The organism is Membranihabitans marinus, from assembly GCF_019802045.1.
Classification (GTDB): Bacteria; Bacteroidota; Bacteroidia; order Chitinophagales; family Saprospiraceae; genus Membranihabitans; species Membranihabitans marinus_A.
Genome location: NZ_JAHVHU010000021.1, coordinates 1 through 57,671 on the forward strand (window position 1 = coordinate 1; position 57,671 = coordinate 57,671).

43 protein-coding genes and 1 pseudogene (1 of these 44 running past the window's edge) are annotated in these 57,671 nt (G+C 43.8%); 13 read left to right on the forward strand and 31 right to left on the reverse strand.

Annotated elements, in window-relative coordinates:
* Positions 1-659: 659 nt before the first annotated feature.
* The 8 genes from KUV50_RS17715 to KUV50_RS17750 all read right to left on the reverse strand — a co-directional run bounded on the left by KUV50_RS17715 (position 660) and on the right by KUV50_RS17750 (position 18,668).
* On the reverse strand, positions 660-2,735 hold the full coding sequence (locus tag KUV50_RS17715) for a T9SS type A sorting domain-containing protein (RefSeq protein ID WP_222581530.1): 2,076 nt from the start codon (positions 2,733-2,735) through the stop codon (positions 660-662).
* Positions 2,736-2,866: 131 nt separating this feature from the next.
* Positions 2,867-4,102 (reverse strand): aminotransferase class I/II-fold pyridoxal phosphate-dependent enzyme, encoded by a 1,236-nt coding sequence (locus KUV50_RS17720; protein ID WP_222581531.1) that lies wholly within the window; start codon positions 4,100-4,102, stop codon positions 2,867-2,869.
* A 1-nt stretch (position 4,103) separates the two neighbouring features.
* Positions 4,104-5,417, reverse strand: a complete 1,314-nt coding sequence (locus tag KUV50_RS17725) for a bifunctional folylpolyglutamate synthase/dihydrofolate synthase (protein ID WP_222581532.1) — start codon at positions 5,415-5,417, stop codon at positions 4,104-4,106.
* Position 5,418: 1 nt separating this feature from the next.
* On the reverse strand, positions 5,419-6,600 hold the full coding sequence (locus KUV50_RS17730; RefSeq protein WP_222581533.1) for an AIR synthase related protein: 1,182 nt from the start codon (positions 6,598-6,600) through the stop codon (positions 5,419-5,421).
* A 79-nt stretch (positions 6,601-6,679) separates the two neighbouring features.
* The gene (locus tag KUV50_RS17735; RefSeq protein WP_222581534.1) at positions 6,680-14,527 is read right to left on the reverse strand and encodes a malectin domain-containing carbohydrate-binding protein; all 7,848 of its coding nucleotides are present in this window, start codon (positions 14,525-14,527) and stop codon (positions 6,680-6,682) included.
* Positions 14,528-14,639: 112 nt separating this feature from the next.
* Entirely contained in the window at positions 14,640-15,710 is a 1,071-nt protein-coding gene (locus KUV50_RS17740; protein ID WP_222581535.1) for an aminoglycoside phosphotransferase family protein, read from the reverse strand.
* A 1,592-nt stretch (positions 15,711-17,302) separates the two neighbouring features.
* Entirely contained in the window at positions 17,303-17,644 is a 342-nt protein-coding gene (locus KUV50_RS17745; RefSeq protein WP_222581536.1) for a hypothetical protein, read from the reverse strand.
* 31 nt (positions 17,645-17,675) lie between these two features.
* Positions 17,676-18,668 (reverse strand): YpdA family putative bacillithiol disulfide reductase, encoded by a 993-nt coding sequence (locus KUV50_RS17750; RefSeq protein ID WP_222581537.1) that lies wholly within the window; start codon positions 18,666-18,668, stop codon positions 17,676-17,678.
* Between the two features lie 371 nt (positions 18,669-19,039).
* Between KUV50_RS17750 and KUV50_RS17755 the strand changes: the two genes are divergently transcribed.
* Positions 19,040-20,365, forward strand: coding sequence for a TlpA family protein disulfide reductase (locus KUV50_RS17755; RefSeq protein ID WP_222581538.1), 1,326 nt, complete (start codon positions 19,040-19,042; stop codon positions 20,363-20,365).
* Positions 20,366-21,889: 1,524 nt separating this feature from the next.
* Here KUV50_RS17755 and KUV50_RS17760 read toward each other — a convergent pair.
* Positions 21,890-22,063: a hypothetical protein gene (locus KUV50_RS17760; protein ID WP_222581539.1), complete on the reverse strand. Its 174-nt coding sequence runs from the start codon at positions 22,061-22,063 to the stop codon at positions 21,890-21,892.
* A 209-nt stretch (positions 22,064-22,272) separates the two neighbouring features.
* Here KUV50_RS17760 and KUV50_RS17765 point away from each other — a divergent pair.
* Together KUV50_RS17765 and KUV50_RS17770 are read left to right on the forward strand one after the other, a co-directional pair.
* Positions 22,273-22,497, forward strand: a pseudogene (locus KUV50_RS17765) (hypothetical protein); the annotation flags it as partial.
* Positions 22,494-22,736 carry a DUF4926 domain-containing protein gene (locus KUV50_RS17770; RefSeq protein WP_222581542.1) on the forward strand — a complete coding sequence of 81 codons (243 nt, stop codon included), beginning with the start codon at positions 22,494-22,496 and terminating at the stop codon, positions 22,734-22,736. The pseudogene KUV50_RS17765 and the gene KUV50_RS17770, both read left to right, overlap by 4 nt.
* 62 nt (positions 22,737-22,798) lie before the next feature.
* Here the strand turns inward: KUV50_RS17770 and KUV50_RS17775 are convergent, their stop codons facing one another.
* The 11 genes from KUV50_RS17775 to KUV50_RS17825 all read right to left on the reverse strand — a co-directional run bounded on the left by KUV50_RS17775 (position 22,799) and on the right by KUV50_RS17825 (position 32,892).
* Positions 22,799-23,077 (reverse strand): hypothetical protein, encoded by a 279-nt coding sequence (locus KUV50_RS17775; RefSeq protein WP_222581544.1) that lies wholly within the window; start codon positions 23,075-23,077, stop codon positions 22,799-22,801.
* A 229-nt stretch (positions 23,078-23,306) separates the two neighbouring features.
* Entirely contained in the window at positions 23,307-25,226 is a 1,920-nt protein-coding gene (locus KUV50_RS17780; RefSeq protein ID WP_222581545.1) for a hypothetical protein, read from the reverse strand.
* Positions 25,227-25,322: 96 nt separating this feature from the next.
* Positions 25,323-26,462, reverse strand: coding sequence for a 6-bladed beta-propeller (locus KUV50_RS17785; protein WP_222581546.1), 1,140 nt, complete (start codon positions 26,460-26,462; stop codon positions 25,323-25,325).
* 367 nt (positions 26,463-26,829) lie between these two features.
* On the reverse strand, positions 26,830-28,071 hold the full coding sequence (locus KUV50_RS17790; RefSeq protein ID WP_222581547.1) for a 6-bladed beta-propeller: 1,242 nt from the start codon (positions 28,069-28,071) through the stop codon (positions 26,830-26,832).
* Between the two features lie 13 nt (positions 28,072-28,084).
* Entirely contained in the window at positions 28,085-28,402 is a 318-nt protein-coding gene (locus KUV50_RS17795; RefSeq protein ID WP_222581548.1) for a hypothetical protein, read from the reverse strand.
* Between the two features lie 24 nt (positions 28,403-28,426).
* Complete coding sequence (locus tag KUV50_RS17800; protein WP_222581549.1) at positions 28,427-29,545, reverse strand: O-antigen ligase family protein; 1,119 nt, start codon at positions 29,543-29,545, stop codon at positions 28,427-28,429.
* Positions 29,546-29,599: 54 nt separating this feature from the next.
* Positions 29,600-29,740: a hypothetical protein gene (locus KUV50_RS17805; protein ID WP_222581550.1), complete on the reverse strand. Its 141-nt coding sequence runs from the start codon at positions 29,738-29,740 to the stop codon at positions 29,600-29,602.
* Between the two features lie 219 nt (positions 29,741-29,959).
* Complete coding sequence (locus KUV50_RS17810; protein WP_222581552.1) at positions 29,960-30,334, reverse strand: hypothetical protein; 375 nt, start codon at positions 30,332-30,334, stop codon at positions 29,960-29,962.
* A 654-nt stretch (positions 30,335-30,988) separates the two neighbouring features.
* Positions 30,989-31,837 carry a 50S ribosomal protein L11 methyltransferase gene (gene prmA, locus KUV50_RS17815; protein ID WP_222581553.1) on the reverse strand — a complete coding sequence of 283 codons (849 nt, stop codon included), beginning with the start codon at positions 31,835-31,837 and terminating at the stop codon, positions 30,989-30,991.
* A gap of 84 nt (positions 31,838-31,921) precedes the next feature.
* Positions 31,922-32,392, reverse strand: coding sequence for an RES family NAD+ phosphorylase (locus tag KUV50_RS17820; protein ID WP_222581554.1), 471 nt, complete (start codon positions 32,390-32,392; stop codon positions 31,922-31,924).
* Positions 32,392-32,892, reverse strand: coding sequence for an antitoxin Xre/MbcA/ParS toxin-binding domain-containing protein (locus KUV50_RS17825; protein ID WP_222581555.1), 501 nt, complete (start codon positions 32,890-32,892; stop codon positions 32,392-32,394). Before KUV50_RS17825 ends, KUV50_RS17820 begins: the two co-directional genes overlap by 1 nt.
* Before the next feature lie 1,053 nt (positions 32,893-33,945).
* Between KUV50_RS17825 and KUV50_RS19490 the strand changes: the two genes are divergently transcribed.
* A complete protein-coding gene (locus KUV50_RS19490; protein WP_261395390.1) occupies positions 33,946-34,068 on the forward strand; it encodes a hypothetical protein in 123 nt (40 codons plus the stop codon).
* Positions 34,069-34,182: 114 nt separating this feature from the next.
* On the opposite strand, the gene KUV50_RS17830 is transcribed toward KUV50_RS19490, so the two are convergent.
* The gene (locus KUV50_RS17830; protein ID WP_222581556.1) at positions 34,183-35,070 is read right to left on the reverse strand and encodes a bifunctional 5,10-methylenetetrahydrofolate dehydrogenase/5,10-methenyltetrahydrofolate cyclohydrolase; all 888 of its coding nucleotides are present in this window, start codon (positions 35,068-35,070) and stop codon (positions 34,183-34,185) included.
* A gap of 65 nt (positions 35,071-35,135) precedes the next feature.
* Positions 35,136-35,783: an NUDIX domain-containing protein gene (locus tag KUV50_RS17835; RefSeq protein WP_222581557.1), complete on the reverse strand. Its 648-nt coding sequence runs from the start codon at positions 35,781-35,783 to the stop codon at positions 35,136-35,138.
* 208 nt (positions 35,784-35,991) lie between these two features.
* Here KUV50_RS17835 and pyrE point away from each other — a divergent pair, with 208 nt between their 5' ends.
* From pyrE to KUV50_RS17870, 7 genes are all read left to right on the forward strand, one after another.
* Entirely contained in the window at positions 35,992-36,624 is a 633-nt protein-coding gene (gene pyrE, locus KUV50_RS17840) for an orotate phosphoribosyltransferase (RefSeq protein WP_222581558.1), read from the forward strand.
* Positions 36,617-37,699 (forward strand): M42 family metallopeptidase, encoded by a 1,083-nt coding sequence (locus tag KUV50_RS17845; protein ID WP_222581559.1) that lies wholly within the window; start codon positions 36,617-36,619, stop codon positions 37,697-37,699. The genes pyrE and KUV50_RS17845 overlap by 8 nt, the downstream gene beginning before the upstream one ends.
* 18 nt (positions 37,700-37,717) lie before the next feature.
* On the forward strand, positions 37,718-38,551 hold the full coding sequence (locus KUV50_RS17850) for a hypothetical protein (protein WP_222581560.1): 834 nt from the start codon (positions 37,718-37,720) through the stop codon (positions 38,549-38,551).
* 41 nt (positions 38,552-38,592) lie between these two features.
* Positions 38,593-39,846, forward strand: a complete 1,254-nt coding sequence (gene lysA, locus KUV50_RS17855; RefSeq protein ID WP_222581561.1) for a diaminopimelate decarboxylase — start codon at positions 38,593-38,595, stop codon at positions 39,844-39,846.
* 519 nt (positions 39,847-40,365) lie between these two features.
* Complete coding sequence (locus KUV50_RS17860; RefSeq protein ID WP_222581562.1) at positions 40,366-41,736, forward strand: alkaline phosphatase PhoX; 1,371 nt, start codon at positions 40,366-40,368, stop codon at positions 41,734-41,736.
* Between the two features lie 144 nt (positions 41,737-41,880).
* Positions 41,881-43,023: a cyclopropane fatty acyl phospholipid synthase gene (gene cfa, locus KUV50_RS17865; protein WP_222581564.1), complete on the forward strand. Its 1,143-nt coding sequence runs from the start codon at positions 41,881-41,883 to the stop codon at positions 43,021-43,023.
* 510 nt (positions 43,024-43,533) lie between these two features.
* Positions 43,534-44,622, forward strand: a complete 1,089-nt coding sequence (locus KUV50_RS17870) for a Gfo/Idh/MocA family protein (RefSeq protein WP_222581565.1) — start codon at positions 43,534-43,536, stop codon at positions 44,620-44,622.
* A 74-nt stretch (positions 44,623-44,696) separates the two neighbouring features.
* On the opposite strand, the gene KUV50_RS17875 is transcribed toward KUV50_RS17870, so the two are convergent.
* From KUV50_RS17875 to KUV50_RS17905, 7 genes are all read right to left on the reverse strand, one after another.
* Positions 44,697-44,957, reverse strand: coding sequence for a hypothetical protein (locus KUV50_RS17875; RefSeq protein WP_222581566.1), 261 nt, complete (start codon positions 44,955-44,957; stop codon positions 44,697-44,699).
* A 192-nt stretch (positions 44,958-45,149) separates the two neighbouring features.
* Positions 45,150-45,638 carry a DUF305 domain-containing protein gene (locus KUV50_RS17880; RefSeq protein WP_222581567.1) on the reverse strand — a complete coding sequence of 163 codons (489 nt, stop codon included), beginning with the start codon at positions 45,636-45,638 and terminating at the stop codon, positions 45,150-45,152.
* A 348-nt stretch (positions 45,639-45,986) separates the two neighbouring features.
* Positions 45,987-46,262, reverse strand: a complete 276-nt coding sequence (locus KUV50_RS19495) for a heavy metal-binding domain-containing protein (RefSeq protein WP_261395393.1) — start codon at positions 46,260-46,262, stop codon at positions 45,987-45,989.
* A 47-nt stretch (positions 46,263-46,309) separates the two neighbouring features.
* A complete protein-coding gene (locus KUV50_RS17890; RefSeq protein ID WP_222581568.1) occupies positions 46,310-48,076 on the reverse strand; it encodes an efflux RND transporter periplasmic adaptor subunit in 1,767 nt (588 codons plus the stop codon).
* 10 nt (positions 48,077-48,086) lie between these two features.
* The gene (locus KUV50_RS17895) at positions 48,087-49,421 is read right to left on the reverse strand and encodes a TolC family protein (RefSeq protein ID WP_222581569.1); all 1,335 of its coding nucleotides are present in this window, start codon (positions 49,419-49,421) and stop codon (positions 48,087-48,089) included.
* Entirely contained in the window at positions 49,411-53,079 is a 3,669-nt protein-coding gene (locus KUV50_RS17900) for an efflux RND transporter permease subunit (protein ID WP_222581571.1), read from the reverse strand. The genes KUV50_RS17895 and KUV50_RS17900 overlap by 11 nt, the downstream gene beginning before the upstream one ends.
* 92 nt (positions 53,080-53,171) lie before the next feature.
* The gene (locus KUV50_RS17905) at positions 53,172-53,627 is read right to left on the reverse strand and encodes an HYC_CC_PP family protein (RefSeq protein WP_222581572.1); all 456 of its coding nucleotides are present in this window, start codon (positions 53,625-53,627) and stop codon (positions 53,172-53,174) included.
* A gap of 128 nt (positions 53,628-53,755) precedes the next feature.
* Here KUV50_RS17905 and KUV50_RS17910 point away from each other — a divergent pair, with 128 nt between their 5' ends.
* Together KUV50_RS17910 and KUV50_RS17915 are read left to right on the forward strand one after the other, a co-directional pair.
* A complete protein-coding gene (locus KUV50_RS17910; RefSeq protein WP_222581573.1) occupies positions 53,756-54,154 on the forward strand; it encodes a DoxX family protein in 399 nt (132 codons plus the stop codon).
* Positions 54,155-54,790: 636 nt separating this feature from the next.
* A complete protein-coding gene (locus KUV50_RS17915; RefSeq protein ID WP_222581574.1) occupies positions 54,791-56,377 on the forward strand; it encodes a solute:sodium symporter family transporter in 1,587 nt (528 codons plus the stop codon).
* 337 nt (positions 56,378-56,714) lie between these two features.
* Here the strand turns inward: KUV50_RS17915 and KUV50_RS17920 are convergent, their stop codons facing one another.
* Positions 56,715-56,873, reverse strand: coding sequence for a lmo0937 family membrane protein (locus KUV50_RS17920; RefSeq protein WP_222581575.1), 159 nt, complete (start codon positions 56,871-56,873; stop codon positions 56,715-56,717).
* A gap of 795 nt (positions 56,874-57,668) precedes the next feature.
* Positions 57,669-57,671, reverse strand: partial view of a DUF6364 family protein gene (locus KUV50_RS17925; RefSeq protein ID WP_222581576.1) — the 3' portion only. The gene runs 231 nt beyond the window's last position; 3 of the gene's 234 nt are visible here — the last part of the coding sequence; the start codon falls outside the window, past its right edge; the stop codon is at positions 57,669-57,671.

A 57,671-nucleotide genomic window follows, 5' to 3' on the forward strand; every position in this document is an offset into this window, starting at 1 on the left:
GCAAGTTCATCCTTGTCTGCAATCTGATTGACCAATTCATCGAGTAATTTTTGAGTTTGATCTTTCATAGTATAAAGTTTTTAGACTCACAAAATCAGATCAATTCCGCTCAACACAAAATTTTTTGGAAAGTCTTCTTGAACTCCACAAATACACAAACTACTTGACAGTCCCAAAAAATACCACCTCACAATCAGCACAAGCTGTGCGCCAAATCTCATGACCTAACTCCAAACTCAAGTACCAAACCACAAACCATACCACCGCACATCAGCATAACCATAAAAGTTAAACTATACGCTAAATCCTATGAACCGACTCCAGACTCAAGAACCAAACCAAAAACCATTCCACCGCACATCAGCATAACCATAAAAGTTAAACTATACGCTAAATCCTATGAACCGACTCCAGACTAAAGAACCAAACCACAAACCATACCACCTCACATCAGCATAACCATAAAAGTTAAACTATACGCTAAATCCTATGAACCGACTCCAGTCTCAGGAACCAAACCACAAACAATACCACCGCACATCAACGCATTCCAGTAAAGTTAAGCTACATGCCAATCCCCATGAACTGACGCCAAACTTCAGAACCTTACCACAGTCATTACCGATTCAAATGCACTTCTATGCCCTATCAACCATCAATCAATTAGACTGATAAATCACTCGAATATGATCCATTCGGTCCCCAGAAATTACCTGAAGTATATACATACCGGAAACATTGAAAATATCACCTGACAAATCAATCCGCTGTTTACCAATTTCCAGATCAAAATGATGCCGGGATAAAAACGCTCCCTGGCTATTCAACACGCGTATCTCCACTGGTCCTTTTTGTTGGAGATCAAGATTTAGTTGGAGGTTATGTGTAAATGGATTCGGATAAGCGTTAAGTTCAGATTGTGACACCTGAATTTCTTCGCTGTTGATTTTCTCACGGACTTCATCCGAAATCCCCCATTCAATATTCTCTTTGGCAACGGTTTGTACGATCGCCCTAGAGTAACCTTGTACCAATTCTGCTCCACATGTATCCATGAGAATCAGATTTTGTGTCAGCATGGTGGTTTCTTCGTGGCACGTATCGGTAAAAGTCCAGACTCGACTCACATCAGTGCGGTACGGATCTTCACTGGAATAGGACACAAAGAACTTGTAATCTACCTCAAATTGTCGTGTAGAATCACCGAGGTATATGGGTTGGTCGTTGACTGGCAATGTAATGCGGTTATTCTCATCTTTTTCCAATGTACCACACAATAGCGTGTCAACAGGTACATCAAATACATCCGCTGTAAGTGCACAAGTTGGGCTAAAAACAATTCGTTGCGTAAACGTATCCGTCATGACGACCGTGTCACATTGGGACTCCACTATAAACTGACGCAATAGTCCTTTGGCCCCACATTCTGTATATTCTTCACGGAGCTTTTGAGTTATTTTCAGGTTCTCCGGACAATCGGACTGTATCACACCATTGCTCAACATAAACGTAGTATCAATCGGGTTTCCGTCATTGCAATCCATGGTATATACGGTCAAACTGTCAATATTTACAGTGTCCGCTTTAATTTGATATCGACCAAAAACCGCATTTAAAAGTTCTGAAGATAAAGCGACATTGCCTTTGCGATAGTTCTCCAAAGCCAACTCGACGACATCCTGGTAGGTATTCTGATAAGATTCATAGGAAATAAAGATGTCATCTAACGTCAACAACTCCTTGTACTGAACCGTATCATTGGCTGGCGGATCGGGTTCATCAGGTTTATCAGGTTTGTCTGGCTTATCCGGTTCATCGTCTCTACACAAGCCATCGACCATAATCTTTTGCTCAGCTTCTATTTTCTTTCCCGTGCATTGATCTGAAAACACCCATGTTCGTATGACCACATATTTACGATGTTCCTGAATCATAGTATATACTTTGTCATAATACGAAACATAAACTTTGGAAGAATGACAAGAAGATTCCCAGCCCCCATACAAGGTCACCGGTTTGATATAATCAGCCAGCTTTACATGGTTGTTGTCTTCGTACTTGATCGGTGCACACATCCACTGAACATCGGGAATATTGAGCATTTTCTTAGAAAATGAACAGGACGGAACAACATGGATTTTTTGGGTCAGTTTTAGTGTATAATCACGATTGCCACACCATACTCCGATGGAGAAATTCCGGATAATGGTTCCGGTTCCGCATTTTCCCAGTTCCGGCCAGATATCCTGGGTAACCATAATCTTACAATCATCGACATACCCAAGTCGTACTTTATCGGTGACATGTTTCTTTTCCGTGTAGTGGTATCCCTTTTGATCCCAGTCATTGTACCCGGAACCATGTCCCTGAGTTGTGTAGCTTCCTGATTTGTACTTGGTTACACATTCAATGTCCTTCACAGGGTGATGTGTAGGCAGCTTTTTGCCATATTTATCGATGATGTACGTGGAGTTTCTAATCCACCCTGTTTTATAGGTTCCAAAGGCCTCATCGAGTCGGGATTTTGCCGCTGCATTCCATTTCGGTGAATTGTTTTTCGCCGCGTCCTCTACGATATCCCGGTAATACTTTTCATATGCCTCGCAACTGATGGTGACATCTCCAAGCTTAATAATTTTGGGACCCCAAGGCGCCTCCTCGGCTTGCAAAGGTGAACCCAGTAAAAAAATTAGAGATAATGTGGTGAAAAATGGTGCGTAAAAGTTCATTTCCATATTGAGACAATTTTAACTTACTATGAAAGTAATAATAAAATTGTACAATCTCGATATGTTATACCATAAACATTTTAATATATCATTTGAAAATATATAATTATTTACAAATAAGACATTTACACATTAGATCAAACAGTCATTTTACCCTTATACTCACCTTTATCTAATTTTTCCTTGACTGCATCAAAGGCATCCAGCGTGAGTTCCACGTCTTCAGACGTGTGTGCAGCAGTTGGAATAAGACGAAGTAAGATCACACCCTTCGGTACGACAGGATAAACCACGATCGAACAAAATATACCATGCTCTTCTCTCAGATCTTTTACCATCGCACATGCTTCCATGGTATCGCCTTTCATAAATACCGGTGTCACACAGCTCTCTGTATTTCCCAGATTGTATCCGCGATCTCGCAACCCGGATTGCAGTTGATTCACGATATCCCACAATTTCTCTTTAAGCTCAGGATGTTTACGAATCAATTCCAGTCGTTTGAGGCCTCCTTCGACATAGCCCATGGGCAATGATTTAGCAAATACCTGAGACCGGGCATTGTACTTCAGATATCGGATTACTTCTTTATCTGCAGCAAAAAAGGCGCCGATTCCAGCCATCGATTTGGCAAAAGTAGAGAAGTAAAGATCAATTCCCTCCGTCACGCCTTGCTCCTCGCCCACGCCGGCACCGGTTTTACCGATCGTTCCAAAACCATGCGCATCGTCCACCAATATTCGGAAGTCATACCGTTCTTTCAATTCCAATATTTCCTTGATCCGGCCTTGTTCGCCTTGCATACCAAAAACACCTTCTGTAATAACGAGGATTCCACCACCCGTTTTTTCAGTAATCGCTGTTGCTCGTTCTAACTGTGTCACCAGGTTATCGATATCATTATGCTGGTAAGCAAATCGTTTACCAACATGCAATCGCACCCCATCCACGATGCAGGCATGAGAACCGTCATCATAGATCGCTACATCTCTTCGGCTTAGAAGCGCGTCGATAGCAGACACCATGGACTGGTAGCCAAAGTTGACTAAGAACGCAGATTCCTTACCAACAAAATCTGCAAGTTCCTTCTCGAGTTTGGCGTGTTGGCTGGTTTGACCGGACATCAACCGAGATCCCATCGGATAAGCCAGTCCCCAGTCTTTGACCGATTGGGCATCGGCTTTACGCACTTCGGGATGATTGGCCAATCCCAGATAATTGTTGACACTCCATACGACTACTTCGCGTCCATTAAACGTCATTCGGGAACCGATATCACCTTCGAGTTCGGGAAATACAAAATAACCTTCACCAAAGTCTGCATACTTTCCCAGTGGACCTGGCTGATTTACAATTCTGCTAAATATATCCATATCATAAAATTTCTTCAAGAAGATATATACTGCCCATGACTAGGCCGATATCCTCTTTATTCGCATTTAAAATAATTTCATTAATGGCACGCTGTACCGATGGCCATGTTTCTCCATTAAGGCCATATTTCTGAGCCTCAAACTGCAATACATTAGAATCCATTGCTCTAGGAACATTTGCCGCACAAAAATAATACGTGGCATGATCAGGTAACACGGAAAAAGTCTCCTCTAAATTCTTCCCTTTGACCAATCCTAAAACAATGTGCAAATGTACACTATTATTTTTAAAAAAGCGTTCGAAATACCTTAAGCCTGCCGGATTATGTGCTGCATCAGCGATAATCAACGGCGAACCATGGATCACCTCATACCGTCCTCTAAACCCTGTCAAACGAATAAAGTTTTCCAACCCGGATTTAGCTGCTGTTGATTTCAAGGGCAATTCCTTATTTTCCTTCAATATGTGTAACGCATGCAATACTGTATTGAGGTTGTACCGGTGGTATTCTGCTTTGTTGGGAAGTTCAATCTTTGAACCCGGTAAAACGTTTTTCTGAAGGTGATACACTATCCCGTCGTGTGTGTCCTCAGAACGGAGGATCAGTGATCGATCTGAATAAATCAACTTAGATTCTTTTTCATCTGCTATCTTCTCAAAGACCGGGTAAAGTTTGGGGTCTACATTCCCCAATACGGTCGGACGATTCTTTTTAATGATTCCTGCTTTCTCATGAGCTATTAATTCGAGACTATCTCCGAGAATATCCTGATGATCATAATCGATATTGGTAATAATAGCCAATAGCGGTGTGATTACATTGGTCGCGTCCAACCGACCGCCCAGACCGGTTTCCATAAGGACAATATCCACCTCCTGATCCGCAAACCAGCAACATGCCAGTCCCATGCTCATTTCAAAAAAAGAAAGGTGACTGGTCCGCAAATAATCATAATGTCTCTGGACCCAGGCCAACACGGATTCTTCGTCAATCAGGTCACCGTTAACCTTCATGCGTTCCCGGTACGATAGCAGATGCGGTGAAGTGAACAAACCGGTTTTGAAGTCATTCTTTTGATAAACAGCAGCCAACATATGTGCTACCGAGCCTTTGCCATTTGTTCCGGCAATATGTATCGATCGAAACCGGTCCTGGGGATTCCCCAGATACGCCAAAAAATTGGAAACTTTTTCCAGATCATAGGTATCCAGCGCTTTCCGGCCGACATGTTGGAACATGGGCAAAGCATTCATAATAAATGCCTCCGCTTGTGCATAGGATGTTATCTTATCCTGTTGATCGTTATTGGTCATATCACCCCAGTAGATGATAAGTACCTTGATCGTCAGTGACAGTAACACGGGATGGTCCCTGTGCTTTTTCCACATGGCCGATCACCTGTGCATCGATATGGAAGTCTTCCGCTATTTCTATCATGCGACGAGCCGATGCCTCATCAGTATAAATTTCCAGCCGGTGCCCCATATTAAAAATTTGGTACATTTCTTTTCTGGGCAACCCCGATTCGTTTTCGATCAATTGGAATACAGGCGGCAGTGGCAACAAATTATTTTTCACGATCTGTACTTGATCCGCAAAGTGAAGGACTTTGCTTTGCCCACCACCTGTACAATGAATCATCCCATTGACATGGATGGGCAATTCATCAACAATAGCTTTAATCAGTGGCGCATATGTTCTTGTTGGAGAAAGCATTATGTCACCTATCAAATACTCTTTACCATCGATTTGAACCACATCATCCAGCCGCTTACTTCCAACGTACTGGTACTGAGAATCAACATTGGGATCTCTGGATTCAGGGTATTTCTCACCGTAGTAAGCATCCAGAATATCATGCCTTGCCGAAGTCAGTCCATTGCTGCCCAGTCCGCCGTTGTAGGCGTTTTCATAGGTCGCATGACCATAGGAAGCAAACCCGACGATGACATCACCGGGCTTGATGTGATTGACAATGACATTTTCCCTCTTCATCCGGGCAAAAGTGGTATATCCTACATCAATTGTTCGAACGATATCTCCCACATCAGCCGTCTCTCCGCCAGCCAAATGAATGCCGATATTATAAGGTTTTAATTGATCCGTAAATTCTTCAAAAAAATCAATGATCTCCCTAATAACTTCGCCTGGAATCAGACTCTTATTTCGTCCGATGGTGGAAGAAACGACGATATTATCCAAAGCACCTACGCAGGCCATGTCATCAATATTCATGACCAGCGCGTCCTGGGCGATCCCTCGCCAGACACTGGCATCGCCGGTCTCTTTGTATTTCAGGTAAGCCAGGCTGGTTTTCGTCCCGGCTGTATCGGAGTGCATAATGTTGCAATACCGATCATCACCGACCAGATAATCCGGAAGAATCTTACAAAAAGCATTCGGATATAAGCCCTTATCCAGATGTTTTATGGCTTCATGCACCTCCGCTTTTGAGGCAGAGACCCCTCGCTTTTCATATTTTAATGAATCACCCATTTCTTATTTTTTTGCAAAAATAGCAATTTAGACTGATCTTAGAAAGCTCAGTCTCTCGATATTGAACTTCTCCTCGCTCTTACCGTATCACTTCAAACCGTCCCGTCACGACCTGGTCATGAGTTCGGATCTGGTATACATACATTCCTGATGTATACCTATCGGTCAAATTGTGATGATAGATCGTTTCTCCGGCCTGAAGTTGTACCTCAAAAGATTCTATTTCCTTTCCATCGATCGATTGGATACTGATTAGAGCATCGGAAGTCTCCGGTGATGAAAATTCAAAAGTTTGATAATACTCCGCAGGGTTCGGGAAGAGTAGTACCTGAAGCTCTTTTGATTCTGACTCATATTTCAACGCTATCGGTCGTTTTTTGAGTTCTGGTGTATAAATTTCTGAATCAAAGCCAGCATTCAATGTCACATCGTCCAGGTTAAATTCTTTGGTGCCCTTGCCAAGGTCAAACGACAATAAAACATCATCCCGTTCTAGCCTTTGATCATGTGTCACACTATTCCACGATATGATAATATGGTTTCCATCTCGGGACCAATGGTCATCTGTGATATTTAATACAGACTTATCATGGATCGACCAATGCTCTATAGCATTCATATCCAATGACAATTGGAATCCAGCCAACCGGATTGATTCTGTCATCTTTACGACCAACCGAGTATGCCCATTAACATCGGTTGATTTCTCAAGTACTACAGGAAGTACTACCTGACGATTCCGGCTGGTTGTTCGAATGAGGTAATCCGAATCAAAGTTTACATCCCCCATCTTGACACCGACCCAATTATTCTCCTGATAGGTGGACGAAGTTTCTATTCGCGAGTAAGCCTTCAAGGTAGATTTATCCACAAATCGCCAGGGTCTGACCTGCACAAAAGCATTCTGTTTGCCTAAAACGAGATTTCTGATCTCAGCCAAATCCATTCTTTCTATCAACCCATTGTTATTCACATCCGCAGCTACCTTTTGATAAGGATTGGCAAATACGGATGGATTGTTAAGATACCGTTGAAGTAAAATCACATCAAGCGTGGAAACGCCATTCCTGTAAGAGCTCTCTTTGTCCAGGTAGACGATTTCAGGATTCTCATCGATGTTCATGAAATATTTTCCATCTTCTACAAAGTAGGATGATTTTTGAGTCGGTCGGGATTGCATATTCAAGGTTACTCCCTGAATAAAATTTTCATTGGGATCGACAATCGTACCAGCAAAAGTCATCGTGCTTCCGTCCGTGCTGCAATTGTTATTGACCACCACAATCTGTTCATGTTCGAGTGTTTCACCACTGCACCAATCCATAACCCGGTAGGTTCGAACTACTTTCTTCATATTCGGATTACCAATCACATCATGCACCTGATCATCATAGCCAATGGCCATCATGCGACATCCTTCCGGGAAGGTGTACTCTGCTTTCCCCACCAGGCTCACCGGTAGATTGGCATTTCCATTTGCATCATATGTCAGATTCATACATACCTGTGTGTCATCCGGCCAGGATATCATTTGCTTTCGAAGTGTGCATGTAGCTTCTATGGTAATATTCTGCGTATAGGTTTTTGTGATTTTATGATCGCCACATCCGGTGGTCACATGGAACTTACGCATGATGGTCCCTACGCCGCAATCATTTAGATCGGGCCAGATGTCCTGAGTAATTTCTGCACCACAATTGACACCGATATACCCCCGGGTATAAGCCTCCGACACGTCCTCGAGGATAGTTACCGGTACGTTTCGCGTCCTCCATACGATGGTATTATCATGGGCTGTATCCTGATAGCGAATCTCTTTGACAGAGTCCGTACACACCGTATTGACCACGCTAAATGCGGTCGGCAGCACTTCGCCATTCATATGGACAGGTTCTCCTTTTTCATTTTCCCACACAGCCTGGTATCCGCCAAGCAGATTATCCAGATGTTTAAATACGGTCTCATCCTGATCACTACTTCCACTTTGAATAGCCAGATCTAGTACAGGTTTGTAGTACTTTGCATAGGCATCGCAAGTGATGGTGATGTCATCCAGGTCAACCAGCTTTTTGGCAGGTACATCTTCCCGGATATATATGGTAGCCCGGCTGATGCTGTAATTGCACCATTGGTCCATCACCAGCAGTTCAACTTGAACGGTCTGGCACGCATCTTCACAACCAAATGGGATCCGCTTGGACCACCCGCCACCAAGATGATGCTGTGGGACCTCAATCAAAGGATTGCCGTGTTCGTCTTTGGGACCACAATGGCTCGCCCAGTGCGCACGGATCCCGTCAATCCATCCTTCCACTACACGATCTCCACATGCTTCATCATCCTCCAGCCATTCGATCATTTTTCGGTAATACAGTTCGATCTCGCCACTATCCAGTACACTCAATGGATCGATGTTATTCAGTTCTTCAAGCGTCGTGACATGAGCGATCTTGTCCGTACACAAATCCACACAAAATTCATCCCAATCAACCCGCCGTCCAAGGACCAGTAAATCCCCGCAGTTATCCCAGCTGCCTTCATCTATATCAATCGCATTCATCCACCCTTTTTTAGATTGTAAGGTAAATTCCAGCGTAGTATTGGCCACCACCGTGGGAGGTACTCTGTCCACCACACGAATAAACTTACTCCAGGTACTTTGATTCCAACAATTATCTGCGGCTTCATAGCGCACTTCTTTCACTTCTTGCTTAGAGTTCCCCATAGGTATGATAATGGGGTCTGAAGTATGGGAATAAGTATACACAGTACAAGTGTCACCGTTTGCCAAGATTTTTAACTCCGTCGCCGTTAGCTCCATCGCTACTGCTCGGGTTCCTCCTTTTACATCGACCATTGCTTTCACAGAATGAATCCCACTACAATCATCTATAACCTGCACATCCGGCACAAGAACCGCTGCATCGCAGCTGTGGTCCCGGGTCTGGTAAATCGTTGGATTATTTCTTTCCCATTCCAGGGCGGCACGATCAATTACACCACTCCGAATCGATGTCTTAATTCTTTCCTGGTCCCAATCGGTCGCATAGCAAAAATCAAAAATCGGCCCCATCGTGTCAATAAGGGTTTGCCACTGGCTCAGTGTTATTTCTATATTTTTACCTGTACTATCGTAGGAAGCTACCAAATCAACCTCTTCAGCTGTCAAATCCTCCACACAACTGTTTGGTCTATCCGTCCAGCAAGTCTGTACGATTCGTGTCGTTCGCCCGCGGGTTTTAGGACATTCACCAGCCCATGCCGGCTGCTCCTCCCGCTCTATAGTTATACCACAAAGATCACCAACATCAGTGAGGCATATCGTATCACAACTTTCCGGACCGGTACCAGTCACACTTCCCAGGGATGGAATCTTGATAAGTATGCAGTCAAAATCAGCATGCGATCCACCATCACAATAGGAAACACACTGGCCGTTCGCATAGATAGAAGGCCAGCCTCCTGAGAACCAATAGGGATTGTTGCCGTGACCATTATAGAACCAATTTCGATCCACTTTTGCAAACGTTCCTCCTTCCGATAGAATTAAATCTCCAGATTCAAGCAACAAATAAGGGTAGTAATTATAAGCCACTCCCGGTAAGGTGATATTCACCGGATTGTCATGTCCGTCGATCAAAGATTGCAAAAAGCCATAGCCCAACTGCTGCGAACTGGCGGTTCCGGTCAGGTTTCTCATGTACCGTCCCGATACAATATCACCAATCGTAACTTCAGTCCCATCGTTTTTACGTAAAATAACGCATTCTAAATATTTTTGAAAAACAAGCTCCCCCTGTTGCCAGGCATTTTGCAGTCCGGCTTCAATAACCGTTTGTGGTAATTCATAGGTGACTCCATTTAACTTGGAATGCGGCAATTCATAATCATGTAAGCCAACAGGTTGCTTCCAGGCGGCATAGTGTTTCAGAAGCTCCCCGGAATGCGGGATGGGTTCGATTTCACAGTAAAAGGTATCTTCCGAAGACCCGACAAATGCATCAGGAGTCAGTTTAGGCAATCGAAACACCACAATGGTATCGCTGCAGAAAGAACTGTAAATATCTTTGTAACTAAATTCCCAATGGCGGATAATCCGGGATGAAACATCACCCGCAGAATCACAATGATCCATGTCAATATCCACAAAATTCAGTGTGGGAGTTAATTCCCGGTCACACCCTAACACCGCGGTGGGGCCAGGGAAGTCGGGGTGATAAGGATCGCTTATGCGAGGATCAAAACAGTAGACCGTATCCGCCGGAAGACATTCAATTCGTACATCCCTATCCGTGATGATATTGACATATACAGTCCGTTCTTCAGTATAGCAGAAGTTCGATGCATTTAAGGAAAATTCAATAAATCCTCTTTGGATATCTTGCTCCGAGGGTGTATAAGACTGCGCTTGGGAGAATCTTGACCCCGAACTGAATCGCCCAGTTCCGTTTGTAGTCCAGTACAACTGATCAATGGCAGCACCCCCTGATGGAAAAGACACGTTCAAATCACTAAAATAAAACAGTTCTCCTTCACATATACTCGCTTGATCATTCAACGCAATCTCAAAGGATGGAACTTCATTGAGTATCAACGAACCAAAAGCATTGCAATCTTGCGCAAAAGTTGCCTTAAAATACAGGATCACCGGGAACTGCTCAGGCACAAAGCTATTTATATTAGCGATCATGTCGCCCGGTTCTCTGGACGCACTGGTAAATACCATCAAACTATCCTGATTCAGATCAATCATTGCTTCCAGATCGATCGCCTCGCCCAGACAGGCCAATTCTTCCAATACAATATCCGTTTCCGGGTTGGATACCACCAACTGGACTGTGGACAAAGAATAACACAGCGAATCCCCCGCAATAAATGTCTTCGCATACAACGTGTCGCCCGCAGTCTCGTACCCGCATTGCCCTGTCCGGGACACTGGGTTTGATCCTGCTACTGCATCTTCTTCAGAATGATAGTATTCCACAATGGTATTCTGAACTCCTGGCATGCGAACTGCGCTGTCAATCTCACACAAGTCAAATCCAGCTGTCGTCATCCCCGGCTCCAGACACAAGGTTCGGGTCACATCCCGGGACTCTGGTCCAAGTAAGCCAAAATCATAAGTATAATCATACAGCATATCCGGATAATTGACCTCTGCGATCACACATCCAGGAATCAAAGTGTCGATACCGTCGGAATTGATTCGGGGATCATCCCCCTGAAAAGCCGGTGAAGCTTTCCGTTGAAAACCATCTAGTGCCGTTTGGTTAAGGTCGATTTTTACAATGTATCGCTCTGTGCGTTTTAAATTCTCAAACAGGTACAGTCCCGCTGAATCCGTCATGGTGGAATCTACAAGTTGGTTCCCCTGTTCTTCATCCACCTGAATCAAGTACAACTTGACGCCCGGAATCCCTTTTTCATTTGCATCTTGTATGCCATCCCCATTGCCATCACACCATACATAGTTCCCTATATTATTATCCGGAAGGTTATAATAAAACTCAATATCGCCCAATCCGTTTGCTTTCCCAAATTGATACTGATCGACAAAAAGGCTGGCACGCTGTTTACTGCCATCTGTGGTCGAGTATACATGAGTACCCTGGGTATAGACCCCATTGTATTCAAAATTATTATTACCATTGGTTAAGATCGGATTAAAGACCGTTAAAACCACCTCATTCCGACCGGGCATGACTCCTAGTCCGCCTGTAAAAATCTCGCCGTGGTGCGCTCGATCTGAATCAAAGTAATCTTCATAAAAGAATTCTCCATTATAACTTGGTCCATCCAAATTGGAATAATAGGGAATAGTGTCGTTGTTGTCAGTCTCAATCTCAAAGCTATTACCACCTTGTGTGGAAGAGGGTACTGCTTTCAGAATATCTCCAGATGCATAACCAATCAGGTAAACTTGCTTTCCCGGTATCGGCGGGTAATTCATAAATCCGACCTGATGCGCCCACCGTCCCATGACTCCTACTATCATATGTCCCTGGTCATCAAAATCAATGTCCGAGATAATGGGTTGTGGGTATGACAAGTTCATCGTGTCCTTATCGGCTGCTAATTCGATCCCGGTTTCTTCCCAGGTATCGACCCAGGCTTCCCACACGGAAGTACGAAGTGGCCGAGCTTTATGAGAATCTGCATAAGAACTGCGTTCTCGAGGATAACTTAAGGGAAACTCAAGCTCTATATTAAATCCTCCCGCGATATTCTCGGGATCGAAGGAAACAACATAACCAAACAAATGATCTTTAAGCTTTGTGATCGACCCATCGGAAACCAAGCCCAAATAACCACGTCCTTCGTGAAAGGCAATACCCCAGGGCCTCAATTCCCCGGACAAAACCTTGTTTTGGGGGTTTCCGATGACCTGGATTCCGGCGATGAGTGCTTCGGACAATTCATTCCCGACCAACTGGCCGTTAAAGGACAAATCAAGTACCCCATCATTTACGACTACTTCAAACTCTTCTACGTGCGCTTTGTACAAGTCACCTGCTTCCGAAAATATATCAAAATTTGATAGCTTATTCACACCCTCCGCATCGACATTAAACAGTCTTTGGTTGGGTCCCGGACCAAACTGGGCATCAATTTCCGCAAAGTGGAGTCGTACCGTGTATGAACCATCATAGAATACTGGAATTCTGTAAGAAAAAGCACTTCCCTGTCGAAAACTACGATAAAGTATCGGTTCCGTCGTTCCTTCTGTGGAATTCATCGTGTTGGTTATTACATTCTCCACACTGCCAGCTTCCCCTCCATCGCTGTATTTATTACGCTCCCAGGCGACTTTATTAAGATCCGTAAATGCTTCAGCACCACCAATTCCCTGTCCGCCGGCATTCAAGTTCTGAATAAATGGAAAGCTGAGGTCAGGCAATCCAGATTGATCCATTATAGGATAAGACCGAATCGAATTAAAATCAGGCTCCCCGGAAGATACATCGATCGCAACCAATGAACGGTCATAAAGATTCACTACCCAAAGCGTATTCCCATCCTCGGACACATCGATGTCACCAATTCCCGCTTTTCCCACTTTATCAAATACATCAATATCATAGGTGGCCACCATATCTTTCATGGTCAGAGCGAAATTATCCGAACCATCGTGTTGGATGTCCCCGGGAACTACATTCCTCTGGATACTTCCGAAGTTGAGTGCACCACCATTAACTGTAGGCAGACCCTGTAAATCAAAAGAGGCTAAGCTCCCATTTGCCAGATCATATTGGTAGAGCCCGCCAATACCCATCGGCCCCAATCCAACGTGTCGTTTTACTAAGGCACTGGTATATATTTTTTGTGCTTGTTGGTGCATACCCAATCCCCACGTAGCTCCAACTTCCTGAATGGAAGCCAACATATTGGGATTCGGTGCATCTCCTCCGAGTTTTTCGATGACACCATCATGCATAAATCCGTACTCAATCAAGGCAGGTCCATCCCGACCTTCTGCCGGTCCGCCTTCATAACAAGGAAGGATGATACTTTGATTGTCGACATCAATATTTGGTCCGCTGGAAATCGCGACATAATAATTCACCATATCACTGGTGCCTGGTTCGGCAAAAAAAACAGAGGCAGAAGCTCCCATTTCCGCGTTTCCCTCCTGATGTTCACTATTGTAACCATCTACGACCACTCGGGCTCGCCGGGGCACATGTCCCTGGAAGACCCCATCCTGGTCTTCTGAAAAAGCAATGGGTTGCCCATCGAACCCCGTTGCAGTCACCGAGAAGCCGGGCAGATAAGGTTCGTCGACTTCTTTGGTTCCATTATTGTTCAGATCGGAATAAATAAAGATAGTTGTATTCGATTCGGTCGCATTTTGCCCGTGAAGCAGCACACCCGTACCAAATACAAACAACAACATGAGTTGTAAATGTCGAGATAAAAGTAGGTTCATAGTTTCGTTTTGGTCTTGAGATATATAAAACAGCTCAATATTTGCGAGGCAAATATATTAAAGATGTTCATATATTTCTTTTTTCAATCCATTATTTCATACACATCTCATTTTAAACCAACTGTTCCAGGCCTTCTTTCTCCATTCTTTCGAACAGATACATCTGACTTAATGCACGATCAAGATTGTGTCCCTGATAGTCTACTTGATAATACACATCCCCTTTAAGTTCATCTTCCAAAAAGCGCAGAACTTGCAACAAGGTAATTTTTTTTCCACCCTTAATCAAATATTTGATTTCAGCATTCGTAAGCAGCTGACTAAGAGGATTTTTAAACCCATTAAATAATGAATCTATCATATCATCCGGGACCAATCGGCCATTTTCAGGAAATTTATCTTCTTCATAGGGATTCAATACCGTGCGCATCAGATCTCCAAAGTCCGAAAAAATATCCCCTGGCATCAACGTGTCCAAATCGATGATACATTTGGGGGAACCGGTTTGGCGATCCAACAATACATTATTGGCCTTGGTGTCGTGATGAATCACCCGCGAAGGAAAATCCATCGTTTCCTGATCCAGAAAAACATCCGCATAGTCATCGATCCGGGCAACAAGAAAACGAGCCACCTCATTCTCAATCGGCTTCCGTTCGGCCAGGTAGCTTTTAAAGCCTTGGTATCTTTTCGTAAAATTGTGAAAATCGGGTATCGTAATCTTGTAATTTTGAGGATCATCTTGATTGATGTAACTCAAAAACGTACCGAATGCCTCTCCAATCATCCCCGCTTCATGCTGGTTTGTGACTTGATCAAGCGAGCGCGCATCGTCCACGAAGTGAAACATCCGCCAGGCTTGTTGATCCGTGGTCACCAGGTATGCTCCACTTTGGGCATGTGGGACCGGAGTCAGTATTTCGTAAGGATAATTCGGGCATTGTTCCTGAAGAAATGAAGCACATCGAACGATGTTATGAGTCACTGCGAAGGGGCGTGTAAAGACATTCGTGTTGAGATTCTGGAGCAGAAAGTCCTTCTCCGCCCCGGAGTGAATGACTTTCACGCGATAGGTCCGATTGATGTGTCCCGTTGGAATCGATTCATAAGAGTGCCATTCGGCCGAAGGTAAAAACTGGCTTGTGATCTCTCGAATGACAGATTCTGTATTGGATTGCGCCATACACCATTAATTTTTAAGGTATTCAATAATGTGACAAAGGTACTATTATTTGGATTTTGAAGTCAGATAAACCGCACCAATAAAAAGCAAAATTCATGTTTCATTGTTAAGCACCCCAACACCCAACAGCGAAGTTTACCTCCCAAGAAAATCATTCCGTCATAATTTATAATACTAAATGTATTTTATCGCTGATTATTTAACAGTGAGGTCCAACAACACCATTCTGGTTTTCAAGATTCAATTCAAAAGTAGAAGGGTTAATCAGATTATATTCTGGCTTGGGATGTAAAGAATGACCCTTTTTAGTTGTTTGATATACCCCCCCTCGCATAATAATGAACGTCCATAAAAGTTGTCAAAACCCGTCCCCCCCCGTACCGGCTGCTTTAGCTGCCGATAATTTCATTCTCAAGGAATGAAATTATACCATCTCAACACCATTATTCCTTTTACATTCCTATCGTCCTCACATATTTCATTAATTGACCATGAGTCTATAAACAGCCTATAAAAACTGGCTTCCTCACCGGGCACCTCCTGGTGCCACTTTCTTTGTTAAAAGAAGGATTTGAATTAGGTTGAAGGAATGGCCTGTTGGTCATTGCGCCACCGCTAAAGCTTCAGCGAACGCGGTAGGCGGCTAAAGCAAGCCTGCCCCGCATGGAATTTGGGACTCATACGAGGGTTTATCTGGTCGTTTTCTGGCTTTGGACGTTAAGAATGATCGTTGTAGTTCTTTTGAGGTATTTCGGGCATTTGTTATTGGCTGGAAATAAGATATACTGCCCGCTAAAATTCTCTGACCAGTTGGTGCCGAAATATTCCGAGCCTATGGCTCTCAAATGATTATAAACCTACCATCCCACCGGTTAAAACCGGTGGCTACCACATGCATCGAGCCTATGGCTCTTTTTCAAGTCCTACGCAATATTAATTATTCATAGAGCGTAGTTGATGCGCAATACCTCCCTCCGGTCGGCACTGCGCATCAACGGCCCGCGGTGCCACGCCGTCTGGGCATGTCCGCATCTCCCTCCCGGTCGCTACGGACGCCCAACAGCAGCTATACCTCATTTTTCTCCCCGATACTTCGTATCTTGCAGAAAAACGCCGGCATAGCCGCGGGCCGTTTCGATCTACACAGCATGCCGCTTTTTAAAACCCTGGATTAACCCAGAAAACAAGACCGCAGAGCGGTCCCAGTTTATTAGCAAACGGATCATAAAGTGCTTTTTACCGCAGAGCGGTCACAGAGTGCGCGCGAATCAGATTCAACACCTTGTTATCAGAAGGTCTCGCCATCGTTCACTACGGTCTCCAGTGTGGAGCATTTGTCTGGCTTCAGCCGGATGGCGTTTAACCACGTGGCAGTGCCCAAGCCAGGCTGGTCAGGCGTAAGCCACCTCGCTCACCCTGCTGGCTTCCGCCACAGCTTTCTTCCGCCACCACCCGCAGTAACATCGGTGAAATCTTGGCTTGGTGACCTTATTCAATGTCACAAATCTGGTGGGAAGCGCGCCAGTGTCACAAAGCGAAGCGTCCTAACAGCGTAGCATCCCAAAAGCGCAACGTCCCAACAGCGCAGCGCCCTAATTCAATATTCCATCTTGAAACATGATGCCCACGATCGAATCCAAAGAATGTCCGGTCGAATCGGTCAATTCAACACCGGCATCATCGTTTCGTGTATAGATACTGATCTTTGCAGCCAGTGCCGCTTCAAATCCATAATTGGATTTACGATAATATACCGCAGACTGAATCGCCATTTGTCGATACGATTTCTCATACTTTTGATTCCGTGACAGGGTAAGTTCTAGATATAGTACCCCATTTTTGAAGGCCAATGGCCTGGTATGATACTGCACTCCGGTTTTCTCATCGGTCTTACTGACCTGTATAAATTGCTGGTTAATTTCATCCCTTTTCATGGGGTTACAGCAATCATAAATTGTGCCAATCTTACGCTTGCAGGACTTTTTCCTTTTTCTTTATCTGTTCCATAATAATTTCGGCGTGAACCCGGGAATTTTCTATAAACAAGGTACTCGTCCGATCGCCGGCGACGATCACACCAGCCAGGAAAAGATTCTCGATATTGCTTTCAAGGGTCTCGGGATCGACCTGTGGTTTGCCGGGTTCCTGATCATTTCGTAAAATTCCAATTTTGTCCAGAAATGGATAATCCGGAACATACCCGGTCATGGCGAGCACATAGTCATTGGGTATGATCTTCTGGCCTTCGGGTGTCTGAATGAGCACCTGATCTTCTTCTATTCGCAGAATTTGGGACTTGAAATAGGCTTTAATGGAACCCTCTTTGATCCGATTTTCTATATTCGGACGGATCCAGTATTTGACCCGGGGATTGATCCCTTCCCCCCGGACAACCATTGTCACGTCCGCGCCTTTATGAAATAATTCCAGGGCTACATCACAGGCACTGTTGGCTGCACCGACCACCAGTACTTTTTGCCCCAGATAGGGGTGCGCTTCCTGATAATAATGACGCACTTTATCCAATTCTTCCCCGGGTACATCCATTAACTTGGGCTGGCCATAAAATCCGGTGGCTACGATGACGTAGGAACTTTTGTAATTCCTTTTGGGAGTAGTGATCGAAAACAACTCACCATTTTTTTCGATAGCTGTGACCTCTTCATAAAACCGAATATTAAGATCCCAGGCTTCCTGGACACGGCGAAAATATTCGAGAGCCTCCCGACGGGTCGGTTTATCGGAATGGGAAATAAATGGAACATCACCGATCTCCAGCAGGGCGGACGTGGAAAAAAAAGTCATATTGGTCGGAAAATGATACAGGGAGTCCACCAAGGTTCCCTTCTCCAGGACGATATAAGATATCCCCTTTTTCTCTGCTTCGATCGCGCAGGTCAGACCGATCGGTCCACCTCCTACAATAATCAAATCATACTCTACAGCTGATGTGTTCATTCAGTCAAAATAAATTTTAAAGTGATGCATGAAATTATTCAATGACCATTAAACTTATGATGATCTACAATGTTCAAATTTTCGTGAGGATTTAGCAAGAAGTTGTTAATTTTCTGACAGGTCGTTGCATTTAACATACTTCATCTATTTTTGCACCCGCCGATAAACACCGGGATTCGTTCTTGAACCACTAGTGTGCCGAATCATAAGTAAAACAAAACTATTGAAAAGATTATTTTTTGACATATTGAAGTAGTTAAACCGCATCTAGCCATAGCTAAATAAGGATTTGGATGATGAAGATATGGTGAAAAAGAAGCCATCAGTAGTGTTTGATATTTATGATTTGGTGCATTAGTAGAAAAATTGATATGAAAAAAATTACGATATATCTATTCGCCGTGCTGATTTTGGGCAGCATGCAGTCCTGTCTGGAATTGGGCCAAACCTATACCATGGTTGCCCCGGGGACCTGGAGGGGCCTACTCGATCTGCGGGATCAAGCCACACTCCCACCCCACCCCGAACATACGGATACCGATACTGAATTTGACTTTTCCAAGACCCCCACCGGAGTATTGCCATTTAACTTTGAGGTAACCTATCCCGAACCGGACTCGATGCAATTTTTTCTGATCAACGGTGCCGAACGAATACCTATTCCATCGTATACCTATGAACACAACATTTCCGGCGAAACCGGCCTGCTTCATCTTAACTTCCCCATTTATGACACCCACATCAAAGCCAAAGTTGAAGCAGGTGTCATGGAAGGACATTGGTTTGTTGATTATAAAAAGAATTATTCCGTACCATTTAAAGCCTACCTGGGCCAACCTTTCCGATTTACCGATGTGCCGGAAAAACCTCTCGCTGATGTGACCGGTAAATGGGCGATGGTTTTTAGCGAAGAGACTGAAGACGAATACCCCGCCATCGGTGAATTTCTACAGGACGGCACCGATCTGGAAGGCAATATATCGACGGAAACGGGGGACTATCGATTTGCGTCAGGAAATGTGTCCGGCGATGAATGGTTTCTTTCTTCGTTCAATGGCGCTCAGGCTTACTTATACGAAGGTAAAATCATCGATAAAGACCGTATTTTAGGGGCTTTTTATTCGGGCAATCATTTTCGGACGACCTGGAGTGCAGATCGGGATCCGGACGCCACACTTCGATCACCAGAATCACTGACTTCAGCCGTCACAGATCAACCGGTCCACTGGCAAGCGACAACCATCGACGGTCAACCCCTGGATTTTCAAAAACCACCATACACGGGTAAAATCAAGATCCTGGAAATCATGGGCAGCTGGTGCCCCAACTGCCACGATGAAGCGCGGTTTCTCCGGGAGTGGAAAGAAAACAGTCCGGAACTGCCGATCGAAATCGTCTCGCTGGCTTTTGAACGGTACGAAGATCGGATCAAGTCCCTCGAAGTACTTCGAACGTTTGTTTCGCAAATGAACATTGATTGGCCCGTGGTCTACGGTGGGCCGATCCAGTCGGCAAAAGAGTCCGAATTGGTTCAGTTTATTGACGGGATCCGGGCGTATCCCACCCTGATCGTATTTGACCGGGAGAATAAGATCCGTTATGTGCATACGGGATTTTATGGTCCGGCCACCTCAGAATATGAGGATTTTAAAAGGGATTTTGACGGGTTAGTGAAGAGGTTGAGTGAGGAGGGGTAAGTGGTGAGTTATAAGAAGGAATAATATTCAGCTGATGGACACTCGCCTTCCTCGAGTGCAGCGATTTCCTTCATTCAAGGTAGACAAGTGAGTCGAACATCGGTCTGAGGAGGGACGGGAATAATGCACGAAATAGCTATTAGTTGTATTTCCCGCTGATTTCGCTAATTTTCGCAGAAAAACATTCAGGCCACGAAGTGTTTCGATGCTAAAATGACGGCCTGCAGTCGCCATGGTAATATCCTGCCAAGTTAGTACACCTTCTGCGTTAATTTGCATGATCTTCGGGAGGCTTTGGTATTAGCAAATGATTTCCTGAGAAAAACTTCTTTCGTTTGTTCCCAAAATGTAATTCTAAATACAATAGGATTGTAGTATGGGTTTGGCGTTCGAGATAGTGGAATTATAGGCGTGTTTTGCCCCGTCGCTTAAAAATGACACACCACGAAAGTTGTCAAAACCCACTACACCCCCAGTAGCGGCTGCTTTAGCTGCCGATAATTTCATTCCTTGAGAATGAAATTATACCATCTCTACATCATTTTTCCTGCTACATTCCTTATCTTTTTCATATTTGTATATACCAACATTATCTTGAATCCGATAAATGCCGGGGTAGATCAGGAATGGAGGAGTTCTCCATATCTTTATGTTAAAAGAGGAATTTGAATTAGGTTGAAGGAATGGCCTTTCGGCCATTGCACCATCGCTAAATCTTCAGCGAACGCGGTAGGCGGCTAAAGCCAGCTTGCCCCGCATGAAATTTGGGGCTTGTACGAGGGTTTATCTGGTCGCTTTCTGACTTTGCTAGTTAAGAATTACCATCAAAGTTTTTTTAGTATTAGGAGCAATTTTTATTGGATAGGAATAAGTGTAAGATATACTGCCCGCCAAAAATCTCTGACTCGTTGGGGATGGCGGGGTTGGAAAGACAAAACAATAATGGGCATCCCCTTAACAGCGACGTTATTAAGGGCTAAACCACCGGGCCAAAACTCGCTAAACAAATAAGGTTTGTATTAAAACTTATTTTAACCCGTTTACTCCATCTTATTTTTAAAGCCATTCAGAAAATTCTGTCTTTACATCATCATGATTCAACAGATTTTCGTCATCAAAACTTTCTTCCTATGACAAGCTGAGCTCCTTTTTTTGTTCATCTGATAATGAATCATATAGTTTTCCAGTGTGCTTAAGCTGAATACTTGAAAGGAGGCTTTTCAATCATTTAATGTAGTTGCAGTTTGACTGTCATTTCCGATTTATTTTATTTCCAATATAACTCTTTTGCTAAAAACTGCACTCAATCAATAGGGTAGGAAAACAACAACAATCCCATAGTTGTTTGCCCCAAAGAGATCACTTTGGGAAAATCTCTGTTTTAGTGAATCACGAAGTGGCCACGCTAAGGCGTGGCAGGCTGTGGCAAGTCCTTCGGGATCAACGACCATCTGCGAAGCGTACCAATAACCAATAGCGAAGTTTACCTCCCGTCACGAAATAGGGAGGCGTACCAACATACAATCAAAAATTATAAAACCCCATCCACTCTTGTTTTTTATCTGCATTAATCGGGAAAGGGATCTCTTCACTTCCCCCGGTATGATTACGAAGGATCATTAGCGCAATTTCAGGCACATCATTGTAATCAAGCACGGTATCTATAGCGATCTGGTTTCCCAGACTTTTCCTTTTCATATCCCAATTGCTGAAGCTGGTATTCATTACCCCTCATATGATTGTCCTCATTGCGGGCTTGGGAAGCAATTACTTTGGCAAATATCTGACATTTGCATTAACTTTTTACTCGAAAATTGGTATATTACAGAGGACTATGTTGAGTATAGAAAATGCTATTATTTCACCTGATAAAATAAAACGTCCCCAAAAAAAGGAATGATAAATCAAGATGGTTGGCACAAGCAGGATATAAACTTGAAATCTGGCATATATTAAAACAAGATTTAAAAGAGCAACTCTCGGGCATAAAAGCAGTCGCAACTGATATGACACCCTACGGTCAATTATTTGAGGTGAAGGGTGAAATAATAGGACCAGGAATGGAAGAGCGTGAAACCAACAGAACAAAATTTATAACGATGTACCCGGATCATAAAAAAAGAACAATATGAAATTTAAACTATATCAAGAAGTGGTTTTACTTTCTGATATTCTAGAAAAAAATCTCAAAAAAGGAGATATCGCCACAGTGATTGATTTCCATCCTTCCAAACATACTGCAGATGGATATTCACTTGAAGTATTCAATGCTTTAGGCGACACCATCGCAGTGCTCACTTTACCAGAATCTGGCATTGATGAACTCAAGGAATCTGAGGTGCTAAGTATCCGCGTTTTGGAGAACATATAATGTAAAGTTATTGATCCAGCAAGGGATTTCTTCACTACTACGGTTATGATTTCGAAGAATCATCAGCACATTTTCAGGCACGTCATTGTAATAAGCACGGTATCTCTGGCGATCTGACGTCCCAGAGCCTCTTTTCCTGCAAACACCTGATTCGAATAATCAAACGATGGAAAACGGTAGGGAAACTCTCTTGTAGTGCCCGGTGTCTCGATTTGCAAAGTATCCATATGGAGTTCTACATCATTGGTTTTATCCGGCATGACGCTTAATGCCTCTGGTTTATCATCCATACAGGAATGTAAAATCAAAGTAATGAGCCAGCAAAAGTGTAAATATCTCATTGGGATGGTTCGTTTTTAAAAAGGAGATTAAATAATGTATAGATATAATCTCGCGCTTCCAGATCGCGGCGTTTCACTCTGCGCTCACGAATCGCTTCTTTTGAGAGGCGATCCGTTAGTGTGGAACTAAGTGAATAATGCACACAACTTCTGAATTTCAGCACTAGGTCTCGCTTCATCTCGTCTGAAAGATAGATAGAGTCCACCATCGATAATTTACCATTAACAATCAATAATTATAAAACCCCATCCATTCCTGTTCTTTCTCTTCATTGATCCGGAAAGGAATTTCTTCGCTCCCCCGCGTATGATTCCGAAGGATCATCAGGGCATTTTCAGGCACATCATTGTAATAAAGCACGGTGTCTGCAGCGATCTGGTTTCCCAGACTTCTCCATTCCCTATCCCAGTATTGAAGCTCGTATTCATCCCCCTCCCGGATGTGATTGTCATCATTGCGCGCCTGGAAAGCAACCTTTGAGATCATTACAGGACGGTCAAAAGCATAACCAATATAAAAATCGGTACCGCCGGCATAAGTCAGGGGATTACCATCGAATACCGCACGATCAGACTTTCCCGCCTCAATGTTGCGGGAGATCATCTTTCCTTCGAGTTTCTTACCGGAACCATCATAGAAGGCCAATTCCGCCAGATAAGCCTTTTCTGAGGCAGGTTCGAAACGAACGTATCGATACGTTTTTTTGGAATACACCGGATAGGTTCTCAAGTGCGTACTCCAAAAATTCTTTATTTTGAACAACGTATCCGCCTGAGCAAACGTCGAATCCTGAGCACCCTGTATGGTTGCATTATCGAGTGTCTTTATCCAGTGCGTTTTGGCTCTGTTTCGGGGGGAGGCCAAGCCGTATTTCCGCAGCAAGGGCACCGAATCCAGTAAAGAGCCATCCGACCTGAATTCATGAATTTGACCGGTCTCTTTCACAAGAAAAGGGTCCGTGACCGGATACACCTTTCCATCTTCCCATCGGCCGGCAATATAGAGCGTGTTCACCCCCAGATCATGACAGATCAGTTTGGGATTCTGATCCGGCCCATCCGACTTCCACTCCATCTCCGCCACCTGGGCCCATCCTTTTGCGGCATGGTACAGATTCACGGTATATTTTAACGAAGTATCCGCTGATGCGCCACCCACTTCCATCTCAAAATCAATCACTGGCCGATAGAAGGCCGTCACATCCCGTCCTTCCCGGAACAGCGAAGTGGGATCCTTCTGGGCAAAGGTCCTGCGATATACCTTCGGCACACTTTCACCGATGTATTTTTCCCGAACATCCAGACCATCGCCGCCGGCATCGAGAGCGAATTCCTGATCTCCATAGCGAAAATAAAGCCAGGAATGGCCATTGGTATGATGGGTTCCCCACTGGGGTAAGTACTCATTGCTGCAGGCAATGCCGACACTCCGGAACACATGGGTAAAATAATTGACCGCATCCTGGCAAAGGCCCAACCGGGACCGGTCAAACTGACGGACACTCAGCGCCGATGGATAATAATCCCGCACCTCCCCGACAAACCCGTAATGGAATCCGCTTAAGACCGAATCGATGACTTCCTTCACCGGCGTACCCTTTTGCAGCTTCTCCTGCACCCATTGGTATTTTTGGTTCAGAAACCGTCGGGTGCCGGCCTCCAGCGGTTCATCCCAGTTCCGATACGGTAATACATAATTACAGAAGGATTCAAAACCGGCCCGCTTGTCTACCGGTATAGCTTGCCACGCCTCTAAAGCCAGGTCGATATTCTCGATCAGAAAGTCCGCTGACACCTCCTGGATATCATACTTTGTCATCCCTGGCAATGGCTTCCCTTTGTCGGTGACTGAATCCAATAAGGCAATGTATGTGGATTTACGCAAGGCATCATCATCCATAGGAACCTGCGCCAGGCTGTCAAAGACCGGTTCAAATTCCGGCAATACTTCCTGATAACTGTAATAAGGCATATAACGGATCAGATATTCAGCAGCCATGTATTTCAGGCTGTCATTGGAATAATGCTCCAATACTCTTTCCAGTTCCACCCTATTGGCTCCAGCCAATTCAAGAGATCTGTTTATCTCATCCGGATAACGGTTACAGGATAAAAATATAAAACAGATCAATACAACATATAACATCATGTCCTCCTTATTACAAATAGCCCAAATTAGTCTCAAAATCATATTTCCATCTAAATCCTTATTTCAAAGTGTTAATCATAACCAACTTATAGGCATTCAAAATTTCAGTTCGTACTCAAATATCACAGGGTTATCCCCACTTTTAAGGTTATTAATTTGATTTTCAATTGTTTCACCGAATACTGCATCCTCAAATATTTGTTCAGCCATTCCTGGATTGCTTACAATACCCCTAAATTCATCCGTGTGCAACCCATTGCAAATGGTTAGGAAATCCATCATGTTAGAAGGATACTCAGGCATGTTCAATTTAAAAATACGCCGGTCTGATTTTTTAACAATAAACGTTCGTATTGCCTTATCAAAATAAATACCAAAAGCCAAATACTCATCATTTTCAAATATTATAGAAATTGGAAATGCTTTTTTATTCTCAATAATATGATTAAAAATATCATATGTATAATCCTGGGCTGCAATAGTCTTAAAATCAAAAGAATTATTTCCAACGTCAATGTAAATTTCAGGGTCCAGGGTAGTTTCTACGATCTTATATGAATAATACGTATTGATGTTCGTAAATTTAAAGCTATTATTCCAAACTCTAAATGGAGACATGCTGAAAGTCATAGCGCCTTTGGCATCTACGACATTGGATTCCAGCATTTCTTTAACGATCTGATCCTCTTCTCGGGAATAAAAACGGATTGATTTTTCTCCTACATAAGCAAATGAATACAAAACGATCATATCTTCATTCAGTAATTGAAAATTTGTTACATTCCTTATACCCGGAAATAAGATCTCATCAGTAACATCCGAAAAATCATCTAAAGCCAAACCTATCAATTTACCCCTTGGATCAAGGATTTGTAAGGATTTGGCATATGGGTCTATATTGATATCTGTTATCGTAGTATATTCACCAGGTCCGTTTCCAGTTCGGTCAATAGCTTCCAAAAATTGGCCATCCTTATTAAAAACGTAAACCTTATTCAGAGAGCGATCCATCACAGAATAATGTTGTGAACTTTCAATTATTTTATGAGCACGTCTAAAGGCAGACTCTTTTGTTAACTCCAAAGGTATAATTCGCTTAATTTGGATATCTACAATAGGATATTTTTTAGTAATATCAATCTGAATCCTCTGAATCCCATCTTTAACACGAGCTTCTTCACAGCTTATGCAAAATAAAGATAAAATCATAAATATACACCCAATATTAATTCTCATAATTTCAAAGATAATAATATTAATATATAATTAAATATAGTAAAAATGATAAATTATGCCGAAACATTGAACATATTAGATATTGTAGCTGGCGTTTTTAATCCTGCTACAATTCAGTTATGCTATTAAAAACAATAGGATCTACCTCATCGCGCCCACACCCAATCTACACCCACACCCACTCTACACAACAGTCTTTTGGAGAACCTAAAAAGGAACATTCTCCAAAAATATCTCTATACCAACAACAACCTTCGTCGCTTCCACATGAAAGAACCGGCACTCCATTTTCTATATAAAAGCATTCCGCACCACTCTGAGCTTTAGCTTGTAATTGCTCTAATGAAAATGGACTGCCCCCAAAATTTTACTTAAATTTCAACCGAGCTATAATCGGATTATTCCTGTTTTCTTTGAGCATAGCCTCAATTTTTTGTCGGACGGGGGAACTTGAACCTTCCATCTCTTCTATGTCTTTTGGTTGAATCATTGCAAAAGCATCATAAGAGGAAGAAAGTGGGTGGAGATAAAATTCACCAATGGTATAGGTGTCCGATGAATCCTCTAAGGCACTATAGAAAGTATAATTCTTATTGTCCAAATCATAATATAAAAAGACAGGATCATATCTCCGATTAGGGTCTGGAGAAGAAACCATTATGTACTCCAGTAATTTATTTTCTGAGATTGAAAGATCTCCTACGAAACTATAACCTTTTTCTAGTGTTGCTAAAAACCGGTTACCATCCGCATTTTTAATGTAATCTTTGGGTTGAAAATTAATTCCTTCAATATTGAACGAAATCAAACTCTCTATTTTATTATGTTTAATCAAATAAAGATCGTTACTATAATTATTGATAAAGCCTATTTCATTCTCGTAATGAAATAATTTATTTCCATTATTTCGATATGGGATTACATCGCTGTGTGATATAATTTCTTCGATGCCAAATTGGGGACGGAAAGTAGAATCTGTTTTAGTTAAAACGTAGTCATTCTCTAAACCATAATCTTTCATATAGCCAGTATTAAAATTATCTAAGGTATATAAGTAATATCCTTCCTCATAAGGATCGCGAATAAAATCAGAAAATAGTAATGGCAGTGGTATCGATTTGATGAACTGCCCATTAAAATCAAAAAATAGTATCTTATTCGTTCCTCCATCAACGAGTTCTATTCGTTTTTGTTCCCGGTTGATTTTGCACAAGCTTGTAGCGATATATTCACCCGGACCATTGCCTTTAGCTCCTATATACTTAAAGAAATTACCATCTTTATCAAAAAATAAGGCACTGCTTTTTTTATTTCGCGGATCATAGACCAACCAATTTTGACCAATTGAATAAAATGCCACAGGCATTCTGAGAAGTCCATCACCTTCTGCAGTAGGTTTTAAAGAAATATATTCAATATCATCCTCTTTGAAGATATGATCTAATGAGACTTTTATTTCATTGTTCTCTCCAGTTGGTTCAAATTCAAGATCAATTTGATATTCAGGTACATTTAAAAAAGTATCTAGTACTTCAGGACTATTCTTGCAGCCAGAAATAGATATAGCGGTCATAACAATGACCACTATATCTTTATAGTTGATATTCATATAATTAGGGGTTTTAACAGTCATCTGTACCACAAGTATTGCCCGTTCCTCCACATGTGTACCAAAAGCCTCCGTTTGGACATGGCATAGCATCAATTAAGCCATTGTTAGAATTATCATCAGGATAACAAATACCATTAACACAATACTCCCAGTCCTCACAATCACAGCCAACTTCCCCTTGAGCCTGTGCCGCTAACTCTACGATAGACAAGGAAGCGAATCCATCGTTCTCTTCAGTCGAGGAATTTACCAATTGAACATTAAGTGCCATTATAACCATAAAGGCCAATGCACCGATTCCTGTTAAAAGTTTTTTTCTAAAATTCATAATGTTAAAATTTTAAAATAAAATTTATTCCATCTCATCCGAGGATGAAACCGGAAAAATAATTTCTTGGTTGTTAAATATTTCTTGATCAATGATTTGCTGCATCTCTTGTCTGATTTCCGTTGTTGCAGGTGAGGATACCTTTGGAGTGATAGCCAGCAAGGCCTGTGCTTCATTCAATGTTTCTTGCTCAGCTCCTATTCTTTCGTAGTATTTTACTAACAAATACCTTGGATAATATCTATAAGGACTGATATTCTTAGCTCTGGTTAATAGAAACTCTGCCCGTTCCTTTTTCTGCGCATCTACTTTGCTATAGAGCGTGTAATCTTTGCCAAGGGTAGTAAATATCGTGGGATCAGCGGAAAAGAATAAAGCCCGCTCTAAAAACTGTCCACTGGTGTAAAATTTGCGTGCCAGAGAGTGAGACTTGCCGGCGTACTGAAGAAACAGGCCCTCGTTTCGGAACTCAGGATAGAGTTTGGTGTACAAACTATTCGCTATCTCATATCGTTGCAGTTCATGATTGGCATTAGCACTCATCCAGTCTTTGGTCAATGGACGATAGTGGTTTACCCAATAGAACCCATAGGCAGAAAACCCCAGGAGTATTAATCCGGATAAAATATTCAAGGACATGCTAATAAATGCTTTGGCAGATTTACTGCCTGGGACTGATTCTTTTAAACCATTCTCTTTATTCAGTGCAGCATTAATTCCGGCCAAAGTAACCGGTAGTATAATGGCCAGAGCAGGTATGGACATCGGGTAGGAGAACAGTGCAAAAACCAGCCAGGCAACCCCTACGCCAAGTCCCAGATAATTAACTGGTCGAATTTTTTGGACATCGGTCCGATGCCTCCATTTCAGAATCAATAGCAATACCAGGCCTGCTGCCAGTAATAAACCCAATATTCCCATCTCAGCGGTGAATTCCAGCAATTCATTAAACCCATATGTCACATTGTCCGCCAAATACTTTTCTTGCTCGGTGCCCCTTCCATTCTCAAAATAAACAGCCTGGAAATTGTTATACATTCCCGGAAATCCATCCCATCCCCAACCCAAAACCGGTGCCTCTGCAATCATATCAACCGTCACCTTATATATCAATAGGCGACCATCTGCTGAATCTTTTTTCATGAGATAAAGACCGGCCAATCCCAGAATCATCACAGAGGCTACCGCACGTTTGATCTAGTTGTGTTGCCAATACGATGAATTCCTTATCCGGGGCCAGGCGACGACCAGCGTGCCGGATGCCACTGCCAGCATTGCTGCACGGGAAGAGGCCGGAAACAATACCAGCGCAGCCAGGACCAAATACGACCAGCTCATATAATTCACCCACGGGTTACCGGTTGATCTTCTATTTTGTATAATTCCGTAAACCGCCACCGGTACTATACATGCCAACCAGCCACTGTACGGACCAGGATTAAAAAATGATCCGGTCAACGGGAAAAGATGATGGTGGGAGGGCCAAAACCCATAAAGTTGCCCCAGCCCGTAACCAGCCTCAGCGATTCCGACAAGTAAAAGAAGAGATAATAAGAGTTAAAGGGATTTTTTATTTATGGAAGACCAAAGAATTCTTGAAGTTCCATAGTTTCCTGCCAGGAAAGTGAGCTGTATCCAAGTTGATTGTGGGATCATTTCCTGAAAAGACAACCGCACCAAGCTAAAGATCAAAATCAACAAAACCAAACCATCCATCAAATTCCAATGAACCTTCCGAAAAAAACCGGCAAAGTAAAGCAAAAGACTGATTAAGCTTACCCCCCCCCCGCAAATCAAGGCAATGAAAAAGGTGTCCTGATACCAGACCGGGATGCCCGGTACGGCTACCGGAAGACCACACAACGGAGCAATCAATAAAAGGATTAATCCACCCGCAGCCACAAAAGATGATATGTGTTTTACTCTTTTCATGGTATTTCAAAGCCATATAATAAGCCAAATTTTTCTTTTAAAATAATTGCATGTGCTTTATTTTATAACTTTAACATTTTTATCATAGACCTAATTGACCTACTATTATTTATTTTTCTAAATATTATATTGTAATCACCTAAATGTTTTGTTTTAAACAGAATATTTAGTACAAATTGTGGCTCAAGACGATACTAAGGATTTTCTGTGCATTTTCATACCAGGACTTTTTTCGTGAGAATGAGCTGTAATATATACTACAGGTACTACCGTATACTCTATCTATCCCGGGAATATCACAAAGAAATCCATTTACATTCTTTCGTCCGCAAAGACGGACTTATAACACACATAAAACTTTTCCAGGGTCTGACAACCCCGGCTATGATCTTTTATCCCTACGGGATTTATTAATGCGCACTCAACACGTAAGAGAACTTCCGCTTGTTCCAACTTCATTTCTGAATCGTTGTAATTGCAAAACAACCACTACACCCCGTGTATCCGTCCCCAAATTCCATCTGGAGCAAGCTGACATAAGCAACAGCCATCCACCATTTATCCCGTGAAATTGGCGCAGCTGGTATTTCACCAGGATAAACAATTCACCATCAACCATTAACCATTAACAATTAACAATTAACAATTAACCACTCACCTCCGCTCTTTCTTCCCAAACAACAACGCCGTCCAGTGCCCCAACTTCATGGATTCCAGGCCATAAAATCCGGTCCGGATGTACGCATTGTGCACTTTATCCTGATCGGTATCCAGGATACCGGACACCAGGATCCGGCCGCCGGGCTTCAACCGGTCAAAGAAGTCCTGTCCGTGCTGCAGAATAATATTTTTCGTGACATTGGCTAAGATAAAGTCATATCGAGCGGACTCAGGCACTTGCTCCATACCGCCCTCGAATGGTTCGATCCAATCCACCCGGTTCAGTTCTATATTTTCCTTCAGGTTTTGAAAGGCATAAGAGTCAATTTCCACCGCATCCATATGTGAGGCGCCCATCTTGGAGGCTAAAATAGCCAGCACACCTGAACCGGCACCAAAGTCCAATCCGTTCTTGTCCTGGATCTTCTCCGGCATATGACTCATCAGCCGGATCATCATCTCGGTCGTAGCATGATGTCCGGTTCCAAAGGCCATCTGGGGACTAATCAATATTTCATAACGAAACTTCTGTGTCGGCTTCACATGAAAAGGGGCATAGATCCGACAGAAGTCCTCGATTTCCACTTCCGGGTAATTTTTTTCCCATTCCTCATTCCAGTTCTCAAAAGGAACCTGATCGATATAATAATCCACTGCAGCAGGACTGATCGCCTCCAGGACTTCCTGCTTCATGGCCTCCGTCCAATCGACATTCGCCATGTATCCGATCAAATCTCCTTGAAATTCTTCAAACCCGGTAAACGGTAATTCTGTCAGCAAGCCCAAAAGTGCCTCCTCGTCCGCACCGCCCGGTATGGTAATTTTAATGTAGTTGTCGACCATTTTATTGAGATTTATTTTTAAATTTAAGCATCTTATATATAGTTATGATGGCTGCCTACCGCGTTACACGGCACGAATTATGGCTTATTGTCGCTTATCCTTCATTAGTCTTTCATCAATAGGTAATGGAAGAAATTCTATGATCTCAACCTTGCCAAACTCTTTATACAATGGATTAAGGATAATGTTTGATTCAAAGCCAACGATTGACGAGGGTATGCGCAGGGCAAAAAAAGATCGATCCCTGGCAAGATCTGTGAAAACTGAACTTACTTTTGACGAATAAGGGTATTGACTCCAGCCTTCGGGTAATCCATGGATCTCCTCAATGAGGAATGCATCGGGAAATTCCATTCTTGCAACCAATATTTCACCGGGCAGGTTGGCGATATTTTCTGAGTGGATATAATATTCTAACAAGGCCAATGAAATGTTTTCTGAACAATAAACAGCTCTTGTGCCAACTTCATTCCACCTTCCGCCTACCTTTTCTGCTCCAATCCCCGACAGTGTTGAATCCTTATATTTGATATTGGCTACTCGATAGACAATCATCAACTATATACGTTGTATTGAATTGTGACAATCTCGTTTTCGACCAACTCAAAACCTAAACTACTGTCGAGTAATTCAAAGGGTTTTTTATCCCCAAGTACTCTAAATGAAGTCATCAACCAATTTTTGAAATCCGCCTTCGTATCAAAGACTTCAAAACCTAGCCCAAACAACCTGGCTACCTCATAAATCCGCTCAGAAGTCTCCTGATCATACACCTCTTTTTTTTGCATACTGCTGATGGAAGTCGGCAGTATTTCAGCAAATTCTTTTTCGGTTGACTCCAAATAAGAAATTAAATCTTTCCACTCCGATTTTTTTACGCCCTCGCGTATGCGATCAATTAGCTTAATCTTGAACCTTTGGCCCTCTTCAGCATGAACGACAACCCAAGATGGTGAAAATTCGTCAAAACGTGATTTTTTTGTGTCGCTGATGGAAATGAAACCGTCTGAACTTATTTTCCGCTTACCAGTTTTTAAATTTTTTGCTCCGCTCATAACCGTATATTTACTATTGACCAGTAGTAAATATACAATTAAGATACCATGGATCAAAATTGAAACTGTTTCATAAGTCATTATAAATTATAACCCCTCATATATCTCAAAATGACTCTGAGATCAATCTAATCCGACCCTGACTGGGTCAGAATCATTGTAGGTCAAAGACCTCAGAGAGGTCGGATTAGGTTCTGAATCGCATAATTCAGATAATCATAATTTACTAATGGGTTTATTTTTGAGCGCTTCCAGATCACTACAATTTGTTTAGCGCTCTAAATGTAGATTCTAAGCAGACCTGGAGCGCAGGTCCAAGTATATTAGCAACGGTTATTGTCAAAATATCGACCTCAGCGAGGTCGTAATGTATGCTTAGGCATAGCGACTTCTCCGAAGTCGATAAATAAATCATCTACTAACATAGTTATGACCTCTCCGAAGTCAAGCTCAAATAGAGCTTTTATTTGTGCTAAATAGGACAATTTAGGGATGGAAGCGCGAGATAATACCAATACATTACTTATGATTCGGCGCAATAGTACTCCGTTTCATAAATCATTATGGTTAATCCGATGGCGCTCCCACTCCGTTCCGCACTCACGGATCGCCAAATATAGCCTGCGATTCGTGAGCATGGAGAGAATCGGAGTTATCTGGAAACGCAGAATAACATACCCGTCCAAAATAAATTCTGGCCTAAATGTAACTAATTGATATTCTCTATATTGTAATTGTGAAATCCCCAAAATTGAAATCAAGGTTCATTTTTTGCTTGTCACGATTTTTGGTCAAAAATCGCGCCAAGCCAACCTCGAAACCACATATACCCCGGGTTGAAACCCGGGGCTATGATATTTTGACACCGCTGGGGTCTTTTAAATTAATTATTTTGGACGCTTATGGCAGAATAATTAATTACACTTATTTTTAAAACACACCACTAGTGCTCCGTTTCATAAGGTATTACGATTAATAATCTATGACATGATATCGAATATTTTGATTCATTCGCTTCAAAAGATGCCTAATAAATGAAGTTAAATTTACTGGATGAAACGTCAGGAAATAATGTATCAATCTTTTAATTACAACGATGAAACACAGTTGATATATGAGCTCGACGCTTGTGGCGGGTTGCCGTGGAAAAATGCGTGGGTGGCGGGAGCAGCATAGTGTGCAAGCATTCATTTTTCCTTGACTTTTGCTCCACTTTGCGTCAAGGCAAAGTGGAAAATAATTTACGTGTATTTATGAGACACACCACTAGCTTCCATAAGGCACACAAGCTCATCCACCAGGGTATATCTCCCCGCGGGCGGCTTTTAGCGTATTCATCAACAGACTGGTCACCGTCATCTGTCCGACCCCACCCGGTACCGGAGTGATGTAACTGGCCTTCGCTGCCACCTCATCAAAATCCACATCACCAACCAGTTTATATCCTTTTTTGGTGTCCGGTGCATCGATCCGGTTAATCCCCACATCGATCACCACCGCCCCTTCTTTCACCATATCGGAGGTCACAAACCGGGGAATCCCGATCGCGGCAATAATGATATCAGCGCGCTGAACTTCGCTGACCAAATCTTTGGTTCGACTATGACACAAGGTCACGGTCGCATTCCCCCACTTGGTTTTCTGGGATAAAAGAATGCTGATGGGCGTGCCGACGATATTACTTCGACCCAACACGACGACGTTCTTTCCTTCGGTTTTTATATTGTACCGCTCCATCATGGTAATCATTCCCAGGGGTGTGGCCGGAATATAACAAGGCAGACCAATCACCATCCGACCCAAATTCATCGGGTGAAATCCATCGACATCCTTGACAGGATCAATGGCCAGGGTAACTTTACTTTCATCGATGTGATCCGGTAACGGCAATTGCACGATAAAACCATCGATGTCTTCATTCTTGTTCAACCCATCTACGATCTCCAGCAATTCATCCTCTTGAATCGTACTTTTTTTCTTGATGAGTGTGGATTCAAATCCCACGCGTTCGCAACTCTTAATCTTATTGCGCACATAAGCCTGACTGGCTCCATCATCACCCACCAGTACGGCAGCAAGATGCGGGGTCTTCCCGCCCTGTTTAATAAATTTTTGGGTTTCCCGCTTCAATTCGGATTTGATTTCCTTTGCCAGGGATCTTCCATCAATGATTTTCATATAACTATAATTTTTTATCTAATGAATATCAATCTCGCGGATCGATGAACTCTAGAAGGCCGTAATTATACGCCATCCTGCTCCATCATCATCGATTTGTATTGCCGGAGAATATCTTTAATGTTTGCAAAGGTACTATAATTACCGGCCAAAAAGCTCGGGATGGTCATCCATTTTGCGTCCTCTATATCCTCTTCTTCCTCCACGATCACCTCCTCGTGTTCCAGTACCTGCATCTCATACCAAAAAGTGATTTTCAACACGCGTTTTCCAGACTTAGGATGCCGGTAGGTATGCCGGGTCTTCCCGATTCTATGGGTTAGATCCAGTTGGCTCAACCCTGTCTCTTCTTCCACTTCCCGCATGGCACATTCTTTTTTTCCTTCCCCTTTTTCTTTCTTCCCTTTGGGGAGGTCCCACCGATCCCGTCGATAGATAAACAAGACCTTATTTTCCGAGTCGATAATCACCCCGCCCATCGCTTGAATCTTTTTGAATAACGATTTAAAATCAGACTTTAATTGTTTATAATCTGTGGCATAGATTCCTATTTTCTGTTCTTCGTTGGATTTCTCCAACTGATCAATTACGTTCAACAATACGGTCTTGTTTCCCATATAAGGGAATACTTCATATCCTTTTTCTCTAAAAAGTTCTGCTTCCTCTGACTTCAGTAAACATAAAGGATGGTCATTGATGTAGATTTTGTACATTTGAATTTTTTAATGAAGACGTTTAGTAATTATGTGCTAAAATTAATGATTTATGTTTGATTTGCAACACCGGCTCGCTTTGGATTCCTTCCTGTATGGGAGAGCTACTACGCCAGATAAAGCACAGTATATCAACCAACAGGCTGCACATAGATCATCAATTTGTTAACAAATATTCTTAAGGATTATACGAAATAAAATGCGATAAATGGAAAGTAAACCGAAAGAAATTGCTGAAATATTATTGGAACTGGAAGCGGTCAAACTCAGTCCGCAAGAACCATTCACCTGGGCTTCAGGCATCCAGTCACCTATTTACTGCGATAACCGCATCACCTTATCCCACCCGGAAGAACGGAAATTCATGGCCCGGTCGCTGATGGAATTGGTCCCCGACTGGGAACATGTTGACGTCATCGCCGGCGTAGCCACCGCAGGCATACCCTATGCCAGCATTTTGGCGCATATGACTGAAAAACCATTAGTATATGTCCGTTCGGCATCGAAAAGTCACGGCCGACAAAATGTGATCGAGGGCTCCTATGAGGCCGGTCAACGGGTCATCGTCGTGGAAGATCTGATCTCGACCGGTGGCAGCGTATTGGAAGCGGTCGAACAATTGCGTAAGGCAAAGCTTAACGTATCCGGTGTCATCGCAATTTTCACCTACCAACTCGCTGATGCAGAAGAAAACTTCAGGAATGCCAAAGTAGATTACGCAACCCTCAGTAATTACAATGCACTGATTGATCAGGCGGTCGAGATGGAATACATCGATGACAATGATCTGAGCACGCTCAAAAAATGGAACAAATCACCTAAAACCTGGAATCATGAATAACTCGATATGGGATAAAGAATCCACTGATTTTTTACATAAATACATTAACAATGCCTCACCGACCGGTCGGGAAGTAGCGGGTCAGAAACTATGGCTGGAGTACCTCAAACCCTATATCGATGAATACGAAGTCGATCACTACGGTTCCGTCTTTGTTGTCATCAATCCAGGGCAAGAAAAACGGATCGTGATCGAAGCGCACGCTGATGAGATCTCTTGGTTTGTGAACTACATTTCCAAGGACGGTTTCCTACACGTCATTCGCAACGGCGGGTCTGATAATGAAGTCGCACCGGGCAAAAAGGTCATCATCCACACACCGGAGGGACCAGTCAAAGGCGTCTTTGGGTGGCCCGCGATTCATACACGTAAAGGGAAAAGCACCACCAAACCCGACATCGACAAATTGTTTATCGATGTGGGTGCCGAGAATAAGAAAGAAGTGGAAGACATGGGCGTCCATGTGGGATGCATCGTCACCTATCCGGATGAGCTCGATCTCCACAACGATAAATTTTATGTGGGGCGTGCTCTGGATAATCGGATGGGGGGCTTTTGCATTGCCCAAGTGGCCAAGTTAATTAAAGAGAACAAAATCGAACTGCCCTATTCACTCTATGTCGTGAATGCGGTGCAGGAAGAAATCGGTTTGCGGGGGGCACAAATGATCGCACAGCGTATTAAACCCCATGCCGCAATCATTACCGATGTCACCCACGACACCTCCACACCCCACATGAATACCAAGAAACAAGGCGATGTCAAATGCGGCAAAGGACCAGCGCTGACGTATGGTCCAGCCGTCCACTATACCTTACTGGAAATGATTATCAACGCCGCCCGGGAAGAAGAAATTCCCATCCAACGGGAAGCAGCCTCCCGCAGTACCGGAACCGACACCGATGCCTTTGCCTACAGCAATGAAGGGGTTCCATCTGCTTTGATTTCATTGCCATTGCGGTATATGCATACGACGGTAGAATCCGCCCATAAGGAAGATATTGAGAACGTCATCAAACTCATCTATCACACTTTACAAGATATTGATGGCACGGAAACATTTAAATATTTTTAAATCAAAACAGTGCGGAGGTTGACCAAGAAAGAACGCTCCATAGAAGATATCATGCTCAGATCCCATTTATGGCTGGGCATCTGTGCTGTACTCTGCACCTGGGGAACTTTTGTGCTTCTACAGCGTCCGGTCTCCTTTCGGTACCTCGGTTTCGTTCTGGTGGGGACCATGACCATATATAGTCTGCACAGTGTATTAACCCAAAAGTCAGCACAAGACGCCCCAGCCGCCGTATGGCCTGCTCTTGTGAGAGGCACGTTGATCCTGGGGGCAGTGGTCACCGTGATTCTTTATCTTTTTCTGAACCGGATCAATCAACTCATTCTGCTCTTCCCGGCCGGAATGGCATTGTTGTATGTATTTCCGGTCTATCGTGGCAAAAGGCTCAAGGATTTTCCGTTCATAAAGATCATCGCGATCGTATTGGCCTGGACTACAGTGACGTATTGGATCCCGGTTCATTCCATTTCCCACTGGTGGTCTGAGACAGGATTCACCTATTTATTGGTGGACCGGTTGTTGTTTTTTTTCGCCTTGGCCATCCCATTTGATATTCGGGATATTCAATACGATCAAAGTCACCATCTGAAGACGATTCCCAACACGATTGGGTTGCACAACAGCCAAAATCTGGCCCTTTTTGCTCTTTTTCTCGCTTCGGGATTTATGGCCATGGGCATGGAGGCTTTGGGGCTGGATGGCCCCGTCAAGATCGGACTCCTGGTGGTCTATCTTTTGCTGGGCGCCATCATCATACAACTCAAAAGATTACCCGGTCCGAAGTTCTACAGTTGGGGGATCGATGGTGTTTTATTCCTATACGGATTTGTGTTACTCCTTTTAGTCAAATAATTCGTAATTTTGCCCCCTTAACAATTATTAAAATCTGGCTTATGAATTTTATGGATGGCGTATACAAAGTACAGGACATACCCTTTACTGATCTGGCCGACCAATATGGCACCCCCCTTTTCGTGTATGACGGAGATAAAATTAAATCCCAATACCAAAAAATGGTGAATGCTTTTGATGTTAAAAAGCTCAAAATCAACTATGCCTGCAAAGCCTTGACGAACATCAATATTTTAAAATTGATGCGTCAGTTGGGTTCCGGTATCGATGCGGTCTCCATCGGCGAAATAAAACTCAGCCTTCTGGCCGGATTTCCGCCACAGGATATTGTATACACCCCAAATTCTGTCGGGATCGAGGAAATCGAAGAAGCCATTAAACTGGGGGTTCGCATCAACATCGATAACATCGAGATGCTCGAATACTTTGGGCACCATTACCCCGACCTTAAAATCTGCATCCGAATAAATCCGCATGTGATGGCGGGCGGTCATTCCAAAATATCCGTCGGTCACATCGATTCAAAATTTGGCATATCAATCCATCAAATGCCATTGGTACACCGCATCGTGAAAAACCAAAAAATCCAGGTGGAAGGGATTCATATGCATACCGGATCGGACATCCTTGATGTGGAAGTATTTCTCCACGCGGCCGATATTCTTTTCAACCAGGCCCGGGAATTTGATGAGCTGGATTACATTGACTTTGGATCCGGGTTTAAAGTAAAATACAAGGAAAACGACATCGAAACAGATATCGAGGCACTGGGGAAGGCGATGTCCCGGAAGTTCAATGAATTTTGCAAGGAAACCGGCATGGATCTGACGCTGGCCTTTGAACCGGGAAAATACCTGGTCAGTGAAAGCGGTTACTTTCTGGCCAAAACAAACATCATCAAACAAACGACCAGCACGGTCTTTGCGGGGATTAACACCGGGTTCAATCACATGATCCGTCCCATGTTTTACAACGCCCACCACGACATCATCAATGTATCCAGTGTCGATGGTATTCCCAAACTATACACCGTAGTCGGTTACATTTGTGAGACCGACACCTTTGCCTACAACCGCAAAATAAATCAGATCACACCGGGAGATATCTTGGTATTTAAGAATGCTGGGGCCTACTGCTTTAGCATGGCTTCCAACTACAATTCCAGACTTTTACCGGCAGAGGTACTTATCCTGGATAACAAATCTTATTTGATCCGGGAGCGGCAGGAGTTTGAGGATTTGTTGAAAAATCAGGTAGAGGTACCTATTTTTGAAAAAGCGGAGGTTGATGGTTAATGGTTAATGGTTAATGGTTAATGGTTAATGGTTAATGGTTAATGGTTAATGGTTAATGGTTGATGGTTGATGGTTGATGGTTGATGGTTAATGGTTGATGGTGGATGGTTAATGGTTGATGGTGGATGGTTAATGGTTGATGGTGGATGGTTAATGGTTGATGGTTGATGGTGGATGGTTAATGGTTGATGGTTAATGGTTGATGGTTGATGGTTAATGGTTAATGGTTAATGGTTAATGGTTGATTGTTAATGGTGGATGGTGGATGGTGGATGGTTAATGGTTAACATCGATGTTGCTCGTTGGTTATTGGTATCAGACTGAGAGGCTATCCAATAAAAACTCCCCATTTCTCAGGTGTAAGGCACGCTTGAAGGTGCCCTCCACCAGGCCGTGGAAGACACTTGCCGTGAAAGGATGCGCGAGAGGATAGTGGCTTACACCTAAATAAAAACCCCGCCAATTCCTCCGTTCTCGCAATTCTTTTTTTATATTCGGAAAAAAATAACTCCAAAGAATATGAAATCACGTCGTACCTTTATCAAGCAAGCCGGATTTGTAAGCCTCGGATTTATGGGGCTCCATAAGTTCACAAATGCCTTCCCGGCCGGAATGCATAAAATGGGTTATGGTCCGTTACTGCCAGATCCTGATAATGCCTTGATATTACCCAAAGGCTTTACCTACAAAATCATTTCCCGGAAAGGAAACAAAATGTCCGACGGATTTTTTCAACCCGGATTGTCCGATGGTATGGCCGCTTTCGAATTCGGCGGAAAAACCTTGCTGGTCCGAAATCATGAGATATCTCCGGGCGATCTTGAACAGGGACCCTACGGCAGCAAAGGCGAATTGCTGAATAAGATCAACAAAGATTTGATTTATGACTTTGGCCGGGGGGAGCGGATCGGACTGGGCGGGACCACCAATGTGGTCTTCAATGAAAAAACACAGGAGGTTGAGAAAGAATTCCTAAGCCTGACCGGAACCTACCGGAACTGTGCCGGAGGGCCTACACCCTGGGGAACCTGGGTCACCTGTGAAGAAACTTCTGCACGCGCCGATGAATTTCTCGAAAAAGACCACGGGTACAATTTTGAAGTAAAAGCATCGGCGAATGGCGGATTGCAAGCACCGGTCCCGTTAAAAGCCATGGGACGGTTTACACACGAAGCTGTGGCGGTCGATCCCGATACGGGGATCGTTTATGAGACCGAAGACGACAGTGAAGGTTTGATATACCGATTTATTCCAGACAAATATGGCGATCTTTCATCCGGTAAACTGCAAGCTTTGATGGTCCGTGATCAGCCTGGATGCGATACCCGGAATTGGAAAAAACTCGAAACCGAGGAATTTCCGGTCAACAAACCCATGGAGGTGGTCTGGATCGATCTGGAAGACATAGATTCACCGGACAGCGACCTGCGATTCCGGGGTTTTGAAGATGGAGCTGCCCGGTTTGCCCGAGGCGAAGGCATGTGGTATGGCAACGGGGAAGTCTATTTTGCTTGCACCAATGGCGGCAAGGAAAACAATGGTCAGATATTCCGTTATGTTCCCGGAAAATATGAAGGAACGGATCGTGAAAATGAAGCTCCGGGTACTCTGGAGCTATTTATAGAATCCATGAATTCTGACTTGATGCAATTTGCAGACAATCTCACGGTCGCTCCCTGGGGTGACGTAATCGTCGCTGAAGATAAAAATGAACCGCGTTTGGTGGGCATTACCCCCAAAGGTGAAATGTACCACATCGCAAAAAACATTGGTTTTCAATCCGAGTTTGCCGGTGTATGTTTTTCTCCCAGTGGGGACACCTTATTTGTCAATATACAGGGACCAGGTCTGACGGTGGCGATACAAGGCCCATGGGGGAATCGATTATAATTCATGAGCTGCTTATTCTTTTAACTTATAATTTTAAATTCCGGAAAATTTCAATTACCTTAAGCTAATGTAGTACATTGATTGGAATGAGATAAGACCTACGCTCAAACCAACTATATTTATTGAATTATTCAATCCGGAATAATGAAACAAGTCATAAGATTGCTGCGGGAAGCAGACATCACGGTGAATGGCGACCAGCCTTGGGATATTCACATCAAAAACAAAAAAGTATACAACAGAGTCATCCGTAAAGGATCTCTTGGTTTGGGAGAATCTTATATGGATGGCTGGTGGGAGGTTGAACAACTGGATGCATTTTTTGACCGAGTACTTCGTAGTAAACTGGATGAGAAATTTACACGCACTCCTCAAAACATGATTCGCTACCTAAAAGCCTGGGCACTGAACCTTCAAACAAAAAGCAAAGCGTCTTCCAGCATCATTCATCATTATGATATCGGGCATGATTTGTATCGTGCTATGCTAGACAAACGGATGGTATACACCTGTGCTTTCTGGGACAATGCCACCACACTGGATGAAGCTCAGGAAGCTAAGTTGGATCTGATTTGCCAAAAACTGAATGTAAAATCCGATGATCACATCCTGGATATTGGGTGCGGCTGGGGTAGCTTTGCCCGTTTTGCAGCTGAAAAATATGGGGCACGCGTGACCGGAGTAACCATATCCAAAGACCAAGCAAAGTACGGACGTCAATTGTGCGAAGGATTGCCAGTGGAGATCCGGTTGCAAGATTACCGGGATGTTTCCGAAAAATATGATAAGATCGTTTCGCTGGGTATGATGGAACACGTCGGGCAAAAGAATTACAAGACTTACCTAAACACGGCAGCCCGGGCGTTGAAGGACGACGGTCTTTTTCTCATTCAGGTCATCGGTCGCAATACCTCGGCTTATAAAGCCGATGCCTGGATCAGCAAATACATTTTCCCCAATGGTATGCTCCCATCCATCAAACAAATCGGGAAAGCCCTCGAAAACACGTTTGTCATGGAGGATTGGCACAACTTCGGACCATACTACGATAAAACACTGATGGCCTGGTTTGATAATTTTGACCATCATTGGGATGAGCTAAAAAACAACTACTCCGAGCGATTTTACCGGATGTGGAAATACTATCTGTTGTCGTGCGCCGGTGCGTTCCGATCGCGTTCCAACCAGCTGTGGCAAATCGTGTTGTCTAAGGAAGGTATTGAGGGCGGGTATCAACCGCTGCGATACAGTGAGTTGGGAGCTAAAGAGCATATGATGGAGAAATAATATTTAATTATTGGTGGTTGATGATGAATGTTGAATAATTGATGCGGTAGTTGCTTGAGCTCTGGAAGGAATCTTCTTCACAGACGTTCATTGTACTTTGGTGATAAAGATTGTGGTTTGATTTTTGAATATGGGGGAAGTTCCTAAGGTATTGGCTAGCTCGGTTTTTTCAGCATTTTCCAATAATCGGTGGTTAGTTTTGTTATTTGGGGTTGATGAACCTTACCAAAACGGATACGTCTATGTAACTTCAAAATAAAGGAGCAGGCGTCTTTCTTCCCGAACGTGCAGTTCCATCTTTACCAGAAACGGGCGCTTCTTTTTCCCGGGATTCATCACATATTCTCTGTTCTGCGACCGGGAAAAGAATGGAACTTAATTCGTATCTTGATCGTTTATAACTCTCGAATGGTGGATGAGGGAAAAAATATAGTATGAATCCATCCCTTTCTCCTCATCACGGATTAGTTGATATGGAAGACTCCCAATTCTCACAAAATAATCATTACTTTGAAAAATCGCAGAACATTCATTAAAAAATCAGGCCTGTTTCTGGCAGCCACTTCCCTCCCCTATCCATATATCATCACACCCACACCCATTCATAAAAAATTAGGTGTTGCGCTATTGGGATTAGGTTCGTATGCGACGAATCAGCTCGCTCCCGCCTTGCAACAAACCAAGCATATTGAATTGCGTGGCATCGTCACCGGAAGTCCGGATAAAATCCCAGTCTGGCAACAAAAATACAACATCAAGGATACCCATGTCTATAACTATGAAAACATGGACCAACTTACCAATAATGATGATATCGATGTGGTGTATATCGTGACGCCCACCTTTCTGCACATGAAGTACGCCGTGAAAGCAGCCCATGCAGGCAAACATGTTTTCTGTGAAAAACCCATGGCGATGACGGCCGCCGAGTGCCAGGACATCATTGACGCCTGCCACAAAAACAGAGTAAAACTAGCCATCGGCTACCGGATGCAACATGAAAAAAACACCAGACAGATTATGGACTGGGCAAAGACAAAACCGTATGGATCGATACAGACTATAGACACCGCGGCTGGTTTTAAAATCGGCAGCTGGGGCGCCTGGCGGCTGGATGGTGCAAAAGGCGGAGGCGCTATATACGACATGGGCGTTTATCCACTCAATGCAGCCCGGTATAGCGCTGGGCTGGAGCCCACATCAGTGACGGCCCGGCATGAAAATGTGCGCCCGGAACTATTTAAAAACGGCGCCAATGAAATCACTTATTTTGATCTCGAATTTCCCGGTGGGATTACGGCCAATTGCCTGGTCACATACAATACTGGGAAAAATCATCTCAATATTAAATGTCCTAACGGTGGGTATCAACTTTCCCCTTTTCAAAGCTATACGGGGGTAAGTGGCACCACCACGGACGGTAAGACGCTCAGCTCTTGTGATTGTAATCAACAAGCCGATCAAATGGACAACGACGCGCTTTCTATCCTCAACGACAAACCTATGCTCGTTCCCGGCGTAGAGGGTCAACGGGATATACGTGTTGTAGAAGCGATACTGGATTCAGCAAGAAATGGCTCAAAAAATGTGCAGTTATAGATGATTACTAAGCATTGTCTGGCGAATTAAAATATATTTCATAATCAGCCTTCCCACAGAACCAGGCAGAAAAATCAATTGCTCATTTCCACTTTGTCCGATCTTTCAATTGCCGATTTTTTTAGTTCTTTCAAACGTCTGGTTCCTTTAACGAGTTTTCTGACTCCTTCAATGAACAAGAATATTGATACGGCAATGTACAGAAGATTAAATTCCATATCAAATAAAGGAATCCCACTAACTAAAAATGCCAGAAACACCCAGACTACCCCATAGAGGATGGTCTCTTTAGCGGCGTCTTTTCTGGTTTTATGTTCATAATCAACTTTCTTCATAATCCTAAAATAACAATAATTCATTGAAGATGTTCCAAATAGAAATTAAATCATGTCGAATAACAAGATGTCCAATCCGCTGCAGCGGAAATTGCTATAATCATATTCAAAATATCGACACAAAATCACTTCGAATTGATTCTTTCTTTGGTTATTAGAATAATACCAATCTTAAATGTATCCTTGTCAAGTTTATTCCTGCTCCAACCGGTTGATCATTTTCTTCATTTCTTCGATCTCCTTCCGTTGCGCCTTAATAATATCCTCAGCCAACTGCTTTACTTCCGGATCTTTGATATCAGCACGTTCACTGGTTAATATCGCAATGGAATGGTGCGGGATCATCGCCTTCATCCACAACACATCCTTGATGATCGGCTTTTGGACCCGAACCAATACGACCGCGGTCACAAAGAGTATCAGGCTACCCAGATAAATCGCTATATTTTTTTTCCGGTTTCGGTACATTTTAAGCATCAGACTGAGCATGATCACAGCCATCGCGGAGATCCCCAGACAGGTCATATAAAAGCGGGTCAGGCTAAAGTAAACATGATCCATGGCATAGGTATTCAGATACATCGTGATGTACATGGCGATAAAGGATCCGCCCAACATCAGAAAAAATGTCGTGTAATGGTTTGGTTGCTTCGATTGTGAAGTGTTTTGCTCATTGTTCATAGTTCTGATTTTTCAATTTTATAAATCTATTGTAATTTTGGAACCAATTCAACATGACATCCTCATTATCAATTATCAACACATTTTGAAATATCATTGACTTAAAGACCAAAAAATCCATCCTTGGATTGCCCATCCAAAGCGGCTAAAGTAATAGGGCAGTTGATTATACGCTGAAGTAGTCATCAGCTCTAAAATCACATCAGTCGTTTGGTTCTCAACTGCCATATTATGACAGGCCGAAATCAGCTAAAAGCTGGCAGGAAGTCCGATTTAAAGCGACTTCAATCCAAGTGAGATAATCCCTCCGTATTTCCAGACAACCTGCCCCGACTTTTCAGCTTCTGATTAGTTCTCATTCTTTACATAATCCATCCCGCACACCGGACACTTTCCAGGTTCATCACTTCCGCTGCCTTCGCAGTGCATGGGGCAGATATAGTCCGAAGTATATTCCGGTCCGGTCTTGTCTTTGATTGATCCATCTTGATTCACTTTATGACCTTCGTGGTCACCATCGTGCATTTCAGTGTGTTCATCGTGAGTGGAATTGTCTCCATTATTACACGCTACCATAAATAAGGTAAACACAGGTAGAAATAATAAAATTCTCAGCATTTTCATATTCAAATAAATTTAATAATTAATAAAATAAATTTTTTAACGTATATCTAAGGCTGCATCAAAGTATCCTCCGTAATACCACACGTTAACATCTGACTGCCGTAGTACGGATTCCGAATGTCTTCATCCATGCTCAACCAGTCTGCACCATGATCAGAGTTTGCCATGGGACAATGCTGCACATAGACCTTTTCTGTGCCCGGATTCCCAAACTCCATCACCCACCGGATCAAGACCGTGGACAAGGAAACAAATTCATCTCTCCATCCGGCCACATCGGTTTCTTTATTCATCAGGTTCAAATGATGTTTAAAATTCTTTAAATGGGCGTTCCAGGCCGCATTATGTGCCTCCATGTCCTCTCGTTCATTCAACTGATCCAGAACTGCCGACAGATCCTCCAAACTTTGCTGGACAGGATCTGGTTCCCCGGTTACTAAATTATTTTTGAGATTGATGTAGTCTTGCAGCACCAATTCAAGATCCCCCCGGGCCTCCTCGGTCACCTCTTCAGGATCGACTGGTTCAATTTTATCCGGATGTTCATCACTATGAGGGGCATCCACCATACGGTTCATCATGCTTCTCTGATTATTCAATTGAGCTGATGCATCGACCGCAAATACGCCATTTGTGACGATCTCCTCGCCAGGTGCCAAACCATCCAATACTTGGTACTGGCTGCCAATTTCAGAACCCAAAGTCACTTCCCGAAAAGTAAACGTCGGAATATCCATCGTCGTATCCTGGACGTACACCACCGACTCCCGGCCGGTCCACAACACAGCAGTCTTCGGTATCATCATAGGCCCCGTTTTGGTATCAGAACCGGAAAGCAAATTTCCACGGATCAGCATTTGTGGTTTAAGTACGCCGCCCCGGTTCGCAACTTGCCCCCGGATCCGTATAGCCCGCGTATCCTGGTCCAGCAAAGGGTTGATAAAATCGATCCGGGTTTTAAATTTTTGATCGGGCACCCCCAACGCAGAAAACTCAATAACATCCCCCCTTTCCACCTTGGATATGTCTTTCTCATATACATCAAAAACAGCCCACAAGGATCCCAGATTGTAAATATCAAACAAGACCTGACCACTGCTGACGTAATCCCCAACCTCCACTTTTTTATTGAGTACATAGCCGCTTTTACCGGCAAGGAGCGGAAAAGTTTCGACGACCTCTCCGGTATTTTCCAGATTTTCAATGAAGGACGCCGGAATCTTAAGAAACCTCAACTTATCCCGCGCGGACTCCAAAAGAGCCGGATTGATGTCCTTTAATTTTTGAGCTTCCAGGAATTCGCGTTGCGCCGCTATAATATCCGGTGCATAAATATCTGCTATTTTATCTCCTTTTTTGACATACATTCCTTCATAGGTGACCTCAAGGCTTTCAATCCGACCGGTGAGGTGTGGAACCTGGGCATACACCTGACGTTCGTCCGGAAGTATTTTTCCATTGATTAACCAGGATGCATTCGAGGTTTCATTTTTCCCATCTTGCCCCACCGGTTGGGTCTGAATATGCGCCAGACGAATGGCTTCGTTCGTCATCGTCAAGGCAGTCGGATCCTGGGATGTATTGGCCTCCAGAGGAATCAAATCCATACCACAAATGGGACATAAGCCCGGTTCGGGTTGCTTAATGGACGGATGCATGGAACAAGTCCATATCGTTTCCTCCTCCTTAGTGTCTTCTACATGGTCGTGCCCCTCGATCGTCGGAGCAGTAGAATTAAAAAACATACGCCCCGCGAGGAGGCCAAGACCAAAGATTGTCATTCCAATCACGATATATATACTATTCTTTTTCATAATGCTCGATTTATGGTTGCCACCTTTTGATGATTAGATTTGAGTTGTGTATTTTAACTTTAGCGTCCAACTTCTTCAAGGCAAAATCAATCAGTTGGTTTTGCATTTGAAGTAATTCAATAAATTTAGATCCTTCAGAACTGTATTCGGCATAAAGCATATTCACCGTCCGCTCTAAAATTTCAATCTGTTCATTGTAAATTCTCAGATTCTCCATTTCGGTCTCAATATTTACTTTGGCCAGTGCGATATTCTCTTGAATTTCAAGTTCCTTATCTCTTTTTTTCAGATGAATAGAGGCCTGGAGCGCTTTTTCTCTTTGCCGGACCGCGTCGTATTTTTTCCTATAAATAGGTATTTTCACGGACAACATCGGCATGATCATATCCCGGCCATTGTACGGTACGTCTACATCTTTACGTTTCCCAACGATGGTATACTCCAGCCCCAATCCAATGGTGGGAAATCCTTCAGAGGTATTTCGCTCCAGGACAGCTTCTGAGATTTGCATTTGCTGGTCAAACCAATCCAAATCCGGTAATTGAGTCGAATTATCCACGGATTCGACCGACCTTTGCAGCGTAGTATCCGGATTCAGTTCAATATCCAGATCATTGGGGTCGTCTCCGCTGGACTGATCCGTACCCAGAATCCGGTGTAATCTTACCCGGTATGATTTTTTCTGATTTTCCAAAACTTGTATGGCATTCTCCACCTCGTTGATAAATACCTGAATCTGCAACACATCACTGGCGCTCACCTGATTGGCGGACATTTTTGATAAGGATACCTGGTTCCACGCCTGGATCAAAGGCAATCGACTTTTGAGCAGTTCAATTTCCTCGTTTACCCGCCAGATTTGCAGATAAAGTTGTTCGACGCCCAGCGTCAGATCTTCTTCCGCAATATGATACTTGACCTTTAGCAAATTAGCCTCTTCCCGGGCAACCTGAGCTCGATTTTGTAGCACCGTGTTCCACGGCAAGGTTTGAGAAATTCCGATTTGCAATTGCTGCGGACCCATGCCGCTTTCGACCGCTAACGGGAAAAAGCCCGTAGAAATCATCGGATCCGGTAAATCTTTAAATTCACCCTCCTTGTAGGACGCTGATTCATAATCCATCCGCAAAGATTCCAGCTTTGGATTGTCTCGCAACATCCTGTCAATCAAGGTATCCAATGACTGCGCCTGAACGGTCACTGTAGATCCCAGGATCAATCCCAAAACAAGGAGTAGCGCGGGACCAAATCGTTGCTTACCCAGCCATCCTCCACGGTGGAAACCCCGGCCTTTCTTTTCCGGGCTCTGGGTACCCATATCAAGTTTCCATTTTCTATTTTTCATTTCTTCTGACTTTATATTCTAAATAGATGTAATACAAGACCGGTACGGTGAACATCGTGATCACCTGTAAGGCCATTCCTCCGAAAGATGGAATAGCCATGGGGATCATGATGTCTGCTCCGCGTCCCGAGCTGGAAAGTACCGGCAACAACGCCAATATGGTCGTAGCTGTGGTCAACATCGCAGGTCGCACCCGCCGCAACCCGCCATTCACCACGACTTCCCGCACCTCTTCCCGGGTGACCGGCTTCAGCTCTTTGCTGGAGGTCTGGATAAAAGTGGCCATCAGGACCCCGTCATCTGTAGCAATACCGGCCAGAGCCAGAAATCCGACCCATACCGCCACTGATAGGTTAATGGTATGAATCTGAAACACCTCTCGCATGTTGGTACCAAAGAGGTTAAAATCCATAAACCACCCCTGGCCATACAGCCAGATCATAAAAAATCCACCCGCAAAAGCGACCAAGACCCCGCTAAAGACCATCCCTGTGATGGCGATGGAACGAAAATTAAAATAAAGGATTAGCATGATGAGTGCTAAGGCAATCGGGACCACCAAAGCCAACCGTTCATTGGCCCGGATTTGTTGTTCGTAGTTCCCCGCAAAATCAAAATGGACCCCAGGCGGAACCTCCAGCGCGCCCTCCGCTATCTTTTCCTGGATGAGTTTTTTAGTTTGATCGACCACCTCGCCTTCCGGGTAACCGTCTTCTTTATCAAACAATACGTAGCCTACCAGAAACCCATCCTCACTTTTGATGGCTTGTGGTCCCTGCTCATACTTGATCTCTGCCAATTCGCCCAGCGGGATCTCAGCTCCCGTTGGTGTGGATATAAGGATTTGCTCCAGCTGCTCTGGGCTGTTACGCCATGCTCTGGGCAATCGGATCCGTATATCATACCGCTCGCGGCCTTCCACGGTTTTAGTCACTGCACGACCGCCCACACCAGCCTGAATATAGTTTTGCACATCCTGGATGGTCAGACCGTGACGGGCGATTTCCGCTCTTTTGATATCGATCATCAAATAGGGTTTGCCAATAATACGGTCGGCAAAAACCGCTGAACTTTTCACGCCTTCGACCTCTTTCAGGACGGGTTCCAACTGAACGCCAAAGCGCTCAATGGTTTCCAAATCACTTCCGCGCACCTTGATTCCCATCGGAGCACGCATTCCGGTCTGCAACATAACCAACCGCGTTTCGATGGGCTGCAACTTGGGTGCGGAAGTGACTCCCGGTAATTTGGAGACGCGAACGATTTCGTCCCAGATATCATTTGGATTCTTAATCTCAGGACGCCAATTTCTAAAATACTGTCCATTGGGATCTTCGATCAACTTGCCGCGATCATCCCGGACAAAGTCTCCTGAATCATCGACCCGGTATCTCACGCGATAGCCTTTGTCGTTGGTCTTAAATTCCGGTTTGTAGATTATAACATTTTCATACATGGACAAGGGGGCCGGGTCCAGTGGACTATTAACCCGACCGGCTTTCCCGACGACCGTTTCTACTTCAGGAATCGATGTCACAGCCATATCCAGAAGCTGAAGATTTTTCAGGTTTTCTTGTACCCCACTGTGTGGCATAGAGGTTGGCATCAGGAGAAAGGAACCTTCGTCCAGCGAAGGCATAAATTCCTTTCCGGTATTTTGCATAATACGAAATCCCAACACCACCAACACGACCACAAAAACCAAAAAAGCCCATCGTATACGCAATACAAACCGCAAAATGGGTTCGTAATAAATCAAAACCAGATACAGGATACTGATCAGCACACCAATCACAATGACCAAAAACACGCCGTTAACCAACATGGACTTGGTCACCCCCAAAGGCATCCAAAAATTGGCCAGCAAAAGAATACCGGACAAACCATACAGTATGCTTTGGATCCATTTCCAGCGCTGTTCCGGCCAGGAAGTATAGATCCGCCGCGCCAAAATAAGGACCACCTCCAGAACACCCAGAGCCATTAATACATAGCCCAGAATGTGAAAATTCAAAACGAGGGCCAGAATACCAATACCGATCAATCCGATGGGTGCTATAAATCGGGCCCAGGGGCGATCTGATCGCAGCAAAAACACCCAATAAGATACGGTTGGAATAATAAATATGGTCACCAGAATGGAAGCCACCAATGCAAAGGTCTTGGTCAATGCCAACGGTCGGAATAGTTTACCTTCGGCCGCTTCCATGGTAAACACCGGAAGGAAGCTGATCACCGTGGTAGCAATAGCAGTCATCACCGCTCCGGCCACTTCTTCGGTGGCCAGCCGGATCGAGGTGAGCAAGGGCTCTTTACCCGCCATTTCCTCGCGTCGGTGAACAATACTTTCCACTACGATAATCGCCATATCCGCCATGGTACCTATTGCGATCGCTATACCCGACAAGGCCACAATATTCGCATCTACGCCAAAATACTTCATGGCCACGAAGGTCAGCAGCACGGACAGCGGAATGGAAATCGATACAATAATGCTGGATCGGATATTGAGTAATAAAAGAATGATGACAATCACACAAACCAAAATTTCCAGCCGAAGGGCTTCATCCAGGGTGCCAATGGTTTCATCAATCAAGTCCCCCCGATCATAAAATGGAACCACATTGACCTGACTGATCCGACCATCGCTCAAGGTTTTGCTGGGTAGTCCGGGTTCTATTTCACTGATCTTTTCTTTGACCGCTTCGATGACGGCCATGGGATTGGATCCATAGCGTGCCACGACAACCCCTCCAACGACTTCAGCACCCGATTTATCTAAAATTCCCCTTCGGTTAGCTGGCCCGATATTCACTTTAGCCACTTGCCCAATTGTTATGGGGACATTATCTGACATCCGTACGACGGTTTGTTCGATATCTTCCAGTTTCTTCACATACCCCAACCCCCGGACAAAATATTCCACCTGATTGATCTCCATCGTCTGAGCGCCCACATCCTGATTGGTCTGGCGGAGGGCCTCAATCATTTGTTGCATGGTGACATTATAATACTTCATCGCCTCGGGATCCATATCCACCTGGTATTCTTTGACATATCCGCCAATAGACGCTACCTCGGCCACTCCGGAGGTGCCTGATAAAGCATACTTCACATAGAAATCCTGGATGGAACGCAATTCATGCAAATCCCAGCCCCCAGTCACTTCGCCGGTCGTATCACGGCCTTCCAGCGTATACCAAAAAATCTGACCGAGTGCGGTTGCATCGGGTCCCAACGCAGGTTTTACGTCTTCAGGGAGGGTGTTGGCCGGCAAAGCATTGAGCTTTTCAAGGATCCGGCTCCGCGACCAATAAAACTCCACGTCCTCTTCAAAAATCAAATAAATCGAGGACAAACCAAACATGGAATTGGAACGCACAGACTTCACGCCGGGGATCCCCAGGAGTGTGCTGGTCAGTGGGTAGGTAATCTGATCCTCTACATCCTGCGGCGATCGACCCGGCCACTCTGTAAAGACAATTTGCTGGTTTTCACCCAAATCCGGAATCGCATCCACCGGTACGGGGTCAGACGGGATGAGGGGGAAATCGTATTTAAAGGGAAGTGTCGATAGTCCAACACCGATGATAACAAGGATAGATAAGAAAACGATGATCTTATTCTCAAAAATAAAGCCGTTTATTTTACGTAGCATTTACCATTGTTTAAAATTGATTATCAATGAAATAACCTACAACACCTAAAGTAAATATTCAGGTATTAAGTATCAATTTAAAACAAGGTATGCTAGCACAGAAATCGCTGGATCCGGAGCAAGTCCACCGCATCGGGTGAAGGGGGATCCCATTCTGTAATGGAGCGGTCCAGAGTTTCCTGTTCTAAGATCATCTGATCCAAATAAACAAAAATCAATACTGGAAGAAGCTCCGAAAAATCAAAGGTTTTTAACTGAGGTTGGTGTAGATCGTGGTTCAGCTCCGTCTTCACCAAGTGAGACTCACTGGAACAACAATCGTTTTTATTTTCGGTGTGGCTTGGACATGCAGGCATGACAGGTGCACTATCGTGGCACGTTTCCGCTTCCAACATAAATGAAGCCCCCATCAGCTGATCACTGCAATAGTGTTTGCTGATTAGCATGCTGGTCGAACTTAAGTAAACCAGCATCATGAGTGCCATATGAAGGGTCTTCTGCCACATAGAATGGCGAATATACGGATATATCGCCACATTTCCTTCCATCCGGTCTCTTTTTAATATTCCTATAAGTATTTGATCTCGTATCGGATTTTAATATCCGTGGAAGATTGACTTACTTTGCCACCTATTTTAAAACAAGTCACATATCCACCCATTAAATTCGTCGCACCATGGCAAAATACACCAATCTGGCTTTTCTTCTTCTCCGTATCGTAATAGGCTTGATGATGATCTTCGGGCACGGTTGGGGTAAATTAATGAAAGTCCTGGACGGCAACTGGGCCTTTCCTGAGATCCTGGGTATCCCCGCTGCTGTGTCGCTGATCCTGGCGGTGCTGATTGAAGTAGGCTGTTCTTTGTTGCTCATTATCGGTTACAAAACCCGGATTGTCGCGACCTTTTTATTTCTGATCATGGTATCCGCCTTGCTTTTTATTCATGCCGATGACCCGCTTTTTATTGCGCATGCGAACGGTGGCGCCAGTAAGGAGCTGGCCATACTTTACGGAATAGTCTATCTCGTACTAGCCTTGGCCGGAGGTGGAAAGTACGGCGTAAACAAGGGTTAAAATTTTGTTCGGTTTTTATTTTATTTGTACAAGGACTCAGCTCCCTGGATGGAACTAGTGCTGCAATTCAGAAGTTGGATGCATTATATGAATCGGTTCCATCCCCAACAAGTTGGGTTATCTGGTTAGAGTGTTTTGTCCTGTCCCCAACCAGTCAGTGAATTTATAAGGTTAGTTCATATTACAAATATCAAAACTTAAAATACTACCTCAATACTGCGTAAAAAGGCATGAGGTATAAGACATTTCCGTGATTGAAATTTTCCGAGCCTACAGCTCTCAAATTAATTCAATCCATTATCCCCCCGGTTGAAACCGGGGGCTATCATATAATCCGAGCCAACGGCTCTTTTCCCTTCATGTATATAAACACTAATGCTCGACACATCCAGTGGTAATCGATACAATAGTTCTTACCTTATCCAACTTGTTCATCTCGTTGTTCTGGACGAAAAGAGGACGGAAAACTGTCAAATCTATTATCTTCTAAAATCCCATCCCCAGAATCACACTATTCTGTTATTAATTTCTAAATTTAGGCGCATATGAACCATCGGCGGTCAGAGTCAGTGTGAACTATTCTTTGGTGTCACACCATCTGGCCTGTGCCTAGTTACTTCAAACAAAAGACAGTTTATGGCCATTATTACGTTTTTAGCATTTACATTACTCGTGGCGCTTGTTTCCTATTTCTATACCCGGGGAACGGACGAAGGAACTTCTGACGGGTATTTTCTGGGGGGACGAAGCCTGACGGCCGGAGTCATCGCAGGATCACTGCTGCTGACCAATTTATCGACCGAACAAATCGTCGGATTGAATGGACAAGCTTATGAACAGGGCATTCTGGTCATGGCCTGGGAAACACTGGCCGCACTGGCCATGGTGGTCACTGCCCTCTTCCTGATGCCCCGTTATCTGAAGATGGGATTGACGACGATTCCCCAGTATTTGGCAAACCGGTATGATAAGACCACAAAAACAATCGCATCTATTCTTTTTCTGAGTGGGTACGTCGTTGTCTTCCTGCCCATTGTTTTGTATTCGGGGTCCCTGGCGATCATTACCATGTTTGACATCCCCGAGACACTCGGAATTTCATTTAATGCTTCGTTGTGGCTGGGGGTTTGGAGCCTGGGGATTATCGGCTCGATCTATGCGATATTTGGGGGGCTAAAAGCGGTGGCCATCTCGGATAGTATCAATGCCATCGGGCTGTTGATCGGAGGATTGATGATTCCCATATTCGGATTATTGATGATAGGTGACGGGAGTGTATGGACAGGAATCGACACGCTGTATGAATCGGTTCCGGAGCACTTTGACTCCATCGGCGGACTGGACAGCTATGTGCCTTTCTCGACCATATTTACCGGGATGATGTTGGTGCAGTTGTTTTACTGGGGGACCAATCAAGCCATCATCCAGCGTGCTCTGGCGGCTAAAAATTTGCGTGAAGGCCAAAAAGGGCTTTTGCTGGCGGCTTTTGTGAAGGTATTGGGTCCCATTATTGTTGTTCTTCCCGGGATTATTGCCTATTACATGTTTGGTGACGACCTGGAAATCGCCGATCAGGCGTATCCGATGTTGGTTAATCAAGTACTCCCTCCGGCTTTTATCGGCTTTTTTGCTGCCGTGCTTTTTGGTGCCATCCTTAGTTCATTCAACAGTGCACTCAATAGTTCGGTGACCTTATTTGGCATCGATATTTACAAGGAATACATCAACAAGGAGGCGACGGAGCGACAAATCGTTCGCAATGGCAAACGTTTCGGGGTATTGCTGGCGTTCCTGGCCATGTTTATTGCGCCTTTTATCGCGAATGCGCCCTCCGGACTCTTTGGCTATTTACAGGAGGTCAATGGAGCCTATAGCATTCCCATTCTGACCATCATCGTAGTGGGGTATCTAACCAAATATGTGCCGGCGATCGCAGCAAAGATATCGATCATATCCGGCTCTGCACTTTACATCATCAGCCAGTTTGTACTCAAGCCCTACGTGTTTGGTGCTGATCACTATATTCATTACCTCCACGTGATGGCAATATTGTTTTTATTCAATATCATTCTAATGTTGGCCATTGGAGCGATCTATCCAAGAAAAACGGCGTATAAATTGCCTACATCGGGTGTTGTGGAACTCACGCCATACCGGTATTTGATCCCGGTATCGATCGGAATTACCGTGTTGGTAATTTATATTTATTATTTCTTTGCGTAGAAGGACAAGGCGGGTGAGGTTTCCTCCTACGCTTCGAAGGAATCCGAAGCTCCGACGGACAAGGAGGGTAAGGGTAAGGTTGAGGTTGAGGTTGAGGGTTGTGTCAGATCGTTGAGGGGGGTAACCGGAAAAGCTTGGATGGGGCTCCGCTGTATCGGTACACGTCCTGGCACTTTGGATGTACTTTAGGTATGTGCTGTTTGTATTGAACCTGTAAGAGGAATCGAAATAGTTGCATTAAACTAAAAATCCACCAGCACTAAGAACGTACTGGTGGACCTTGTTTCTTATTTATGAGTCTTCGCCGACATTGCCCGTGATCAGCGATTAAACCGTGTCATGGTCGCCGGCCTGTGGCTAATCGCCATAGTATTCCGATGATGGCCAGTACCAATAGAATGTGAATCAAACTACCGACGGCTTCACCAAATGCAAAGTATCCCAGCGCCCATCCGATCAGGAGTATCACAACAATCAACCAAATTAAATCACTCATAATTTCAAGTTTATAGTTGAAGTAATAAAATTAAAGTACAACGATTTTGAATAAAGTTCGACGGATTAACAGTATTTAACACAGATGAGGTAACATACCCATCCAAAATAAATTTCAGAGATAAACAAAATCGTATAAAACAAGTAAATTAGACTAAGGAAATACTCTACGTGGAAATCAATCCTATTTCCAGGTTGCCATTTTCTTACCAAATTATTGAAGCGTTTTCAATTTCAACTGCTAAAAACACCCTTATCATTTTCGCTCTAAGGCTTAACGTTGAACCCCATACGGGGTTCTCAATAGGGTTGGTCTCTCTCCCTCGGCTGCACTACGCTTGCCGGGGGTTATTCAATTTGAACCCCATCCTGGGTACTGCGTAGTGATAAACTCTATTTATCGTGATAATTCAATCTATTCGACCTCATATTGATGATCGAACAACGCCGAAGGTGTTGAAGGTGAATAACCCCGAATTAGCCGATAGGCGCCATTCGGGGAGGGGAACGTTAGTGCTTTGAACTCCTTAGGTGTTCAACTTGACCATCTTATTTTTTGACCGGGTTTTGGTATTTTAATGTCTCGGTTAAATGAAAATCACATCCACGTCTCTTTTACTTATTTTGGACGCTTCTAACCACGTAGTATGAGTGTATTACATTTCACTTTCCGATCTGGATTTCGCTAAATATTCTCGCGGAGTCATGACGGTCATAAGGATCTCGACCAAAACGCAGATCCAATACAACATCGGAATCTAAAAATGTCTTCTTCACTTTTTTAGATATTTTTCAATTA

What these genes read in the sequence shown, in the direction of transcription:
- KUV50_RS17715 (WP_222581530.1), bottom strand. Translation starts at nt 2,735, where the DNA reads ATGGAAATGAACTTTTACGCACCATTTTTCACCACATTATCTCTAATT.
- KUV50_RS17720 (WP_222581531.1), bottom strand. Translation starts at nt 4,102, where the DNA reads ATGGATATATTTAGCAGAATTGTAAATCAGCCAGGTCCACTGGGAAAG.
- KUV50_RS17725 (WP_222581532.1), bottom strand. Translation starts at nt 5,417, where the DNA reads ATGACCAATAACGATCAACAGGATAAGATAACATCCTATGCACAAGCG.
- KUV50_RS17730 (WP_222581533.1), bottom strand. Translation starts at nt 6,600, where the DNA reads ATGGGTGATTCATTAAAATATGAAAAGCGAGGGGTCTCTGCCTCAAAA.
- KUV50_RS17735 (WP_222581534.1), bottom strand. Translation starts at nt 14,527, where the DNA reads ATGAACCTACTTTTATCTCGACATTTACAACTCATGTTGTTGTTTGTA.
- KUV50_RS17740 (WP_222581535.1), bottom strand. Translation starts at nt 15,710, where the DNA reads ATGGCGCAATCCAATACAGAATCTGTCATTCGAGAGATCACAAGCCAG.
- KUV50_RS17745 (WP_222581536.1), bottom strand. Translation starts at nt 17,644, where the DNA reads ATGAAAAGGGATGAAATTAACCAGCAATTTATACAGGTCAGTAAGACC.
- KUV50_RS17750 (WP_222581537.1), bottom strand. Translation starts at nt 18,668, where the DNA reads ATGAACACATCAGCTGTAGAGTATGATTTGATTATTGTAGGAGGTGGA.
- KUV50_RS17755 (WP_222581538.1), top strand. Translation starts at nt 19,040, where the DNA reads ATGAAAAAAATTACGATATATCTATTCGCCGTGCTGATTTTGGGCAGC.
- KUV50_RS17760 (WP_222581539.1), bottom strand. Translation starts at nt 22,063, where the DNA reads ATGAAAAGGAAAAGTCTGGGAAACCAGATCGCTATAGATACCGTGCTT.
- KUV50_RS17770 (WP_222581542.1), top strand. Translation starts at nt 22,494, where the DNA reads ATGAAATTTAAACTATATCAAGAAGTGGTTTTACTTTCTGATATTCTA.
- KUV50_RS17775 (WP_222581544.1), bottom strand. Translation starts at nt 23,077, where the DNA reads ATGAGATATTTACACTTTTGCTGGCTCATTACTTTGATTTTACATTCC.
- KUV50_RS17780 (WP_222581545.1), bottom strand. Translation starts at nt 25,226, where the DNA reads ATGATGTTATATGTTGTATTGATCTGTTTTATATTTTTATCCTGTAAC.
- KUV50_RS17785 (WP_222581546.1), bottom strand. Translation starts at nt 26,462, where the DNA reads ATGAGAATTAATATTGGGTGTATATTTATGATTTTATCTTTATTTTGC.
- KUV50_RS17790 (WP_222581547.1), bottom strand. Translation starts at nt 28,071, where the DNA reads ATGAATATCAACTATAAAGATATAGTGGTCATTGTTATGACCGCTATA.
- KUV50_RS17795 (WP_222581548.1), bottom strand. Translation starts at nt 28,402, where the DNA reads ATGAATTTTAGAAAAAAACTTTTAACAGGAATCGGTGCATTGGCCTTT.
- KUV50_RS17800 (WP_222581549.1), bottom strand. Translation starts at nt 29,545, where the DNA reads ATGAAAAAAGATTCAGCAGATGGTCGCCTATTGATATATAAGGTGACG.
- KUV50_RS17805 (WP_222581550.1), bottom strand. Translation starts at nt 29,740, where the DNA reads ATGAGCTGGTCGTATTTGGTCCTGGCTGCGCTGGTATTGTTTCCGGCC.
- KUV50_RS17810 (WP_222581552.1), bottom strand. Translation starts at nt 30,334, where the DNA reads ATGAAAAGAGTAAAACACATATCATCTTTTGTGGCTGCGGGTGGATTA.
- prmA (WP_222581553.1), bottom strand. Translation starts at nt 31,837, where the DNA reads ATGGTCGACAACTACATTAAAATTACCATACCGGGCGGTGCGGACGAG.
- KUV50_RS17820 (WP_222581554.1), bottom strand. Translation starts at nt 32,392, where the DNA reads ATGATTGTCTATCGAGTAGCCAATATCAAATATAAGGATTCAACACTG.
- KUV50_RS17825 (WP_222581555.1), bottom strand. Translation starts at nt 32,892, where the DNA reads ATGAGCGGAGCAAAAAATTTAAAAACTGGTAAGCGGAAAATAAGTTCA.
- KUV50_RS19490 (WP_261395390.1), top strand. Translation starts at nt 33,946, where the DNA reads ATGAAACGTCAGGAAATAATGTATCAATCTTTTAATTACAACGATGAA.
- KUV50_RS17830 (WP_222581556.1), bottom strand. Translation starts at nt 35,070, where the DNA reads ATGAAAATCATTGATGGAAGATCCCTGGCAAAGGAAATCAAATCCGAA.
- KUV50_RS17835 (WP_222581557.1), bottom strand. Translation starts at nt 35,783, where the DNA reads ATGTACAAAATCTACATCAATGACCATCCTTTATGTTTACTGAAGTCA.
- pyrE (WP_222581558.1), top strand. Translation starts at nt 35,992, where the DNA reads ATGGAAAGTAAACCGAAAGAAATTGCTGAAATATTATTGGAACTGGAA.
- KUV50_RS17845 (WP_222581559.1), top strand. Translation starts at nt 36,617, where the DNA reads ATGAATAACTCGATATGGGATAAAGAATCCACTGATTTTTTACATAAA.
- lysA (WP_222581561.1), top strand. Translation starts at nt 38,593, where the DNA reads ATGAATTTTATGGATGGCGTATACAAAGTACAGGACATACCCTTTACT.
- KUV50_RS17860 (WP_222581562.1), top strand. Translation starts at nt 40,366, where the DNA reads ATGAAATCACGTCGTACCTTTATCAAGCAAGCCGGATTTGTAAGCCTC.
- cfa (WP_222581564.1), top strand. Translation starts at nt 41,881, where the DNA reads ATGAAACAAGTCATAAGATTGCTGCGGGAAGCAGACATCACGGTGAAT.
- KUV50_RS17875 (WP_222581566.1), bottom strand. Translation starts at nt 44,957, where the DNA reads ATGAAGAAAGTTGATTATGAACATAAAACCAGAAAAGACGCCGCTAAA.
- KUV50_RS17880 (WP_222581567.1), bottom strand. Translation starts at nt 45,638, where the DNA reads ATGAACAATGAGCAAAACACTTCACAATCGAAGCAACCAAACCATTAC.
- KUV50_RS19495 (WP_261395393.1), bottom strand. Translation starts at nt 46,262, where the DNA reads ATGAAAATGCTGAGAATTTTATTATTTCTACCTGTGTTTACCTTATTT.
- KUV50_RS17890 (WP_222581568.1), bottom strand. Translation starts at nt 48,076, where the DNA reads ATGAAAAAGAATAGTATATATATCGTGATTGGAATGACAATCTTTGGT.
- KUV50_RS17895 (WP_222581569.1), bottom strand. Translation starts at nt 49,421, where the DNA reads ATGAAAAATAGAAAATGGAAACTTGATATGGGTACCCAGAGCCCGGAA.
- KUV50_RS17900 (WP_222581571.1), bottom strand. Translation starts at nt 53,079, where the DNA reads ATGCTACGTAAAATAAACGGCTTTATTTTTGAGAATAAGATCATCGTT.
- KUV50_RS17905 (WP_222581572.1), bottom strand. Translation starts at nt 53,627, where the DNA reads ATGGAAGGAAATGTGGCGATATATCCGTATATTCGCCATTCTATGTGG.
- KUV50_RS17910 (WP_222581573.1), top strand. Translation starts at nt 53,756, where the DNA reads ATGGCAAAATACACCAATCTGGCTTTTCTTCTTCTCCGTATCGTAATA.
- KUV50_RS17915 (WP_222581574.1), top strand. Translation starts at nt 54,791, where the DNA reads ATGGCCATTATTACGTTTTTAGCATTTACATTACTCGTGGCGCTTGTT.
- KUV50_RS17920 (WP_222581575.1), bottom strand. Translation starts at nt 56,873, where the DNA reads ATGAGTGATTTAATTTGGTTGATTGTTGTGATACTCCTGATCGGATGG.